Annotated in this window: 47 protein-coding genes, 1 tRNA gene and 2 rRNA genes (2 of these 50 only partly in view); 35 read left to right on the top strand and 15 right to left on the bottom strand. The window is 69.6% G+C overall.

The features are described from left to right. Together ACQ860_RS22705 and ACQ860_RS22700 are read right to left on the bottom strand one after the other, a co-directional pair. On the bottom strand, positions 1–1299 hold the beginning of the coding sequence (locus ACQ860_RS22705) for a monovalent cation/H+ antiporter subunit A (protein WP_431305571.1). Its footprint begins 1641 nt before the window's first position; 1299 of the gene's 2940 nt are visible here — the first part of the coding sequence; the start codon lies at positions 1297–1299; its stop codon lies off the left edge, out of view. A gap of 9 nt (positions 1300–1308) precedes the next feature. Then, positions 1309–1773, bottom strand: a complete 465-nt coding sequence (locus ACQ860_RS22700) for a PTS sugar transporter subunit IIA (protein WP_431305570.1) — start codon at positions 1771–1773, stop codon at positions 1309–1311. A 223-nt stretch (positions 1774–1996) separates the two neighbouring features. Between ACQ860_RS22700 and ACQ860_RS22695 the strand changes: the two genes are divergently transcribed. The 4 genes from ACQ860_RS22695 (at position 1997) to ACQ860_RS22680 (ending at position 7708) form a co-directional block, all read left to right on the top strand. Beyond that, entirely contained in the window at positions 1997–2278 is a 282-nt protein-coding gene (locus ACQ860_RS22695; RefSeq protein WP_431305569.1) for a helix-turn-helix transcriptional regulator, read from the top strand. Positions 2279–2555: 277 nt separating this feature from the next. Then, complete coding sequence (locus ACQ860_RS22690; RefSeq protein ID WP_431305568.1) at positions 2556–3638, top strand: TauD/TfdA family dioxygenase; 1083 nt, start codon at positions 2556–2558, stop codon at positions 3636–3638. Between the two features lie 762 nt (positions 3639–4400). Next, positions 4401–5630 (top strand): YcaO-like family protein, encoded by a 1230-nt coding sequence (locus ACQ860_RS22685; RefSeq protein WP_431305567.1) that lies wholly within the window; start codon positions 4401–4403, stop codon positions 5628–5630. 98 nt (positions 5631–5728) lie between these two features. Beyond that, positions 5729–7708, top strand: a complete 1980-nt coding sequence (locus tag ACQ860_RS22680) for a BTAD domain-containing putative transcriptional regulator (protein WP_431305566.1) — start codon at positions 5729–5731, stop codon at positions 7706–7708. A gap of 9 nt (positions 7709–7717) precedes the next feature. On the opposite strand, the gene ACQ860_RS22675 is transcribed toward ACQ860_RS22680, so the two are convergent. Further along, on the bottom strand, positions 7718–8146 hold the full coding sequence (locus ACQ860_RS22675) for a hypothetical protein (RefSeq protein WP_431305565.1): 429 nt from the start codon (positions 8144–8146) through the stop codon (positions 7718–7720). A gap of 20 nt (positions 8147–8166) precedes the next feature. Beyond that, complete coding sequence (locus ACQ860_RS22670) at positions 8167–9861, bottom strand: peroxidase family protein (RefSeq protein ID WP_431305564.1); 1695 nt, start codon at positions 9859–9861, stop codon at positions 8167–8169. A 159-nt stretch (positions 9862–10020) separates the two neighbouring features. Between ACQ860_RS22670 and ACQ860_RS22665 the strand changes: the two genes are divergently transcribed. The 8 genes from ACQ860_RS22665 (at position 10021) to ACQ860_RS22630 (ending at position 19636) form a co-directional block, all read left to right on the top strand. After that, positions 10021–11508, top strand: coding sequence for a S8 family serine peptidase (locus ACQ860_RS22665; protein WP_431305563.1), 1488 nt, complete (start codon positions 10021–10023; stop codon positions 11506–11508). A gap of 29 nt (positions 11509–11537) precedes the next feature. Then, positions 11538–13019, top strand: a complete 1482-nt coding sequence (locus ACQ860_RS22660) for a hypothetical protein (RefSeq protein WP_431305562.1) — start codon at positions 11538–11540, stop codon at positions 13017–13019. Between the two features lie 26 nt (positions 13020–13045). After that, positions 13046–14098 (top strand): hypothetical protein, encoded by a 1053-nt coding sequence (locus ACQ860_RS22655; protein WP_431305561.1) that lies wholly within the window; start codon positions 13046–13048, stop codon positions 14096–14098. Positions 14099–14268: 170 nt separating this feature from the next. Continuing rightward, positions 14269–15876, top strand: coding sequence for a gamma-glutamyltransferase (gene ggt / locus ACQ860_RS22650; RefSeq protein WP_431305560.1), 1608 nt, complete (start codon positions 14269–14271; stop codon positions 15874–15876). Positions 15877–15919: 43 nt separating this feature from the next. Then, complete coding sequence (locus ACQ860_RS22645) at positions 15920–16837, top strand: ABC transporter permease (protein WP_431305559.1); 918 nt, start codon at positions 15920–15922, stop codon at positions 16835–16837. 38 nt (positions 16838–16875) lie between these two features. Beyond that, positions 16876–17703, top strand: coding sequence for an ABC transporter permease (locus tag ACQ860_RS22640; protein WP_431305558.1), 828 nt, complete (start codon positions 16876–16878; stop codon positions 17701–17703). After that, the gene (locus ACQ860_RS22635) at positions 17700–18677 is read left to right on the top strand and encodes an ABC transporter ATP-binding protein (protein WP_431305557.1); all 978 of its coding nucleotides are present in this window, start codon (positions 17700–17702) and stop codon (positions 18675–18677) included. Before ACQ860_RS22640 ends, ACQ860_RS22635 begins: the two co-directional genes overlap by 4 nt. Then, positions 18674–19636, top strand: coding sequence for an ABC transporter ATP-binding protein (locus ACQ860_RS22630; RefSeq protein WP_431305556.1), 963 nt, complete (start codon positions 18674–18676; stop codon positions 19634–19636). Before ACQ860_RS22635 ends, ACQ860_RS22630 begins: the two co-directional genes overlap by 4 nt. 1 nt (position 19637) lies before the next feature. Here the strand turns inward: ACQ860_RS22630 and ACQ860_RS22625 are convergent, their stop codons facing one another. Beyond that, positions 19638–21185: an ABC transporter substrate-binding protein gene (locus ACQ860_RS22625; RefSeq protein WP_431305555.1), complete on the bottom strand. Its 1548-nt coding sequence runs from the start codon at positions 21183–21185 to the stop codon at positions 19638–19640. Positions 21186–21422: 237 nt separating this feature from the next. On the opposite strand from ACQ860_RS22625, the gene ACQ860_RS22620 reads away from it, so the two are divergent. Together ACQ860_RS22620 and ACQ860_RS22615 are read left to right on the top strand one after the other, a co-directional pair. Beyond that, positions 21423–22148 (top strand): enoyl-CoA hydratase/isomerase family protein, encoded by a 726-nt coding sequence (locus ACQ860_RS22620; RefSeq protein WP_431305554.1) that lies wholly within the window; start codon positions 21423–21425, stop codon positions 22146–22148. Next, the gene (locus ACQ860_RS22615) at positions 22145–23404 is read left to right on the top strand and encodes a Zn-dependent hydrolase (protein ID WP_431305553.1); all 1260 of its coding nucleotides are present in this window, start codon (positions 22145–22147) and stop codon (positions 23402–23404) included. Before ACQ860_RS22620 ends, ACQ860_RS22615 begins: the two co-directional genes overlap by 4 nt. Positions 23405–23407: 3 nt before the next feature. On the opposite strand, the gene ACQ860_RS22610 is transcribed toward ACQ860_RS22615, so the two are convergent. The 3 genes from ACQ860_RS22610 to ACQ860_RS22600 are packed head-to-tail and all read right to left on the bottom strand — an operon-like array spanning position 23408 to position 27551. Next, positions 23408–24517: an enolase C-terminal domain-like protein gene (locus ACQ860_RS22610; protein WP_431305552.1), complete on the bottom strand. Its 1110-nt coding sequence runs from the start codon at positions 24515–24517 to the stop codon at positions 23408–23410. Beyond that, entirely contained in the window at positions 24514–26853 is a 2340-nt protein-coding gene (locus ACQ860_RS22605) for a CoA transferase (protein WP_431305551.1), read from the bottom strand. Before ACQ860_RS22605 ends, ACQ860_RS22610 begins: the two co-directional genes overlap by 4 nt. Before the next feature lie 38 nt (positions 26854–26891). Next, entirely contained in the window at positions 26892–27551 is a 660-nt protein-coding gene (locus ACQ860_RS22600; RefSeq protein ID WP_431305550.1) for a GntR family transcriptional regulator, read from the bottom strand. Between the two features lie 95 nt (positions 27552–27646). On the opposite strand from ACQ860_RS22600, the gene ACQ860_RS22595 reads away from it, so the two are divergent. From ACQ860_RS22595 to ACQ860_RS22550, 10 genes are all read left to right on the top strand, one after another. Then, positions 27647–27874, top strand: a complete 228-nt coding sequence (locus ACQ860_RS22595; RefSeq protein ID WP_431305549.1) for a biotin/lipoyl-binding carrier protein — start codon at positions 27647–27649, stop codon at positions 27872–27874. Continuing rightward, positions 27871–29247, top strand: coding sequence for an acetyl-CoA carboxylase biotin carboxylase subunit (locus ACQ860_RS22590; RefSeq protein ID WP_431305548.1), 1377 nt, complete (start codon positions 27871–27873; stop codon positions 29245–29247). Before ACQ860_RS22595 ends, ACQ860_RS22590 begins: the two co-directional genes overlap by 4 nt. A 1-nt stretch (position 29248) precedes the next feature. After that, the gene (locus ACQ860_RS22585; protein ID WP_431305547.1) at positions 29249–30808 is read left to right on the top strand and encodes an acyl-CoA carboxylase subunit beta; all 1560 of its coding nucleotides are present in this window, start codon (positions 29249–29251) and stop codon (positions 30806–30808) included. Beyond that, a complete protein-coding gene (locus ACQ860_RS22580) occupies positions 30805–31761 on the top strand; it encodes a Bug family tripartite tricarboxylate transporter substrate binding protein (protein WP_431305546.1) in 957 nt (318 codons plus the stop codon). The genes ACQ860_RS22585 and ACQ860_RS22580 overlap by 4 nt, the downstream gene beginning before the upstream one ends. A gap of 13 nt (positions 31762–31774) precedes the next feature. Then, positions 31775–32740 (top strand): Bug family tripartite tricarboxylate transporter substrate binding protein, encoded by a 966-nt coding sequence (locus ACQ860_RS22575; protein ID WP_431305545.1) that lies wholly within the window; start codon positions 31775–31777, stop codon positions 32738–32740. A 301-nt stretch (positions 32741–33041) separates the two neighbouring features. Continuing rightward, entirely contained in the window at positions 33042–34325 is a 1284-nt protein-coding gene (gene hisD, locus ACQ860_RS22570; protein ID WP_431305544.1) for a histidinol dehydrogenase, read from the top strand. A 102-nt stretch (positions 34326–34427) separates the two neighbouring features. Then, a complete protein-coding gene (locus tag ACQ860_RS22565) occupies positions 34428–35783 on the top strand; it encodes an ABC transporter substrate-binding protein (RefSeq protein ID WP_431305543.1) in 1356 nt (451 codons plus the stop codon). A gap of 3 nt (positions 35784–35786) precedes the next feature. Continuing rightward, a complete protein-coding gene (locus tag ACQ860_RS22560) occupies positions 35787–36713 on the top strand; it encodes a carbohydrate ABC transporter permease (protein WP_431305542.1) in 927 nt (308 codons plus the stop codon). Then, entirely contained in the window at positions 36710–37597 is an 888-nt protein-coding gene (locus ACQ860_RS22555) for a carbohydrate ABC transporter permease (RefSeq protein ID WP_431305541.1), read from the top strand. Before ACQ860_RS22560 ends, ACQ860_RS22555 begins: the two co-directional genes overlap by 4 nt. Before the next feature lie 5 nt (positions 37598–37602). Then, positions 37603–38688 (top strand): ABC transporter ATP-binding protein, encoded by a 1086-nt coding sequence (locus ACQ860_RS22550; RefSeq protein WP_431305540.1) that lies wholly within the window; start codon positions 37603–37605, stop codon positions 38686–38688. A 38-nt stretch (positions 38689–38726) separates the two neighbouring features. Here the strand turns inward: ACQ860_RS22550 and ACQ860_RS22545 are convergent, their stop codons facing one another. The 4 genes from ACQ860_RS22545 to ACQ860_RS22530 form a co-directional block, all read right to left on the bottom strand. Beyond that, positions 38727–39011: a tripartite tricarboxylate transporter substrate-binding protein gene (locus tag ACQ860_RS22545; protein ID WP_431305539.1), complete on the bottom strand. Its 285-nt coding sequence runs from the start codon at positions 39009–39011 to the stop codon at positions 38727–38729. A gap of 97 nt (positions 39012–39108) precedes the next feature. Further along, on the bottom strand, positions 39109–40341 hold the full coding sequence (arsJ, locus tag ACQ860_RS22540) for an organoarsenical effux MFS transporter ArsJ (protein ID WP_431305538.1): 1233 nt from the start codon (positions 40339–40341) through the stop codon (positions 39109–39111). A 1-nt stretch (position 40342) separates the two neighbouring features. After that, a complete protein-coding gene (locus ACQ860_RS22535; protein WP_431305537.1) occupies positions 40343–41386 on the bottom strand; it encodes an ArsJ-associated glyceraldehyde-3-phosphate dehydrogenase in 1044 nt (347 codons plus the stop codon). Positions 41387–41414: 28 nt separating this feature from the next. Further along, positions 41415–42272, bottom strand: coding sequence for a helix-turn-helix domain-containing protein (locus ACQ860_RS22530; RefSeq protein WP_431305536.1), 858 nt, complete (start codon positions 42270–42272; stop codon positions 41415–41417). A 300-nt stretch (positions 42273–42572) separates the two neighbouring features. Here ACQ860_RS22530 and ACQ860_RS22525 point away from each other — a divergent pair, with 300 nt between their 5' ends. The 11 genes from ACQ860_RS22525 (at position 42573) to ACQ860_RS22475 (ending at position 54811) form a co-directional block, all read left to right on the top strand. After that, positions 42573–43241, top strand: coding sequence for a DJ-1/PfpI family protein (locus ACQ860_RS22525; RefSeq protein WP_431305807.1), 669 nt, complete (start codon positions 42573–42575; stop codon positions 43239–43241). 403 nt (positions 43242–43644) lie between these two features. Beyond that, positions 43645–43734 carry a K(+)-transporting ATPase subunit F gene (gene kdpF / locus ACQ860_RS22520; protein ID WP_431305535.1) on the top strand — a complete coding sequence of 30 codons (90 nt, stop codon included), beginning with the start codon at positions 43645–43647 and terminating at the stop codon, positions 43732–43734. Position 43735: 1 nt separating this feature from the next. Further along, on the top strand, positions 43736–45433 hold the full coding sequence (gene kdpA, locus ACQ860_RS22515; RefSeq protein WP_431305534.1) for a potassium-transporting ATPase subunit KdpA: 1698 nt from the start codon (positions 43736–43738) through the stop codon (positions 45431–45433). Between the two features lie 11 nt (positions 45434–45444). Beyond that, positions 45445–47469, top strand: a complete 2025-nt coding sequence (kdpB, locus tag ACQ860_RS22510; RefSeq protein ID WP_431305533.1) for a potassium-transporting ATPase subunit KdpB — start codon at positions 45445–45447, stop codon at positions 47467–47469. Positions 47470–47472: 3 nt separating this feature from the next. Then, complete coding sequence (kdpC, locus tag ACQ860_RS22505) at positions 47473–48012, top strand: potassium-transporting ATPase subunit KdpC (RefSeq protein WP_431305532.1); 540 nt, start codon at positions 47473–47475, stop codon at positions 48010–48012. A gap of 11 nt (positions 48013–48023) precedes the next feature. Beyond that, positions 48024–48788, top strand: a complete 765-nt coding sequence (locus ACQ860_RS22500) for a TorF family putative porin (protein ID WP_431305531.1) — start codon at positions 48024–48026, stop codon at positions 48786–48788. Positions 48789–48952: 164 nt separating this feature from the next. Beyond that, positions 48953–49183, top strand: coding sequence for a hypothetical protein (locus ACQ860_RS22495; protein WP_431305530.1), 231 nt, complete (start codon positions 48953–48955; stop codon positions 49181–49183). Next, complete coding sequence (locus ACQ860_RS22490; RefSeq protein ID WP_431305529.1) at positions 49180–49389, top strand: hypothetical protein; 210 nt, start codon at positions 49180–49182, stop codon at positions 49387–49389. The genes ACQ860_RS22495 and ACQ860_RS22490 overlap by 4 nt, the downstream gene beginning before the upstream one ends. Positions 49390–49513: 124 nt before the next feature. Beyond that, positions 49514–51373 carry a potassium transporter Kup gene (locus ACQ860_RS22485; protein ID WP_431305528.1) on the top strand — a complete coding sequence of 620 codons (1860 nt, stop codon included), beginning with the start codon at positions 49514–49516 and terminating at the stop codon, positions 51371–51373. A 64-nt stretch (positions 51374–51437) separates the two neighbouring features. Next, positions 51438–54125 carry an ATP-binding protein gene (locus tag ACQ860_RS22480; protein WP_431305527.1) on the top strand — a complete coding sequence of 896 codons (2688 nt, stop codon included), beginning with the start codon at positions 51438–51440 and terminating at the stop codon, positions 54123–54125. Next, positions 54122–54811: a response regulator gene (locus ACQ860_RS22475; protein WP_431305526.1), complete on the top strand. Its 690-nt coding sequence runs from the start codon at positions 54122–54124 to the stop codon at positions 54809–54811. The genes ACQ860_RS22480 and ACQ860_RS22475 overlap by 4 nt, the downstream gene beginning before the upstream one ends. Positions 54812–54944: 133 nt before the next feature. On the opposite strand, the gene ACQ860_RS22470 is transcribed toward ACQ860_RS22475, so the two are convergent. The 3 genes from ACQ860_RS22470 to ACQ860_RS22460 form a co-directional block, all read right to left on the bottom strand. Next, positions 54945–55018, bottom strand: a tRNA-Met gene (locus tag ACQ860_RS22470). Between the two features lie 35 nt (positions 55019–55053). Further along, a 5S ribosomal RNA gene (gene rrf / locus ACQ860_RS22465) occupies positions 55054–55168 on the bottom strand. 117 nt (positions 55169–55285) lie between these two features. Further along, positions 55286–57671 (bottom strand): 23S ribosomal RNA (locus ACQ860_RS22460) (it continues 351 nt past the right edge of the window).

Genomic DNA, 57671 nt, shown 5'->3' with positions numbered 1-57671 from the left:
GAAGCGCAGCGAATAGGCGACGCTGAAGGCGCTGAAGAGCATCGCCGCAAAGGGCAGGACGTTCAGCAGGCCGTAGGGCGTGTCGGCCGACAGCGCCTCGGCGAAGAACATCTCCTTCGACAGGAACCCGTTCAGCAGCGGCACGCCCGCCATCGCCGCCGCAGCCACCAGCGCGAGGCGCGCGGTGAAGGGCATGGACCGGTTGAGCCCTGACAGCCGCCTGATGTCACGCGTGCCCGTCTCGTGGTCGATGATGCCGGCCGCCATGAAGAGCGAGCACTTGAAGGCCGCGTGGTTCAGGATGTGGAACACCGCGGCGACCAGCGCGAGTTCACTGTTCAGGCCGAGCAGCAGCGTGATCAGGCCGAGATGGCTGATCGTCGAATAGGCCAGCAGACCCTTCAGATCATTCTGGAAGATCGCGACGTAGGCGCCGACCAGCAGCGTGATCAGCCCGGCCGATCCCACGATCATGAACCAGGCATCGGTGCCCGACAGGACGGGCCACAGGCGCGCCAGCAGGAACACGCCCGCCTTCACCAGCGTCGCCGAATGGAGATAGGCCGAGACCGGCGTCGGCGCCGCCATGGCGTGCGGCAGCCAGAAGTGGAAGGGGAACTGCGCGCTTTTGGTCAGCGCGCCGAGCAGGATCAGTCCCAGCGCGACCGGGTAGAGCGCGTGTTCGCGGATGCGGTCCCCGGCGGCCAGCACCGCGTCAAGATCGTAGCTGCCCACGATGTGGCCGAGCACCAGCACGCCCGCGAACAGCGCAAGCCCGCCGGCCGCGGTGATGGTCAGCGCCATACGCGCGCCGTCGCGCGCGGCCGCAGTGTGTTGCCAATAGCCGATCAGAAGGAAGGAGAAGAGGCTCGTCAGTTCCCAGAAGAAGGCGAGCTGAACGAGGTTGCCCGAGATCACCACCCCCGTCATCGAGCCCATGAAGGCGAGCAGGAAGGCGAAGAAGCGCGGGACCGGGTCTTCCTCGGCCATGTAGTAGAGGGCGTAGAGCACGACCAGCGCACCGATCCCTGTCACCAGCCCGGCGAAGAGCCAGGCAAAGCCGTCCATGCGCAGCGAGAAGCTCAGGCCGAGCGTGGGCATCCAGGCGAACTCGGCCCGGAGCACGCCGCCGCCCGAGACGGTGGGGTAGGCCGCCCAGACCAGCATCAGGCCGACCAGCGCGATGCCGCCCGCCAGCGCCGCCGCCGCATTCCGGGCGTGGGTCGGCAATAGTCCGGCGACGAGCGCGCCGCCGAAGGGCAGGGCAACGAGGGCCAGCAGGAGGAGGGTGTCGGGCATCGCGGCGCGTCAGCTTGCGGATCGGACGGCAGGGCCGGCCAGCAAAGCCAGCACCTCTTCGGGTGCGGCCGCCGCGCGGAGCCGGCGCAGCGTCTGCCGCTCTCGCAGCGCGCGGCAGGTCTCCGACAGAATCGGCAGGAATCCCTCGGGCGAGGCGTCGGGCCAGACGACGAGAATGACGAGATCCACCGGCTCCTCATCCCGCGCGTCAAACTCGACGGGACGGTTGAGCCGGGCGAACAGGACGACGGGACGGAGATCCCCTTCGAGCCGCGCATGCGGCAGGGCGACGCCGCGGCCAAGCGCCGTCGAGCCCAACCGCTCCCGCTCCTGAAGGGCGTCCAGGACCTCCGCCTCCGGACGTCCCAGCCGATGTGCCGCCTCGGCGGCCAGGCGCTCGAAGACGGCTCCCTTCGTCATGGCGCCGAGGTCCAAGATGATGTCAGCTGCGGAGAGGTGGTCCGTAATCGTCATCGCCGTGTCCTCCCAACCAGATCGCCAGAGTTCGCCTCGGCGCCAACCACCCTGCCCCTGAATGGCCCGGGCCCCGGCACAACCAAAGGGGCCGGGTGCGATGCCCCGACATCGCTCTCCCGCGCGGTCCCCCGCCTGGTATCTACATGAGGGCGCGCGCGACCAATATCAACCCAAAAGGTCAATATTGCGCCTTTCGCAGCAAATACGTATGGTCACCCGCATGGCCATCACACCGGCTCAGTGCAGGGCGGCCCGCGCCCTGCTCGATTGGACCCAGGACGAGCTTGCCGAACGCGCCGCGGTCAGCCGCGGTACCATCCGTGGCTTCGAGAGCAGCCAGCACGCGCTCCAGCGATCCACGGCCTCGGCCATCCTCCGCGCCCTCGAAGCGGGCGGCGTCCGCTTCGTCGAGGCCGACCGTAACGGCGGCGAAGGCGTGAGGTTCGCCGGGCTCGAGGACCCGGTTGCCGCCACCGCCGTGGATGAGGCGTCCGGCGTCTGAATGTCGCGGCCAGGCAGGTTGTCGCCCCAGCACTGAAGTTGGATGCCTTGCGATTCGCGCCTCCTGGGCCGGGCCTCAGGCAGACATCGTCGGGCGGGCGGCGTGCTCAACCGCGATGAGCCGCTGCGCATGGCCACCGATCCCGCCCGGACCCGCAAACACCGGCTCATGGATGTTGCGCCCATCGCGCTTGAGGCGCTGGTCCGAAGAAGTGGTCCGTGCAAATCTAGCCTCCGACGCGGCCGGCAGAACCGCGCGGAACGAGGCGAGGACGAGAGTGACACACAAGATCATCAGCCGGGCCGATTGGCGCCCCGCGGAGCTGGAGCAATCCGGGCGCTGGCTCCGCGTCCTGAGCGAGCGCGAGAGGGAAGATCTGCGCGCCGCCATCGATGGCCTTGCGGCATCCGGCCGGCCGATGATCGAGATCACCCGCGCGGACGTGCCGCTGGGCGCCTTCGCCGCCGTGCTGACCGAGGCCGAGGCGGAGCTGGAGGAGGGCATCGGCTTCGTCGTCCTGCGCGGGCTCCCCATGGACGGACAGGACGTGGAGACGAACCGCCTGATGGCCTGGGCCATCGGGACCCATCTCGGCGTGGCGCGCCCGCAGGGCAAGGCAAGCCAGCTCATGTCCGACGTGCGCGACGCAGGCGGCACCTACCGCGGCGGCAGCGGGCGTGGCTACAACACCAATGCCGAGCTCGATTACCACACCGATGGCAGCGACATCGTGGCCCTGCTCTGCCGCAACACGGCGAAATCGGGCGGGCTCAGCCGCCTCGCGAGTTCCGTCGCCATCCACAATGCGCTGCTGGAAAAGCGGCCCGACCTGGTGGAGACGCTCTACGGCCTGTTTCCGCACAGCCGGCAGAACGAGCACGCGCCGGACGAGCCGCCCACCTACATGGCGCCGGTCTACAGCCTGCGCGATGGGCATTTCGCCAGCCGCTACCTCCGCAACCACATCCGCTCGACCCAGCTGATGGAGAGCGAGCCGCGGCTGACGGCCTTGCAGCACGAGGCGCTGGACAGCCTGCAGGACATGGCAAGCAGCCCCGCCTTCTCCTTCGACATGTGGCTGGAGCCGGGCGACCTCCAGCTGGTGAACAACCACGTCCTCTACCACTCGCGAACGCATTACGAGGATCACGAGGAGGAAGCGCTCAAGCGGCACCTGTTCCGGCTTTGGCTGGCCGTGCCGGGCGGGCGCCCGCTCTGCCCCGCGCTTCAGGATGCCTACAAGAGCGTCGAACCGGGTACGGTGCGGGGCGGCTTCAAGGGGCGGCAGGTCACGCCGGAGCTGCTGGCCTACCAGGCGCGGGCGGCGGCCAGCCTCGGCATGCGGAACATTCCCTACTGACCGGCCCAGGGCGCCGGTCGAGGCCGCACCGGCCGAGGTCGCGCCGGTCGGGGCCGGGCCGGTCTGATGGTGCGACCGGGCCGCGCCACCGGCGGCAAAGGGCCCGGCCCGCTCCGGAACCGCGGCATCGGCACGGCTGTCGTGTCGGCTGGGCCCCGCCCGACGCAGCCCCCGCTCCTGGCGAACGGAGGTTGATGCCGCCCTCGGGTGTCATGAGGCTTCGGTACCAGGGTTCCGATGTCGCCCGTGGCTCACAGCACCTCCCCGAACCAGGCGCGGCGCTCACCCTCCAGATGGAGGGACAGGCGACGTGGCAGGAGGGCAGCGACATGGACCGTGAGGCGGTCAGGTTCGCCTTCGAGGGTTACAGTACCCTCCGCGGGAACAAATCGGCCGGCGAGCCCGACCAGCGGCGCCTCAGGCAGGAGGACGAACGTCTTCTCTCGCGTGAGACCTGACGCCGGCGGCAAGGCTGCCGCGATCGTCAGACGAGGCGGCGGTCGCGGTACGGCACCATGGCCGACCCACCCCACCAGGAGCAGCTCCCCCGATCTGCCGATCCGCGAGACCAGGAACCAGGCCGACCGAACCACGCGCTCACGGCCATATCCGCGCCGAAGCCGAAGCGTGCCATGGACGGCCGTGACGAAACCCTGGCTCGTCATGCATGCTCTCCGCCTTGTGACTGGCCCAGGATGTCAGCGTGAAGAAGGCCACGTGAACTGCGCGTGATTCGCACGCCCATGCGTGGTGAGGGGAGCCATGGCCATACCGCACAGCATGCTGCTCGCGGCCCGGGAAGCGCTGGCGCGGGAAGCGCCCGCGGCCGCCGATGCGGAACTCCTGACCATCCTCGGCTGGGATCGTGCCATGCCGGACCATCAGCGCCTGGATCGCATGCGGCTGCTGCGCGCCGCGCTCGATTGCCGCCGTGTCTTCGCCCTGTCGGCACCGGATGCGCCCGGCCTGCATTGCTTCGGGGCCGAACTCGACCTCGGGCCCATCGCGGGCGATGCCGGGCTTGCGGTCATCGGGACCTCCGGCGTCGGGCTGCATCCCGGGGAGGCTTTCGCCGCCTGCATCGGCGAGGCCGTCGAGATCGCCGCCCAGGTTGAAACCGTCGCGATGCGACCAGCACCCGGCGCGCCCGACGATCTGCTGTTCCACCGCTGGCCGGACAACGAACCGCGGCTCATTCCACGCGACCGCGCCCTCCGGCGCTCTCCGGCACGCGTGGCCTCGCCGCCCCCCATGCCACTCTCCATCGGGTGCGCGGCCGCCCGCAGCGCCGCGGAGGCCAGGCTGCGAGCGACGCTGGAACTCGTCGAACGCGACGCGGTCTGCCTCTGGTGGGTCGGCGGACGTCCCCCACGCCCTGTGGCGATGGAGGATGCAGGCGCGGCCAGCGCCCTGCTCGCCACGCTCCGGCAGGGCAGCGGGACGCGCCGGTCCTGGCTGCTGGACATCACGACCGATCTCCGCATCCCCGCCGTCGCGGCGGTCTCCTTCGGTGCGGAGGGGCGGGGCTTCTGCTGCGGCACCGCCGCACGCGCCACGTTGGGCGAGGCCGCCTGCGCCGCCCTCCTGGAGCTCTGCCAGAATGAACTCGCGCAGCAGGTCGTGCGCCTGAAGCTCCAACAGCGTGGCGAGGCCGCGCTGAACCCGCGCGATCAGGCGATGCGGGCCCGTCATGTCCACGTCACGACGGAAGCCGGGTGGCTGCTGCACCCGCGCGGCGATCCCATACGGCATCCTGATGGCCATCCAGACCCGCACCACGCCTTCGAAGATATGGCGAGGCGGCTCTCCAAGGCCGGCTTCCCCCTTCTGCTGTTCGAGCATGCGTCGCCCACCGGGATTCCGGTCTGGCGGGCCATCAGCGACGGGCTCTGCTGCACCCCCAGCGACGACACACCGCCTCGCCTCACCGCTGCCATCGCCGAGACGGGTGGCGGGCCGGGGCATCTTTTTGGGGTATCTCTGTTTCACTAAATTCATTAATTGCAATCTTCTGTCGCAACCCCTCTCCGGGCGAGGCAATGGCGGAATCGCTGGAATCTCGTTCAATGCCGTCTCCCGGCAGAAGCCGGGTGGACCTCTCCCTTCTGGGCGGGTTTCGCCTGCTGCTGGACGGCTCGGAAGTCCGGCTGCGCAACCGCAAGGCACGTGCCGTGCTGGCCTGCCTCGCCCTGGCCTCGGGCCGCGAGGAGACGCGAGAGCGGCTGGTCGGGCTGCTCTGGAGTGAATCCTCCGAGGCGAAGGGGCGCGCATCGCTGCGCCAGGTGGTGCACGAACTGCGCGAGGCCCTGCCAGAGAGCCTGTTTTCGCCTGAGCGGCTCAGCCTCATCGTCTCCGCATCCGCCTGGCGGATCGATGTGCAGGAGATGGAGGCCCAGCTGGAGGCAGGCCGGGTGCCGCCCAGCCTGATCGAAACACCGTTGCTGCCGGACACGCTGATGGAGGGGTACGAGGATCTCGACACGGCCTTCGGCGTCTGGCTCCTCACCAAGCGCCAGTCCCTGCAGGAGGGCCTGGCGCGGCGGCTCGGGGTGCTGCTGGCGGCTGCTTCGCCATCGGTCCGCCGCGCGGCGGCACGCGGCCTGCTGAGTCTCGATCCGACCAATGAGGAAGCCTGCCGCCACGCGATGCAGGCCGCGGTGGCGGAGGGTGACGTGGCGGGTGCCCTTCGCCTGTACGAGGCGCTCTGGAACCTGCTCGGCGAGGATTTCGACATGGAGCCGTCGCCGGCCACTCAGGAGCTGGTCGCGGCCATCAAGACGGGCCGATTGGCGCCCCCCACGGCCACGGCGCGGCCCCAGGCGACCGAGCCGGTCATCCCGCTGCCCCAGGCGCGCGCGCGCATGCTGCTGCTCATCGAGCCCTTCGCCGCGCATGGCGTGCCGGAGGAGCGCGCGCATCTTGTCCAGGGCTTCCGGCATGACCTGATCGCATGTCTCGTGCGGTTCCGCGAGTGGTTCGTGCTGGATGGCAGCACCATGCCCTCCGCGGCGGCCCTGGCGGGGCGCGTCTCCAGCCGCTACGCCATCGGTGCCACGGCCTACCAGGCCGGCGAGCGGATCAGCCTTGTGCTGACCTTGCGCGACTCCGAGAGCGGCGTCGTCGCCTGGAGCGAGCGCATGGACCTCGACCTCGCCAGCTGGTTCGAGGCGCAGAGCCGCCTCGTGCGCGGGATCGCCATGTCGCTGACCAGCCAGATCTCGGCGACGCGCCTGTCCAGCATCGCGGAGCGGGCCGATGTCTCGCTGGCCGCGCATGACCGCTGGCTGCTGGGGCAAAGCGTGATCCGTGGCTTCAGCCCGGACAGCTGGGAGACGGCGCGCGCCCTGTTCCGCGAGGCCATCGCGCAGGACCCGGGCTTCTCACCGGCCTATAGCAGTCTCGCCCAGCTCGACAATGTCGAACACATCGTCAATCCGGGCACCTGGCGTGACCGGGCGCGGTCCGAGCGCTCGCTCGAATACGCGCGACGCGCGGTGCAATGCGACCCGATGGACAGCCGGGCGCAGCTTTGCCTCGGCTGGTCATTCGCCATGCTCGGGCAGCATGACCGCGCGGCCACCCCGATGCAGCTCGCCTGCGAGTTGAACCCGAATGACAGCTGGACCCTGATCTCCGCCTCGCTGTTCCACAGCTTCGCGGGCAATCACCGCGAAGCGGCACAGCTGGCGGCGGATTCGCTGGAGATGACGGTCTCGCCCGGGCTGACGCATTGGGGATACCAGGTGACGATCGCCTATCTGCGCGGGGATGACCGGGCGACGCTCGACGCCTGCGACCGCGCGGAGGATGTGATCCGCACCCTGCCCGCCTGGCGCGCGGCCGCCTCCCACAACCTGGGCGACGCCGCGGGTGCCGCCGCCGGCGCGCAACGCTTCTTCGACAAGGTGCGGGCCGCCTGGCGCGGCACGGGGCCCGCGACCGAGGAAGCGATGGGGCATTGGCTGCTCCATCTCTATCCGATCAGCACGGCGCAGAACTGGGAGCGGCTGCGCGAGGGCGTGGCCGGCGCCGGAATTCCCGACGCCGGCATGCGGCACGGCCGCTGGTAGCCGCAAGGATCAGGCGCAATTGCCGATGGTGTAGTCGCCGATCCGCGCATCGTCGAACAGGATCTTGTCGTCGGACGAGGCGTCCGGCTGCGCCCCATCCGCCGTCACATCCCCGTAGAACTTCGGCAGGTTGTAGGAGGCGCCTGCCTTAAGCCGGGCCTCATGCTCCTCCACCATCTCCAGCGGAGGCAGCCGCAGGACGAGCTCGTCGGCCCGGTGGGTGATGATCCTCAGGCGCTTGAAGGCCAGCGGTTCGGTCTTCACACCCGCGCCGAACTCGATGAGCTGCTGCCGGAAGGTCTCCAGGTCATCATCCTTCGGGATGGGAACCTCGCCCCGGACCCACTGCTTGACCAGCCGGCCCAGGGCACCGGGATTGATCACCTCGAGAGGCGGTGGAACGGCGGGTTTCGGCGGCTTGGTGGCTGAACTGGACATGTCTCGGTCTCCTCATCGTGTCACAGGAAGGGGGGTGTCGCGTCCTGCAGCGCGTTGCACTCGGCGACGAAGGTGATCAGCCGGGCCATCGTCGAGATGCCCTCCGCCCCGTCCAAGGCCGCACCGAAGCCGAAGCCGGCCGCGAGTTCGCGCAGGGGGGTGGCGCCGTGCTCACCTTGCAGCGGATCATCGAGCATCTGGCCGAACAGCACCTCGCCCACCAGGATGGAGCCCAGGCGCCCGAGCCGGGTGCCGCCGCTTTCCGCCTCCGCCTCGAACAGGACGTAGAAGGGGAGCGGCGGATCCTCCGCCAGCCAATCCAGGGCCGCCCGATGCGCCTCCGGCGATCGGGTCCGGCTGAGCAGCCAGGCCTTGAGCGCCGCGGCGCGGCTGGCCGCCGAGGCGAGCGGAGCGCGCGCGAGCAGGCCGTCCCAGGCGCCACCGCGCTGGGCGATCAGCGCGCCGATGCGCCCATAGAGCGCATCCACGCTCCAGAGGCCCGAACGCGCCGCGCTCATCTGATCGCGAAACGCGACATTGCCGCGCCACGGATCGCCCGCGCCCTCCGGTCCCGGCCAGGGGAAATGGTGGATGTCGAACAGGCCGTGCGAATGGCGCGGCGTGATGCGCAGGCTCGCATTGGGCTGGATGGGCCCGGCCGGCGCGATCTCGAAGAAGTGGCGCCACCCCAGGATCCAGCTCTCGTCCAGCGGCATGCGGCGAGGATTGCGCGCGCTGGTGGCGGAGAGCGCGTCGCTCACGGAAAGCGGGGTCCGGGCTCCGGGCATGCGGTAGGTGGGGCGGACCATGGCGTGGGCGAAGCGGAAGGCGGCGTGGGAGAATTCCAGCGGGACGGAGGGATCGGGCGAACGATCCAGCAACTGCTTCGACGCGGCGGCCTGCCAGATGTCCTGATAGACCTGAAGCACATCGTGATGCAGCAGCCGCGCCAGCACGTCCTCGCGCAGGATGCGCCGATACAGGAGCGTGGTGGCTTCGCGGGCGCAGGCGAAGCGATCCTGCGGCGCGGCGCGGCCGGCCGGCAGCAGGCCGAGCAGCGTGTTGTGCAGGAGGTGGAACAGCGCCGTCATCTGCGCGAGGAAGGCATTGTCCTCGTTCCTCGGGTCGCAGATGAGCGGATCGGCCAGCACGCCCGCACCCGGCTTGCCGTGCCCGGCCCCCGGCATGGGCGGAATGGCGACGCGCCCGATGTCGCGCAGCGGCGCCGCCCCGCCGGGTGAGAGCGGCTTCATCGGGCCCAGGCGAAGGCGGGAGCGCGAGGCATCCCTCGCATCGTCGGGCTCATAGGCGTGGGGACAGACCGAGGGCCCGCCGCCGTACAGCGTCTCGAGCCGCAGCCGCGCCGGGCGTGCGTTGCGCGCCTGCTTCAGCGCCTCCGGCAGCGCCCAGAACGGCGTCGGCGTCGCCACGCAATCATGCGCCACGAGTTGCAGGAGATAGGTGTAGCCCGACGGAATGGTCGGGTTCTCGAAGGCCGAATGATCGGCGGTCATCGCCGTCTCGAAGGCCATGAGCCGCGCGAGGACGGCGAGGCGTGCCTGCAGCTCCGCCTCGGGGATTCCCTCGGCCCATCGCCGCGTCGGCGCGCCGAACATGTGGCGATACCCGATCACGGTCATGGGCGCGGCCACGGCGCTCATGCGCACCGGGATGCTTCCCCGCCCGAAGACCTTGCCGCCGTGACTGGACGCCATGCCGCGCTCCACATGCCCTGCCCGGACCATGCCCGCACGCCCGTGATTCCATCGTGAGCGCGCGCCGGCGCCTCCCTCTCACGCTGCGCTGACACGGCCCAGTCCAGCCTGTGGCCACCGCGGCGATCAGGCCCGGAGCACGAACAGGGGAGCGCTTCCATGGAGTACGCCTACAAGGTGGGGGGCCAGGATGTGGCTCTCGAACTCGACCGCACCGTCGTCGCCGTGCGCTTCGACGACACGATCCCGAAGAGCGGACGTGCCCGCGCCACCGCCGCGGTGCGCGGGCTGAGCCCCTTCACCGCCCGCTACGAGGTGCCCGGCGAAAGGCTGACGCTGGTGCCGGTGCCGCCGCCCGCCGTGGGGGGCGTATCGCCCATGGCCGCGATCGGCGCCCTCAACGGGCAGCCTGAGGTGGCGCGGGCGCTGCCCGTCTTCCGCATCGGCCCCAACAAGGCAGTGCCGACCGAGAGGGTGATCCTCGGCCTGCATGCCGGCGGTGATCCGGAAGCCGTCGCGCGGAAGCACGGGCTGAAGCTGGTCGGAACGGCCGGGGGCGATGCCATCGTCGCCACCATCCCGGACGACGGCGACGTCTTCGCGGTGTGCCGGGCGCTCGATGCGGATGCCGACGTGGACTATGCCGAGCCCGACTTCGTCACCATCGGCCGCCGCCTCACCAGCTTCGTGCCGGTGCAGCCGGGCCCGCTGGACCCGATGCAGGACCAGCAATACGCGCTGAAGCTGATCGGGGCGCTGGCGGCGCAACGCCTGGCGCCGGCCCGGCGCGACGTCCTGATCGCCATCCTCGACGAAGGGGTGGCGACCACGCATCCCGACCTGGCGCCGGCCGTCGCGGGCACCTTCGACGGGGTGGATGCGGACAGCTTCCAGGAGCCCAACCCCTGGGACGGCCACGGCACCGCCTGCGCCGGCCTGGCCGTGGCGATCGGCGGCAACGGGATCGGCATCCGCGGCGTCGCCGCCGGGGCCGGCCTGCTCGCCGGCCGCATCGCGTATTCGGACGGCGAGGGGCGGCCATGGGTCACGACGACCCGCCAGATCGCCCGCACCATCGCCTGGGCCTGGCGGAGCGCGGGCGCCTGGATCATCAGCAACAGCTGGGGCGGCCTCGCGCCGTCCAGCACCGTCGAGCGCGAGCTGGAGGGCGCCCGCACGCTGGGCCGCGGCGGCCTTGGCTGCGTCATCGTCATCGCGGCGGGCAATGATGGGCGGCAGGTGCTCTATCCCGGCAGCCTGCCGGACATGCTGACCGTCGGCGCCAGCAACCAGTTCGACGAGGTGAAGACCTGGGACAGCGCCGATGGGGAGGATGGCTGGGCGAGCTGCCGCGGCCCCCAGGTCTCAGTGGTGGCGCCGGGTGTGCGCAATCTCACCACCGCGATCGGCAACGGCTATGATCCGGTGTTCAACGGCACATCCTCCGCCACGCCGATCGTGGCCGGCGTCGCCGCGCTGATCCTCTCGGCCCGGCCCGAACTGCCCGAGGCGGCGGTGCGCCGGATCATCCGTGAGACGGCGGTGAAGATCGGCCCCTTCCCCTATGCCGATGGCCACAACGACGCCGCCGGCTTCGGCCGGGTGGACGCGCTCGCCGCGGTCCAGGCCGCCATCGCCCATCCGTGATCCCACGCCACAGCCAGACGGAGAGTTCCATGCATCACCACCTCGCGCGCTTCGGCGCGCTTCTCATGGTCGCGACGCTCGGCGGCCAGGCCGCAGGGCAGACGGCCGCCTGCTTTCCCCCCGCCCAGACGGGCGGCACCCCGACGACCGAGCCGGGCGCCTGGCGCAGCGTCGTCGTCAGCCGCGGCGCGGACCCGAACGTCTTCAACCAGGCAGCGCCCGATCTGGACTTCTCGCTCGGCCGCACGCTCGGCGCGATCATCGCCTCGGGCGGGGCGGCGGACAGCCAGCCCGCACGCATCGCCCTGCTGCGCTCCATGCTCGACACGCTGCGGCAGGACCGCTTCACCCATCCCGAGACCGGGATGGACGTCAGTGTCACTCCGCGCCCCAACGAGGCGGCGCTCAATCCGGAGGACATGCTGCGCACGACGGGGCGGGATGGATTCCGCCCCGTCGCCGTCTTCAACCGCTTCGACCTCCGCGACATCCGCGGCGGCGATTGCGGCGAACATCGCATCGTCTATGCCAAGGGGGACGGCCGGGACCCGCTCGACCGGATGACGCTGATCTTCGAGGCGCGGATCCCCAATGGCACGGGCCAGCCCGAGGCCTGCCGCCCCATCGCCGAATTCTGGCAGCGGCTCGCCGCCCCCGGGACGAACGAGGAAGCTGTCGCGAGATCCCTCGCCGCCTTCTTCTTTCGCGGCGATGTGGATGACGACGGGCGTTCGGATTTGCCGGATGGTGGCGCCGTGATCAGCGCGCGCGCCTTCTCGGCCGGGATCGGCCAGGTCCGGGGCAACCTGTTCGTCACGCGCGGCCAGCCCGCCCGGTTTCCGTGGGAGCTGCGCGAGTGGAACATCGCGGTGGCGCAGGGCCGGCCGGCCTTCCTGGCCGCGACCGTGAAGGAGAATCCACATCCGGCCCTGTGGCGCGCGCCCTCCTCCGACGACCCCTCGGGCATGGCCGCGCTGCGCACGGCATTCCAGGCGGAGATGGCGACCGCGATCACCGACCGCCTGCTGCAGCCCGAGGCGGAGAGCCCCGGCCTGCGCTCGCTGACACGTCTGCTCGGAACGCTGGGCGCGGGCTTTCCCGGCCGCTTCAACACCTTCGCGAGTGTCTCGGGCAACCCGCAGGAGGACCCCCTGACCATCGCCGCCCCGCCGCTGCGCGCCGCCATCCAGGCGCGCGTCGCGGCCAATGCGGCGGCCCAGGCCTGCGGAACCACGGCGGAGCATGTGCTGTCGCGCGCCGGCGCCATGACCTGCGCCGGATGCCACCAGCTTTCGGTGCGGCAGAACGTCGCGAGCGATGCGCGCTGGCCCGATGTCGCCGGAATCTTCGTGCATGTGGATGAGGAAGGGCGGCTCTCGCCCGCGCTCACCGACCACTTCCTGCCGCATCGCCGGCAGGCGCTTCGCGCCTATCTTGAGGAGACGGCGCAACCCCGGACCGGCCCCGCCAGCCCGGCCACGACCCAGCTCTTCAATCGCCGCACGCATTGAAACCGAACCGGACAGGAGCATTCCCGATGAAGAAGCAACCCAGCCTGCGGGCCGCGGCCAGCCTGGTCGCCGCCCTGATGGTGAGCGCCTGCGGCTATCGCCAGACGGTGATTTCCCAACCGGTGGCGGACAGCCCCGACGCGGGCCCGGCCGATCCGGGCGGCGTGGTCTATTCGCTGCCCATGAGCCTCGTCACCATTCGCGGCGAGTTGAAGGATGGCGTGGTGACCTACACGCCCTCGGTCAGCATCGTCGGTGACCCGGCCGCCCAGTTCCGGCTGCGGCATATCGCCTCCGGCTGGACCGATGACGACCTGAACTTCAGCGTCGGGACCAGCGGGCTGCTCAACTCCTCGCGGGCGACGCTCACCGACCGGCGCGCGGAGTTCGCGGTGCAGATCGCGCGCTCCATCGGCGCCGCGACGGGGACGGTTATGAATCCGATGGGCGCGGGGAGAGGTACTGGCGCGACGCGGCCTGATCCCGCGGCCTATCCCTTCACCACCGTGCTGGGGGTGCGGGAGCTGCTGGACGGCGCCGTGCTGCCCGATGGCGCGCGGGTCACCATGGTATCGGCGCCGCCGCAGCTTCGGCCGCGGGAGAGCAGCGAGACGCCGGCATGCACCTTCTCGGTCTGCTACCGCAGCGTGGTGCCGGTCACCCTCGCGATCGTGCCGCGCGGCGGCCGGCCGGAAGCCGCCAACCGCTTCAGCGTCACGCTGGTGAATCCGCACCGGACCGAGGGCATCAACCTGCTCGGCGCGCCGCTCGTCACGCGCACCACGAGCGTCACCTTCGAGAACGGGCTGCTGACCGGAAGTTCGGTGGTGATGCCGAGCACGGCCGTCGCCGCCGCGCGCATCCCCTATGACGTGATCAAGGCCGGCCTCAGCGCCTTCGGGGAAATCCTCTCGGTGCGGGTCACCAACACGAACAGCCAGGCCGAGCTGATCGCGGCGCAGACCTCCATCCTGAACAACACGCGCGCGCAGATCGACGCGCAGCGCCAATTGAACGACGCCCGCGCCCAGGCCGGCGGTGGGGGGCCGGCGGTGATCGGGGTGGGAACGGCGCCCTGAGCGGAGAGCGCCAGCCCGTCTCCGGGCGGGCTGGCGCGGGCCAGGACGGCGCCGGAAGGAGGTGGCGGACAGCTTCGGGACACCGCCGCCCGGCAAACCGGGACCTTGGCCGCTGATTGACGCAGGCCCCTCCAGGGGCGAGCCTTCGCCACGCACTGGAGCAGTTCCGCATGGCCTATCCCAGCATCCGCGCGCGTCGGCCCCTGATCATGGGACGGCGTGGCGCCGTGGCGAGCAACCATCCCGTTGCGACCGCCGCGGGGATGGAGGTGCTGCGCACCGGTGGCGGCGCCGCAGATGCCGCGGTCGCCATGGCGCTGACGCTCGGCGTGGTCGAGCCGCACATGTCGGGCCTTGGGGGCGATGGCTTCTATCATGCCTGGAGCGCCAGCACCGGCGTGGCCAGCACCTTCAACGGCACCGGCCAGGCGCCTCGCGCCGCGACCATCGCGCGCTACCGCGCCGAGGGGGGCATTCCCAATCACGGGCCGCTCGCGGTGCAGACGCCCGGCATGGTCGCGGGCCTCGCCGCGCTGCATGCGGCGCATGGCACGCGGCCATGGGGCAGTCTGTTCGGCGCAGCCATCGAGGCGGCGCGGGGCGGCTTCGCCGCGACCCATGCGCTGCGGCATTTCTGCGCCGAGAACCGGCGCCGGCTGGAGCCCGATGCACTGAGCCGCGACGTCTTCCTGCCCGGGGGCGAGCCGCCGGCCCTGGGGGCGCTCGTCGTCCAACCCGCCCTCGCCGCCACGCTGCGCCACCTTGCCGAGCACGGGCCGGCAGACTTCTATCGCGGCGCGCTCGCCCGGCGGCTGGCCCATGCCATGCAGGCGGCGGGCGCGCTGCCCGATGCGGGTGACCTCGCGCAGGTCTCGGCCCTCATCGTGCCGCCCATCGCCCTGCCCTATCGCGGCTTCGAGCTGCGGCAGACCCCGCCCAATTCCATGGGCTTCGCCATGCTGCAGATGATGCGCATCCTGGAGCGCTTCGACCTCACCGCCATGGGCTGGGGGAGCGCCGAGCTGATCCACACCATGGTAGAGGCCAAGAAGCGCGCCTTCCTGGACCGCGAACGCCATGCCGGCGCCGAGACACCGCCGTTGGATGTCCTGCTCTCCGAAGCCCGCGCGGCGGAACAAGCGGCCGCCATTGGACCCCGCGCGGCACATCTGCCGGTGCGCGCCATGGCCGAGACGGACACGACCTATTTCTGCGTGGTGGACGAGGCGGGCAACGCCGTCTCGGCCATCCAGTCGCTCAACTCGGCCTTCGGGTCGGGCGTCACGGCGGGTGAGACGGGCATCCTGCTCAACAACCGCATGTCCTACTGGCACCTGGAGGAGGGCCATGCCAATGCACTGCGCCCCGGTGCCCGCGTTCGCCATACGATGAACGCGCCCATGGTGATGAAGGACGGGCGCCCCTGGATGGTCTTCGGCACGCCCGGCGCCGACAACCAGGTGCAGGTGAACGCGCAGGTGCTGGTGGCCGTCGCCGATTTCGGGATGGACCCGCAGCAGGCGCTCGAAGTCCCACGCTGGAGTTCCTCCCAACCCGGCCAGGAATCCAATTTCCCGCATGGCGGCGAGGATCAGCTGACGCTGGAACAGGGCATCGGCGCGGCCACCTTCGCGGCCCTGGAGGCCCGCGGCCACCGGCTGAAGATCGTGCCGGACCTCGAAGGGCCTTGCAGCGTGGAGGCGATCCGCATCCTGGAGAATGGGGTGCGCATGGCCGCCTCCGATCCGCGGCGCGATGGCTGGGCCGGCGCCTGGTGAGCGCCCTTGCATGCCGTGACGCGCCGCACCTAGGATCGCGCAGATGCTGATGTTCCTCCTGCGACGATTCACGGTCGCCATCCTGGTCGCGCTAACGGTGCTGACGCTGAGCTTCCTGCTCACGCGGCTCTCGGGCGACCTCGCCATCTCCATCGCCGGGCCCAACGCGACCCAGGCGGATGTCGAGATGATCCGGCGGGTCTATGGCCTCGACCGGCCGCTGACGACGCAATATTTCGACTGGCTCTTCCGCGCGGTGCAGGGGGATTTCGGCGAGAGTTACTTCTTCCGCGAGCGCGTGTCCTCGCTCATTGCCCATCGGCTGCCCATCACGATGACGCTGGGTCTCGTCGGCCTGATGATCGCGCTCATCGTCGCGCTGCCGCTCGGGATCATCGCCGCCGTGCGCGAAAATTCGTGGGTGGATCGCAGCGTGATGATGGTGGCGCTGATCGGCCAGGCGATGCCCTCCTTCTGGCTGGGGCTCATCCTGATGGTGGTGCTGGGCCTCAACCTCGCCTGGCTGCCGATCTCAGGCACCGGCGGATGGGAATACTATGTGATGCCGGGCATCGTGCTCTCCTTCTCGGCCATCCCCTCGCTGATGCGGCTCACGCGCAGCGGGATGATCGAGGCGCTTTCCTCCGACTATATCCGCACGGCGCGCGCCAAGGGCCTCAGCCGGCTTTCGATCCTGGTGAAGCACGGCTTCCGCAACGCGGCGATCCCGGTGGTCTCCATCGCGGCCGTACAGCTCGGCTTCATGCTGGGAGGGTCCATCGTGATCGAGACCGTCTTCGCGATGCATGGCGTGGGCTACCTGGCCTGGGAGAGCATCAGCAAGAACGACTTCCCCGTGGTGCAGGCCGTGGTGCTGGTGCTGGCACTGATCTACATCGCGCTCACCCTGCTGTCGGACCTGCTGAACGCGGTGCTCGACCCGCGGCTGCGCACGTCATGAGCGCGGTGATGGCCCCGGGCGCGGGCTCTTCGCGCCGCATGCTCCGGAATGCGGGCTTCCTGGTGGGTGCGGCGATCGTGGGCCTCGTCCTGCTCGTGGCGATCGTGGCCCCCTGGATCGCGCCCTATGATCCCTTCGCGATCGACCTCAACCGCCGCCTCGTGCCGCCCATGTGGATGGAGGGCGGCACGCCCGCCAACCTGCTGGGCACCGACCAGCTGGGGCGGGACTATCTCTCGCGGCTCATCTATGGCGCGCGGATCTCGATGATCATCGGCATCGCGACCGTCATCACCTCGGGCATCATCGGCACGGTCATCGGCGTGCTGGGCGGCTTCTATGGCGGGCGCGTGGATGACGTCGTGATGTTCCTCATCACCGCGCGCCTCTCCATTCCCGTCGTGCTGGTGGCGCTGGCCGTGGCCGGGCTCATGGGCAGCAGCTTCATCCTCGTCATCCTCGTGCTCGGGCTGCTGCTGTGGGACCGCTTCGCCGTCGTCGCGCGCTCGACCACCATGCAGATTCGCACGCTCGATTATGTCAGCGCCGCCTGGTGCTCCGGCTGCTCGCAGGCGAGCGTCCTGCTGCGGGAGGTGCTGCCCAACATCGCGACCCACCTCGCCGTCGTCGCCACGCTCGAGATGGCGCTCGCCATCCTGCTGGAGGCCGCCCTCTCCTTCCTCGGCCTCGGCGTGCCCGCCCCCCTGCCCTCCTGGGGCCTGATGATCGCGGAGGCCAAGGAGTACATGTTCTTCACCCCCTGGGTCATCCTGGTGCCGGGTGTCGCGCTCTTCGTGCTGGTGCTCGGCGTGAACCTGCTGGGCGACGCGCTGCGGGACATGCTGGGCACGGATCTCTCGCGATGAGCGCGCTGCTCGAAGCGCGCGGCCTGCGCGTCACCTTCGGGACCACGGCCGCCGTCCGCGGTACGGCGCTGACGGTCGAGAAGGGCGAGACCCATTGCCTCGTCGGCGAGAGCGGCTGCGGCAAATCCGTCACGGCGCTCGCCATCATGGGGCTTCTCGCCAAGGGCGGGCGGCGCGAGGCGGATGTGCTCTCCTTCGCCGGGCAGGACATTCGCAACCTGGATGAGCGCGAAATGTCCCGCCTGCGCGGCGACCGGATGGCGATGATCTTCCAGGAGCCGATGACCAGCCTGAACCCGGCCTATACGGTCGGTTCGCAGATGACCGAGGTGCTGCGCCGCCACCGCAAGGCCACGCGTGCACAAGCCGTGGACCGCGCGGCCGAGCTGCTCGGCCGGGTCGGCATCACGGCGCCGGGCCTGCGCCTCGGCCAGTATCCGCACCAGCTCTCGGGCGGCTTGCGGCAGCGCGTGATGATCGCGATGGCGCTGATGTGCGAGCCCGAGCTGCTCATCGCCGACGAGCCGACCACCGCGCTCGACGTCACGGTCCAGGCGCAAATCCTGCGGCTGCTGGCGGGCCTCCAGAAGGATCTCGGCCTCGGCATCCTGCTCATCACGCATGATCTGGGCATCGTGGCCCGCATCGCCGACCGTGTCTCCGTCATGTATGCGGGTGAGGTGGTGGAGAGCGCGCCGACCGCGGCCCTCTTCGCCGCCCCGCAGCACCCCTATACGCGCGGCCTGCTGACCTGCGTGCCGGTGCCCGGCAAGGTGCGGCGCGACGAGCCGCTGGGCAGCATCCCCGGCGTGGTGCCGCGCATCCCGCCGGGCTTCACAGGCTGCGCCTTCCGTGACCGCTGCGGCGAGGCGCATGAAGCCTGCGCCGGCCTCATCCCACGCCAGCAGGCGGCCCCGGGGCATGAGGTGCTGTGCACCCTCCCCCCCGGCTGGACCGCGAGGCGGGCGGCATGAGCACGCCGGCCATCGAGGTGCGCGGCCTGCGCCGCGTCTTCAACGTGCGCCAGGGCCTCTTCGCGCCGCCGCGCCAGGTGATGGCGGTGGATGACGTCTCCTTCGCGGTGCCGGCCGGCAGCGTGCTCGGCGTGGTGGGCGAGAGCGGCTGCGGCAAGTCCACGCTGGCGCGCCTCATTCTCGGGTTGCTGCCGCCAAGCGCGGGCGATGTGCTCGTGGACGGCAAGCGCCTGGCCGAGATGGACCGCCGCGCCCGCGCCCGCCTGATCCAGCCGGTCTTCCAGGACCCCTTCTCCTCGCTCAACCCGCGGCGCCGCGTGGGTGACATCGTCGCCATGCCGCTGGTCGCGCAGGGCGATGTGGAGAAGCGTGAGGTCCAGCGCCGCGTCGCCGAGGCGCTGGAGCGCGTCGGCCTCTCGGCCGAGCAGGGCATGCGCTATCCGGCGCAGTTGTCGGGTGGCCAGCGGCAGCGTGTCGCCATCGCCCGCGCCCTTGTGCTGCGCCCGCGCATCGTCGTCTGCGACGAGCCGACCAGCGCGCTCGATGTCAGCGTGCAGGCGCAGATCCTGAACCTGCTGGCCGAGTTGCGGAAGGATCTTGGCCTCACCTACCTCTTCATCAGCCACAACCTCGCCGTGGTCGAACACGTCGCGAGCGAGGTGGCGGTCATGTATCTGGGCCGCATCGTCGAGCGGAACGAGAGCGAGGCGCTGTTCCGCGCGCCGCAGCACCCCTACACCCGCGCGCTGCTGGCCAGCGTGCTGACGCCCGAGCCGGGGCTGGGCGTGCCGGATGTGGGCCTGGGCGACGTCATGCCCGACCCGGCGAACATCCCCTCAGGCTGCCGCTTCCACCCGCGTTGCCCGCAAGCCTTCGCGCGTTGCTCGCTGGAAGCACCGAGGACGACGATCACGGCCACCGGCCTCGTCGAGTGTCACCTCGCCGAGGCCGCGCCCTGAGCTATTTCCACTTGGCCAGGTAGAAGCGCGGCAGCTCGTCCGGGAAGGCCTTGAAGTCGAGCTGGCGCGAGAAGGCGTAGGTGTTCACATAGGTATGCAGGGGCAGGAAATAGGCCTGCTCCGTCACGCGGCGGATCGCCGCCGAATAGGCGCGCTTGCGGACATTCTCATCGGCGGAGGAACCGCCCTCCGCCAGCAGGCGCTGTACCTCGGCATAGCGGGCATAATCCTCGTTCCCGCCGCCGAACCATTGCGGCATGAAGGCCGAGACGTCGTTGATGGAGTAGCTGCCCCAGCTGCCCATCGCCAGCGCCAGTTCGCCCCGCTGCGAGCGCTGGATCTGCGCCGCCACCTGCAGCAGGTTCAGCCGCGCGCGGATGCCCACCGCATTGAGGTAGCTCTGAACCGCCTCCGACCACTGGCGCGGCTGCACATAGCTCGTCAGCTCGATGTCGAAGCCGTTGGGGAAGCCCGCCTCGGCCAGCAGCTGGCGCGCCTTGGCAGGGTTGTAGTCGTACTCGACCGCGGCGGCCCCATCGCAGCCGAATTGCGAGGGGTAGCAGGGCGCGGGCGGCACGCGGGAGCCGCCGGTGACCAGGCGCTCGGCCATCGCCTTGCGGTCGATCGCGTGACAGACGGCCTGGCGCACCTTCAAATTCGTCATCGGGGTCTGCCCGCTGCGTCCCGCCGCATCGAGCGTGAGGTAGCCCACGCGCATGGATTCCTGCTGCAGCGTCTGCAGCATGGGCAGGCGGTTCACATTCGCGATCTGGTCCGGGTTCATGTTCCAGATCCAGTCCACGCGCTGCGAGAGCAGCTCCGTCAGTTCCGTCGCGGCGTCCGTCACGAACCGCGCGACGATGCGGCGGATCGCGGGCCGCCCCTTGGGGCCGCCCTGGTAGTAGCCGTCGAAACGCTCGTATTCGACGATGCTGGCGCTGTCCACGCGGGTGATCCGATAGGGGCCGGTGCCGATCGGCGCGCGCGAATAGCCATCCGCACCCACACGCTCGCGATAGGCCTTGGGCCAGATCGGCGTGACGAGCGCGAAGTATTCGAGCGCCGCCGGCGTCGGCACCTTCATGTGCAGCCGCACCGAGAGGTTGCCGGTCTTCTCGACGCGATCGATCCAGGAATAGTTGCTGGGCGTGGAGACACGCGAGTCCGGGCTCGCCACGGTGTTGATCGTGTAGACCACGTCATCGGCCGTGAAGTCGCTGCCGTCGTGGAACTTCACGCCCGGGCGGAGCGTGAAGTCGATGGTCCTGGTGTCGATCCAGCGCCATTCGGTGGCCAGCGCCGGCACGATGCGGAAGGTTTCCGGATCACGGTGCACCAGGCCATCCCAGGCCTGGTGGCCCAGGATCAGCCCCGTCCGCTGGCTGTTGAAATAGGGGTCAATGTTCGGCACGGCGTCGCGAAAGACGACACGCAGCGTATCGGAGGCGCGCTGCGCCTCGGCCTGCCTCGTGCCCAGGGCCAAGCCGCCCGTGGTGGCGATGCCCAGGCCCAATGCGCGTCGCCCGATGTTCCCGCTCTTGATCGTCATGCTCGCTCTCCCTCTTCCCGGAAGAAGGCTAAGGGCGTGGCCATCCCCTCGGCAAGCGCGGTCTCGGCATGCTGCGCGGTTTGCTGCTGCAGCACTGACGCCCACCGTTGCCCGGGCCGCCTTGCATGCGCGCCCTGGCGTGGCTCGCTCGCGCCGAAGGATGGCAAGAGGCTGTAAAGGCCGCGTATCGACGCCAGCACCCGAATCCGGCACCGTTCTCTCCGATAACACGCGGGGATGACCGTGCAGACTGAGAACCTCGTCCTCACCGAGGCGGATGGACCCGCCACCACGCTCTGGCTCAACCGCGCCGAGCGGGGCAATGCGCTGGGCGCCGCCCTGGTCGAGGCGCTGGACGCCGCGATCGACACGGCGCTGGCGGCTGGTGCGCGCGTGCTGATCCTGCGCGGCAAGGGACGGCATTTCTGCACCGGCCTTGATCTCGGTGACCTGGACGCCTGCACGGATGGCGACCTGGCGCTGCGCATCCTCCGCATCGAGATCCTGCTCCAGAAGATCCACGCCCTGCCGGTGACGACGGTGGCGATCGCGCAGGGGCGGGTCTTCGGCGCGGGGGCGGATCTCTTCGCGGCCTGCGACCACCGGCTTGCCGCGGCCGGCGCCAGCTTTGCGTTCCCTGGCCCCGCCTTCGGCCTGATCCTCGGCACCGGCCGCCTGGCGGGGTTGGTCGGCGGCGGCGCGGCGCGGCGCCTGCTGCTCGCGGGGGAATCGGTGGATGCGGAAGCCGCGCTGGCGCTTGGCCTCGCCACCACCATAGGCGAAGACGCCGCCGCCGCGACCGCCGCCGCCACGCGGCTCGACGCACAAACCGTGGCCGCGCTGCACGCGCGGACCCGCCACCCCGATGATGCCGGCGATCTTGCAGCGCTGGCGCGCTCGGTCGCGCGGCCGGGCCTCAAGCAGCGCATCCAGGACTACCGGGCGAGGATGACGAAGGCATGACCCTCGCCGATGCCGTCGCGCTCCAGACCCCGATCGTGCAGCGCCTGCTGGACGGTGTCGCCACCATCGGCGCCGATCCGCCCGGCATCACCCGCGATGCCTATGGCCGGGGTGAGAACCAGGCCCAGGCCCTGATCGCCGAGGCCGGGGCGGCGCTCGGCCTCACCGCCAGCACCGATGCAGGCGCCAACCTCACGCTGCGCTGGGCCGCACCCGAGCCGGAGGCCACGCCGGTGCTGATCGGCTCGCACCTCGACAGCATCGTGCAGGGCGGCAATTTCGACGGTGCCGCGGGCGTCATCGCGGGCATCGGCGCCATCGCCGCCCTCAAGGCAGCCGGCATCCAACCGAAGCGCGACATCGAGGTGCTGGCGCTGCGCTGCGAGGAGGCGGTGTGGTTCGGCCTCGGCCTCATCGGCAGTCGCTGCATGCTGGCGCGCCTTCCGCCGGGCGCGCTGGACCTGCCGCATGCCCGAACCGGCCGCACGCTCGGCCAGAGCATCGCCGATTGCGGCGGCGACCCCGAACGCTTGCGCGAAGCAACCCCCTTGCGCGATCCGGGCGCGATCGGCGCCTATCTCGAGATCCATATCGAGCAGGCGCCGCAACTGATCGAGGCCGCAGCGCCGCTCGCCATCTGCCTCGCCAATCCCGGCAATCTGCGCCACCCCTTCATCCGCATCACGGGCGAGGACGCGCATACCGGCCTGCCGCACCGTTTTCGCCGGGACGCGGCGTTGGCCGGCGCCGACCTCTCGCTCGCGCTGGAGCGGCTTTGGCTGGAGGAGGAAGCCGAGGGCCGCCCCATGGCCGTCACCATCGGCCGATTCCATACGCCCGCCGCGCGCCACAGCCTGACCGCCGTCTCAGGTGAATTCGAGCTGAGCCTGGACCTGCGCGCCTACAGCGCCGCGCATCTGGCGGCGCTGGAATCGCGACTGCACGCCATCACGGCCGAGGTCGCAGCGCGTCGCCGCGTCACCATCGCGCTGGGCGAGCGCAGCGCGGCCGCGCCCGGCCCGATGGACCCGGCGCTGATCGAGGCTCTGTGGAATGCCGCGCGACGCTGCGGCATTACCGCCCCGCGCCTGAACAGCCCGGGCAGCCATGACGCGAACAACTTCGCCGCTTCCGGCGTGCCGACGGGCATGCTGCTCGTCCGCAACCGGAATGGCAGCCACAACCCCCATGAGGCGATGGACACGCCGGACCTGATGGCGGCCATCCGCGTCCTCGCGGAATGGCTGGCCACCTGACGGTCAGACGAGTGTGGCGATCTTCATCCGCTCGATCAGCGCGAAGTCAATCTCGGCACCCAGGCCGGGCTTTTCGGGCGGGCGCACCATGCCGTCCGTGCCGATCTCGATCTCCTCCAGCAGCCCGTATTTCTGAGCGGCCTCGGGCAGGAGCACCTCGAAGAACTCGGTGTTGGGGATGCTGACCGCGATGTGCAGGTTCGCGAGGTTGTTGAGCGAATTCCCGCCGTGGTGGATCTCGTAGTTCATGCGGAAGGCCTGGGCGAGATGCGCCGTCTTCATCACGGTGGTGATGCCGCCCTTCACCGCCACGTCGCCGCGCAGGTAGTCCGTCGCGTGGTTCATGATCCAGGTGGCGTAGCCGTCCAGGCCGCCCATCGGATACTCCGTCGCCATGATCGGGATCCGCAGCGTCTGGCGCAGCTTCACGTAGTTGTAGACGTCCTGGTCGGCCAGCGGGTCCTCGTACCAGTAGAAACCCAGCTCCTCGATCGCGCGGCCGACGCGCAGCGCCGTCGGGAAGTCGTAGCCCCAGGTGCTGTCGAGCATGATGCGGTAGTCGTCGCCGACAGCGCGGCGCACCGCCTCGCAGGCCGCGATGTCATCACGCAGGCGCTGCGGCGGATGGATCTTGTAGGCGGCCCAGCCTGCATCGCGGAAACGGACCGCCTCCTCCGCATAGGCCGCGGCGGATGGCAGCACGGCGGAGCTGGCATAGGCCGGGATCGCGTCGCGCGACTTGCCGAGCAGCTTGTAGAGCGGCACGCCCAGCGCCTTGCCGGCGATGTCCCACAGCGCGATGTCCATCGCGCCGATCGCCCGTGGCGAGGTCTGACGCACACGGGACCACAGCCGCTGATTGAGCTTTTCGCGGTCGAAGGGATCGAGGCCCATGACCATCGGCTTCAGGCTGCGGATCAGGGCCGCGGCCTCCGTATCAGCGCCATTCGTCGCGCTGCCCAGGAAGGCGTGGCCCGTGACGCCAGCATCCGTCCGGATGGCGAGCAGGCCGAGGATGCTCTCGCCGCTGCCCTGCGCCGCATGCGCGCCATAGCTGATGTTCGGAATGCCGGTCCAGCGGAACAGCGTGAGCGTGACGTCGGTGATCTTCATGCGCTGATCCTCTCCTGCGCGGGCTTGCTGCGCGGCTTGCGCTCGGCCGCGGGGATGGCCTCGGTGCCGATGATGCCATCGGCCTCCAGCGCCGCGAGGCGTGCCGCGTCCAGCCTCAGAAGCCCACCGAGAATGGCGGCGTTGTCCTGGCCGAGCGTGGGCGCCGCGCGCGTGATGGGCAAGGGCGCGCCGCCGAGCGGGCGGAACGGCGCCGAGGGCAGCTTGTGCCGGCCAAGGAAGGGGCGCTCCGCCGCCTGCCAGAAGCCGCGCGCCGCGAGGTGCGGATCGCTCCGCAGCCCCGTGGGCCAGCGCACCACGCCCGCGGCGATGCCCTGCCCCTGCAAGGCCAGCATCGCCGCATCGGCGTCCTGGCCGCGCGTCCATCCGGCGATGATCGCCTCCAGCTCGTCCTCACGCGCGCGGCGCGCATCCAGGGCTAATGCGGCGAGATCGGCACGGCCCATCAGCCCGCAGAGCCTTGCCCAGGCCGCGTCATCCGTGACGGCAATGGCGAGCCAGCCCTCCGCCGCGCAGGGGAAGGCGCCATGCGGCGCCAGCATCGGGTGGCGGTTGCCGCGCCGTGGACCAGGGTCGCCGAGCGCCGACTGCGCGATCATCCAGGGCGCGACGAGCGGGAACATGCACTCCACCTGCGCCAGGTCGATATGCTGCCCCTCCCCCGTGGCCTTGCGGTGCAGAAGCGCGGTGAGCAGCGCGGCGGCGGCGTTGAGGCCGCCCACCGGGTCGCCATAGGCGAGCTGGTTGGTCATCGGCGCCGCATGGGCGGGGCCGGCCACGGTGGGCAGGCCCGATGCGTGCTCCAGCGTCGAGCCATAGGCGCGCGCGTCGCGCCAGGGCCCCTCAGCCCCGAAGGCGGGCATCGAGAGCATCACAAGGTCGGGCCGCGAACGGCTGAGCACCGTGTAGTCGAGGCCGAGCTTGGGCAGGACTTCGCGCGCGTAGTTCTCGACCACGGCATCGCTCGCGGCCACCAGGCGTTGCAGCAGCGCCGCTCCCTCCGGCCGGCTGAGGTCGAGCGTGATGCCGCGCTTGTTCCTGTTCTGGAAGGCGAAGCGCACATCCTGCTCGTAGCGGCGCTCCGTGAAGAAGGCAGGGCGCGGGTCCACGCCGCGCCACCAGTCGGGATACTGGATCGCCTCGACCTTGATGATCTCCGCACCCAGGTCGCCCAGGCTGCGCGTGCAATAGGGCCCGGCCCAGCCCATCGAGAGATCCACCACGCGCAGGCCCTTCAGCGGCAGGGCCTCGGTCGCGGCGCCGTCTTGCAGCGCCGGGGCCGCGCTGGGCAGGGCGGCCGGCGCGGCGGCATGCCGCGGCGGCGTGCGCGTCAGGCGCTGCGGCAGCGTCGGCCCCTCGAAGCTTCCGTCGCCGAGACGCACGCGCTGAAAGGCATGGCGCGCGCGATGGGTCGGCGTGGCCAGCAACGTCGCCATTTCCGGCACGACGGCAAAGGGCAGGCGGCGTGCCAGCGCCTCCTCGAACCAGCTCTCGGCGGTGCGTTCCAGCAGCTTCGCCGAGAAGATCGCGTCCAGCCGGTCGGCCTGGCGCATGCGGTCGAAGCCGACGATCAGGTCGGGGTCCTGGCCGAGCTCGGGCAGCCCCACCATCTCGCAATAACTGCGCCACTGCGCGGGTGTGACGATGGTGACGCCGAGCCAGCCTTCGCGGCAGCGATAGACGCCCATCGGGCAGGTCGGCGCGAAGCGGTTGATGCCCAGGCGCTGCTCTACTTCGGGGTTCGTCACCGCCTGCGCCGCCTGGTATTCGGCGATGGAGATGTTCGCCTCATGGATGCTGGCCTCCAGGCGCCGCCCGCCGCCGCCCCAGAGCGAAGCGGCGGTGGCGATGAAGGCTGCGATGCCGCCCAGCACCTCGCCAGCGATGCCGCCCAGCATGGCGGGCGGGCCTTCCACCGGGCCGGTGCAGGCAAAGACGCCGGCCAGTGCGCGGCAGGTCACGTCGGTCGCGGCGAAGCCGGCATAGGGGCCGCTCGCGCCGAACCAGGAAATGCGCGTGGCGATGAGGTGGGGCGGCAGCGCCTCATCCGCCAGCGCTGTCGCCCGCCCGTCCAGCAGCACGTGGCAGCCGGGCGCGAGCGCCGTCACGCTGCCGCCCGTGACATGCTTGTTGGTATTCAGCCAGGCCTGCAGGGCCGAACGCCCCTCGACCAGCGGCCAGGCCGCATGCAGGGGATCATCCGCCGCGTCGAGCTTGAGCACTTCCGCGCCGAAATCGGCAAAGAGCTTTCCGGCATAGGCCAGTGCCGCGCCACCGCCCACTTCGAGCACGCGAATCCCGCTGAGGGCTTCTGCCACGCGCTTCCTCCTGTTTTTTTGATCATAGATCGTGGTGGCTACGGGCCGTCAAGCCGCGGCGCCGCCGCGTTGATCGCCGGCAGGCGCCGCAGCAGCGCATCCGCATAGACCGCGATGTCGCGCTGGATCGCGAGCCGCGCCAGCGAGCCGTCGCCGCGGCGCAGCGCGCGGATCACCTCGTGATGCGGGTGCTCCTCCGGCTGGTGCAGGAAGCGAACCTGCATCAGCCCCGCATTCAGCGGGCCGCATTGCAGCCACAGCCCTTCGATGATGCGCGCCAGCACCGGCATGCCCGCCAGCCCGCAGAGCGCCATGTGGAAGCGCTCATTCGCCTGCATCATCGCTTCCATGCGGCCCTCCATCCGCGCCTCGGTCATCTCCGCGTGGATGGCCGCCAGCGCCTCGACATCGGGCGGGGTTGCTCTCTCCGCGGCGCGGCTGGCGGCCTTGCCCTCCAGGTCGATGCGAAGCTCCACCACCTCGCGGAAGCGCGCATCCGAGAGGATCGGCACCCGGACCGAGCGGCGGTCGATCTGCTCCAGCGCGCCCTCGCTCACCAGGCGCGCCAGCGCGGCGCGGACCGGCATCGCGCTCACGCCCATCTCCTCGGCCAGCACGCGCAGCTTCAGCTTCTCGCCCGGGCGGAAGCGGCTCCGCATCAGGGCAAGGCGCAGGCGCTGGTGCACCTGGGCCGTCATGCTTTCATCGGGAGAGTTGACAGGCGCGCGCATTCGTCCTCGAATTTGATCACAAACAGGCGCAACCTTCAATCGCGCCGCGAGGAAACGCTTGCATGGCCGAGAACATCGTCACCATCCGGGCCGAGATCGGCGCCTCGGTCTGGAAGATCGCGGCACCCGCCGGCACCGCGCTCGCCGAGGATGATGCGATCATCATCCTGGAGTCCATGAAGATGGAGATTCCCGTGATGGCGCCGCATGCCGGCACCGTGGTGGAGATCCTCGTCGAGGAAGGGCAGCAGGTGGAGGAAGGCCAGGCCGTCGCCACCTTCCGCGCGTGACGATCCTCATCGCGAACCGCGGCGAGATCGCCGCGCGCATCGCGCGCAGCTGCGCACGCCTCGGCATCCCCAGCGTCGCGGTCTATTCCGACGCGGATGCGAATGCGCTGCATGTCGCCGCCGCCGACAGCGCCCAGCGCATCGGCCCGCCCCACCCGCGCGAGAGCTACCTCTGCATCCCCGCGATCATTGCCGCGGCCGAGCGCAGCGGGGCGCGCTACGTGCATCCGGGCTACGGCTTCCTCTCCGAGAACGCGGACTTCGCTGAGGCCTGCGCGGAGGCAGGCCTCACCTTCATCGGCCCCTCCCCCGCCGCCATACGCGCCATGGGCGGCAAGGCCGAGGCGCGGCTCCTCGCCGAGGCGGCAGGCGTGCCCTGCCTGCCCGGCGACCCGGGGCATGACCAGTCCGAGGAGGCGCTGCTGGCCGCCGCCACGCACATCGGCTTCCCGGTGATGGTGAAGGCCATTGGCGGCGGTGGCGGGCGCGGCATGCGGCGCGTGCCCGATGCGGGGGCCTTCGGCGCGGCGCTCGCCGCCGCCCGGCGCGAGGCCGCCATCTTCGGCGATGACCGCGTGCTCATCGAGAAGCTCGTGGAATCCGCCCGCCACATCGAGGTGCAGATCCTGGCCGACGGCCACGGCAACGTCCTGCACCTGCACGAGCGCGACTGCACGCTGCAGCGCCGCCATCAGAAGCTGGTCGAGGAATGCCCCGCGCCGGGCATGGACGCGGAGCTGCGCGCCAAGCTCGGCCGCCGCGCCTGCGCGCTGGCCCGCGCCGTCGGCTATGTCGGCGCGGGCACCGTCGAGTTCATCGCGGAGGCGCCGCTCAGCGCCGACCGCATCTGGTTCATGGAGATGAACACGCGCCTCCAGGTGGAGCATCCCGTCACCGAGATGGTGACCGGCCTCGACCTCGTGGAATGGCAGATCCGCATCGCGCGCGGCGAGGCGCTGCCCTTCGCGCAATCCGACATCCGCCTCGACGGGCACGCGGTCGAGGCACGGCTCTGCGCCGAGGATCCGGCGCGGCAATTCCTCCCCTCGCCCGGCCATCTCACCGCGCTCAGCCTGCCCGCCGAGGAGCGCGGCCTGCGCGTGGATGCCGGCGTACGGGCGGGCGACATCGTGACGCCCTACTATGATTCCATGCTGGCCAAGATCATCGCCCATGCGCCCACGCGCGCGCTGGCCCTGCAGCGCCTGGCCGATGCGCTGGACGCGTGCCGGACGGAAGGCGTGCGCCTCAATGCGAGCTTCCTCGCCGCCGCGCTCCGCAGCGAGGAGATGCGCGAAGCCCGCATGAATACGGGCTTTCTGGAATCCGCGCGAAAGCGCCTCGTCGAATCCGCCTTGAAGGAACCCGCCTGAGATGACCTGGCAACCCGAACTCGACGAACTGCGCGAGCGCGAAGCGCATGCGAAGATGCTGGGCGGCGCCGACAAGATCGCGCGGCAGCATGCGGGCGGGCGCCTGACCGTGCGCGAGCGCATCGATGGCCTGGCCGACCCTGGCAGCTTCCACGAGATCGGCGCCATCGCCGGCAAGGCCGAGTACGACGCGGCGGGCAAGCTGACCAATCTCACGCCTTCCAACTGCGTGATGGGCCGGGCGCGGATTGACGGCCGCCCCGTGGTGCTCGTGGGCGACGACTTCACCGTGCGCGGCGGCTCGGCGGATGCGACCATCCGCGAGAAGCCCATCATGGCCGAGCGCATGGCCCATGAATTCCGCCTGCCGCTGATCCGCATCATCGAGGGCTCGGGCGGCGGCGGCTCCGTCAAGACGATCGAGACGACGGGCCGCGCGAACCTGCCCGGAGGCGTCGGCGGTGGCGCGCTGTATCACTACACAGGCGCCAATCTCAGCATGGTGCCGGTGGTGGGACTGGGCCTCGGCTCCGTCGCGGGATTGGGCGCGGCCCGGCTTGCCGCCACCCATTACTCCATCATGACCAAGACCACCTCGGCGATGTTCGTGGCCGGTCCGCCCGTGGTGAAGCGCCTGGGCGAGGACCTGACGAAGCAGGAACTCGGCGGCTGGGAGATCCAGACCAAGGCCGGCGCCGTGGATCACGCGGTGGACACGGAGGAGGAGGCCTTCGCCTGCGCGCGACGCTTCCTCTCCTACCTGCCGTCGTCGGTCTACGGCACGCCGCCCGTCACGCCGTGCGATGACGATCCGAACCGCCGCGATGAGAAGCTGTTCAAGGCCATCCCGCGCGACCGGCGGCGCGTCTACCAGATGCGCCCGATCATCGAGACCATCGTGGATAAGGGCAGCTTCTTCGAGATGGGCCGCATGTTCGGCCGCAGCATCATCACCGGCCTCGCGCGCTTCAACGGCATGCCGGTGGCGCTGATGGCGAGCGATCCGTTCTTCTATGGCGGCTCCTGGACGGCGGATGCCTGCGCCAAGGTGATCCGCTTCGTCGATCTCGCCGAGACCTTCCACCTGCCCGTCGTCTACCTGCAGGACTGCCCGGGCTTCATGGTGGGGCTGGAGGCCGAGAGAGCCGCGACCATCCGGCTCGGCGTGCGCGCCATGGCGGCGGTGAACCAGACGACAGTGCCCTGGTGCACCATGATCATCCGCAATGCCTTCGGCGTGGCCGGCGTGGTCCACCAGCCGGCCGGGCGCTTCTCGCTGCGCTACGCCTGGCTTTCCGCGCGCTGGGGATCGCTGCCGCTCGAAGGCGGAATCGAAGCCGGCTACGCGGCGGACCTCGCGGCGGCGGAGGATCGCGACGCGAAGCTGGCCGAAATCGAGGACCGGTTGAACCAGCTTCGCAGCCCCTTCCGCACCGCCGAGACCTTCTGGGTGGAGGAGATCATCGACCCGCGTGATACGCGCCGGCTGTTGTGCGATTTCGCGCAGCTCGCACAGCCGCTGCTGACACCCGCCCCCTCTGCGCTGAGGATGCGGCCATGAGAAGACTGGTTCTTGCCCTTGCCCTCTCGTTGGCACTTCCGGCGGCGGCGCAGACCTTCCCGGACCGGCCGCCCCGCATCCTGGGCGGCTTCGCGGCCGGCGGCACGAGCGACATCGTGAACCGCATCCTCGCCGAGAGCGCCTCGACCACGCTGGGCATGCGCCCGGTGGTGGAGGTGAAGACCGGCGCCAACGGCTTCATCGCCGCCGCGGAGGCGGTGCGCAGCCCCGCCGATGGCCATACCATCGTGCAATGCTCGACCGGGCTGCTGACCATCACGCCGGAATTGCCCGGCGCGAACATGGCGATCGACCCGGGCCGCGACCTCATCCCCATCGCCAACTTCGCGCATTCCACGCAGATCATGGTGGTTGCGGCGAACTCACCCTACCGGAGCGTGGCCGATTTCCTGGCCGCCGCCCGCGCGCGCCCCGGCACGCTGACCTATGCGAGTGCCGGCATCGGCGCCGTCTCGCACCTCTCCGGTGCGCGGCTGGAGCGGATGGCGGGCGTGCAGCTCGTGCATGTGCCCTATCGGGGTGCGGCGCTCGGTGTGCTCGACGTGATGGCCGGGCGCGCGGACACCATCATCACCAACCTCGGCGACGCCGCCGCGCAGATCCGCGCGGGCGAGATGCGCCTGCTCGCCTTCGCGGACGGCATCGGCTCCCCCGCCTATCCCGGCGTGCCGCAGATCAGCGAGGTGGTGCCCGGCTATGCCGTCAGCGGCTGGTTCGGCTTCTGCGCGCCCCGTGGCACGCCCGAGGCCGTGGTGGGCCGCTGGGCGGAGGCCATCCGCATCGCCACGCAGGACCCGGCGACACAGCGCCGCCTCTCCGAGAGCGGCCTGGTGCCGCGCTACGAGGCGCCCGCCGCCTTCAGCGCCACCATCGCCGCGGACCGGGCGATCTGGCGCGACGTGATCCGCGGCGCCGGCATCCGCGTCGAATAGGGAGGAACGCATCATGGCTCACCGCATCATCCTGGCCGCGCTCCTCGCGCTGGCCCCTGCACTCGCATCCGCCCCCGCCTTTGGGCAGGAACGCCCGCCGCGCATCCTCGCCGGCTTCGCGCCCGGCGGCACCGGGGACCTCGTGGCACGGCTCATCGCCGAGGGGATCGGCAACGTCACCGGCACGCGGGTGATCGTGGAGAACCGCACCGGCGCCAACGGCCTGATCGCGGCCGAGGTCGTGGCGCGCGGACCAGCCGATGGCTCGACGCTGCTGCAGTGCCCGATGGGCAGCATGACCATCAGCCCCGAGCTGCCGGGCGCGGTGCTGCCGATCGACCCACGCACGGAGCTCATCGGTGTGGCGAATATCGCGCTCTCCAGCTACGGCGCGGTGACCAGCGCGCGCGGACCCTACCGCAGCATGGCCGAGGTGATCGCCGCTGCCCGGGCGCGCCCCGGCAGCATCACCTATGCCAGCGCCGGCGTCGGCTCCGCGCAGCACCTGACAGGCGCGCGCCTGGCCGCCATGGCGGGGCTCGACCTGGTGCACGTGCCTTATCGTGGCGCGGCGCCCGCCTCGCTCGACGTCATCGCCGGACGGACGGACCTGCTGATCACCAATCTCGGCGATGTGGTGCGCCAGATCCAGGGCGGCGAGTTGCGGTTGCTGGCCTTGGCCGACGCGCAGGGCGTGCCCGAATTCGCGAGCGCACCACGCCTCGCCGACACGGTGCCGGGGCTGGAGGTGGCAGGCTGGTTCGGCCTTTGCGGCCCGCGTGGCATGCCGCCCGAGAGCATCCGCCGCTGGGCGGAGGCGACCGAGCGGGCCCTGCAGGATCCGACGCTGCGTCAGCGCCTTCTCGACAACGGCCTGACGCCGACCTTCGAGGGGCCCGACGCCTTCGCCGCCCGCATGGAGCGCGACCGCCAAGCCTGGGGCGAGACGATCCGGCGCGCGAATATCCGGGCTGACTAGCGGCATGGCCCGCCGCATGCGACGCCGCGCCCGGCCTGCTCTCGTTCATGAACAGGGCAGGTCGGCGTCGCCCTGCTTCGGTGGACATCCCGAGGCTTGCGCCGGAGGTCTTGGCGGGGCCGAAATGCAACGGGGAGAAACGGCTGGCGTTGGCCCGAGCGTGGCGGACGCCAGAGGAGCTTTCGCGCGAGGTCGAGCCGAGGACGCAGCCGGATCATGAGACGGCGCTGATTGACACGCCTGCTGGCCGAGACCTACCCTCGTGCGCCAACGTCAATAAAACAAAGGCAGGAACGCTGACTTGGCCAGACATCACCTGAAACAGGCAAAGCCCGTCCAGCCCGCAGACCGTCGCGCTCTTGAGGATCGTGTCCGTGCGATCCTGGATGACATCGCGACGGGTGGCGACGACGCCGTTCGGCGCTACGCCCGCGAGTTCGATCGCTGGACCGCCCCTGATTTCCGCGTCACGCCCGATCAGATCCGCCGCGTGGAACGCGCCCTGCCGGAAACCTTCAAGGAGGATTTCGCCTGGTGCCACGCCCGCGTGACCGACTTCGCCAAGGCGCAGCGCGATTCCATCGGCGAATTCGAGACGGAGGTGGAACCCGGCATCGTCCTCGGCCAGAAGCTCATCCCCGTGGCGCGGGCGGGCTGCTACATCCCCGGCGGCAAGTACCCCCTGATCTCGGCCGCCATCATGTCGGTCGCCACGGCCAAGGTGGCGGGCGTGGGCCATGTGATCGGCGCCGCACCACCGCGCGACGCGGAGGGCATCTACCCGCAGACGCTCTATGCGCTGCATGCCTCGGGCGCGGATGAGATCTACTGCATCGGCGGCGTGCAGGCGCTGGCCTCCATGGCCTATGGCCGCGTGGGCATGACGCCGCGTGACATCATCACCGGCCCCGGCAACGCCTTCGTCGCGGAGGCCAAGCGGCAATTGTTCGGCACGGTCGGCATCGACCTGCTGGCCGGCCCGACCGAGATCATGGTGATCGCGGATGACACCGCCGACCCCGCGCTGGTCGCCACCGACCTGCTGGGCCAGGCCGAGCACGGGCCGGACAGCCCCGCCTGGCTCGTCACCACCTCGCGCGTCTTCGGCGAGAAGGTGCTGGCAGAGATCGCGCTGCAGCTTGAGACGCTGCCCACCGCCGCCGTCGCCGGCAAGGCGTGGGAGGTGTTCGGCGAGGTCATCGTGGTCGACAGCCACGAGGAAGCCGCGGCCGTCAGCGACGAATACGCGCCCGAACACCTGGAGGTGCAGACCGCGCGCGACGACTGGTATCTCCAGCGCCTCACCAACTACGGCAGCCTCTTCCTGGGCGAGCAATCCACCGTGGCCTATGGCGACAAGGGCGTGGGCACGAACCACACGCTGCCGACGGGCCGGGCCGGCCGCTACACGGGCGGGCTCTGGGTCGGCAAGTTCATCAAGACCGTGACCTGGCAGCGCCTCACCGACGAAGCCTCGCGCCGCATCGCACCCATCATGGGCCGCATCTGCCACGAGGAGGGAATGTTGGCCCATGAGAAGACGGCCGATGTCCGCTTCGCGCGCTACGCGCCCAAGAACGCGTAGCGACACGGGCGTTCCGCTCGCCCGACGGCTTCCGGCGGAAACTGGTTCCGACAACGACGCAGCAGGCCCGACAGAGGTCCGCGCAATGGGAGAGACGGTCCAATGAACACTTCCCGCAGACATCTCATGCAGGGCGTGGGCGGCGTGGCGCTGGCCAGCGGCCTCGCGGCGCCCGCACTGGCGCAGGGCGGCGTGCGCGTCGCGCGCGTCTGGGGCGAACCCGGCCCCTATGGCGGCGTCTTCGTCCAGGGCATGAATGAATGGGCGCAGCGCAACAATGCCAACATCCGCTTCGAGGTGGAGCAGATCCCCTGGGACGGCGTCACGGTGAAGCTGACGACGGACCTCGCCGCCCGCCGCCCACCCGCGCTGATCAGCGTGGAAAGCCCCATCGCCTATCAGCTCGCCGCCGAGGAATTGCTGGAGCCGGTGGAGGATGTGAACCGCGCCATCCGCGCGCAGGAGCGCCTGGTGGACGGCTTCACGCTGGAGCAGTTCGGCGCCTGGAAGGGCGTGCAATACGCCGTGCCCGTCCACCATCAGCCCTGCCTGCTCGTCGTGCAGAAGGACGTGATCGACGAGCTGGGCCTGGGTGACCCCGGCGCCTGGAACTGGGACCAGTTCGCCAATGCCGCGCGCACCATCGCCGAGCGCAAGCCCGGCATGTCCGGCTACACCATGGCGCTCGGGCGCAACCTCTGCGCCGACTACCACATCACCCAGTTCATCTGGCAGGCCGGCGGCCTGACCTGGGACACCCGGGACAACTTCAGGACGGTGTTCGACAGCCCCGCCACCGTCGAAGCCTTCGAGATGATCCGGCGCCTGCAGCCCGCGATGCCGCGTTCGGCGGTCGAATTCAGCTTCCTGCAGGTGGTGGACCAGCATGTCGCCGGCCGCACGGCCATGTCGGCCTATTGGGGCCGCACCATGGGCCGCGCGGCGGAGGAGACGCCCGCGCTGTTCAACAACATGGAATACTACCTGAACCCGGCGCATCCGCGCACCGGCGGGCGCTGGTCCTGGACGGACATCAACGGCTGGATCATCCCGCGCCGCGACAACCCCTTCATCCGCGAGACGAAGGAGGCCGTGGCCTATGTCTCCAACAGCGTGGACTGGATGGTGCGCTACAGCCAGAGCCTGATGCCCAATGTCGGGCCCGTGTTCAAGGATGTGGCGAGCGCGCCGGCCATGCTGGCGCATCCCTTCTACCAGTCGAAGCGGCGCTCGCTGGATGTCATCTTCAAGGACAGCGTGCCGCATGCCTGCAACACCGGCCTCGAGCAGAAGCGTGGCGTGAACCCGCTCGCGGGCGTCGCGCATGGCCGCAGCGTCTGGGCGCAGGCGGTGCAGCGCATGCTCCTGAACAACGAGGCGCCCAAGGCCGCGGTCGAATGGGGCCAGCGCCAGTTCGAGGGCATCCGGCGCGACAACGCCCGCATGCTCGCGCGCTGACGCATGGCAGGAGCCCGGCCCGCGGCGCCCGAAAGGCGCCGCTTCACCCTCTCCGACCGCCAGGTCGGGATCCTGTTCATGCTGCCCTTCATCGTCACGGCCGCGCTCTTCATGGTGTGGCCGGTGGTCGAGGCGGTGCGGATGGCCTTCTACGCCTACAACCCGCTCCGCCCCGACGACATCTACTGGGTGGGCCTCGAGAACTTCGAACGCATCTTCGACGACCCGCTGTTCTGGGACAGCTTCCGCCAGGCTCTGATCTGGACCGGATGGTCCATCCTGTTCCAGACCGTGCTGGGCGTGGCCCTCGCGCTGCTGCTGAACCTGACGCTGCCGGGCATGGCCATCTATCGCGGCCTGCTGCTGTTTCCCTACATCGTGCCCACGGTGGTCATCGCGCTCAACTGGCGCTGGATCTTCAATTCCGAGATCGGCATCGTGAACCACGCCCTGCTGAGCATGGGCCTCATCTCGGAGAACATCGCCTGGCTCTCCACGCCGGACATGGCGATGCTCTCGGCCATCCTGTTGAATGTCTGGAAGTACACGCCCTTCGTCGTCATCTGCGTCCTGGCGCGGCTGCAGACCATCCCGACGGAACTCTACGACGCGGCCAAGGTGGATGGCGCGGGCGCCTGGCGGCGCTTCATGGACATCACGCTGCCCATGCTGAAGGAAGTACTGGTGGTGGTGATCGTCTTCCGCACGATCTGGACCTTCAACAAGTTCGAGGAAATCTACCTGCTGACGCGCGGCGGGCCCGGCACTTCCACCTTCAACCTCGCCGTCTACGCCTTCGAGGAGGGCATGGCCAATCTGCGCCTGGGCGTCGCCGCTGCCACGGGGGTGGTCATGATCGGCCTGCTGCTGGTGGGCACCATCCTCTATGTGCGCGTCTCGGGCTTCGGGCGCGAGGAGAAGACCGCATGACCCCGCGCGACGTGACCCTGCGCCTCTTCCTCTACGCGGCGCTGACGGCGGTGACCTTCCTGGTGTGCTTCCCGCTCATCTGGGCCTTCTTCACCAGCATGAAGCCCAAGGAGGAAATCTTCCTCTGGCCGCCCACGCTCTGGCCCAGCACCTGGACCTTGGAGAACTACCGCGCCCTGCTCGTGGGCCGCGACGCCTATTTCCAGGCGGGCGGCGGCAGCGGCGGCACGCCTCCGCCCTCGGCCTTCTTTCTCGACTGGTTCTGGAACAGCGTGATCGTGACGCTCTGCACCACGCTGATCACGACCATCGTCTCCACGCTCGCGGCCTATTCGCTGACGCGCTTCAGCTTCCCCGGCCAGCGCGCCGTGCCCTACCTCGCGCTGGTGGGCTACATGGTGCCCTCCATCATCTTCGTCTTCCCCATGTTCCTCGTGATGGTGGATCTGCGCCTGACCGACACGCTGCTCTCCCTCATCCTCGGCTATGTCTGCATCACCCTGCCCTTCTCCATGTGGCTGATGTGGGCCTTCTTCCGCGGCGTCCCGGTCGAGATCGAGGAGGCCGCGCTGGTGGACGGCGCCTCGCGCCTGCGCGTCTTCTGGGAGATCGTGCTGCCCACCGCCTGGCCGGGCATCGTGGCGGCGGCCATCTTCACGCTCATCGTCTCCTGGAACGACTACCTCTTCGGCCGCGTCTTCATGAACAGCATGGAGAAGATGCCGCTTACGGTCGGCGTCATGCATTTCTTCGACGGCACGCATGTGGACTGGGGGCTGATGATGGCCTCCTCCGTCCTCATGACGGTGCCGATGGCGATCCTGTTCATGGCGTTCCAGCGGCACCTCGTCGCCGGCTTCGGCGCCGGCGCTGTGAAGGGCTGAGATCCATGGATGTCCGCATCGAAGGCCTCTCCAAATCCTTCGGCACCAACCAGGTGCTGAAGTCGCTCGACATGACCTTCCCCGAGCGCCAGTTCGTCACGCTGCTGGGCCCTTCGGGCTGCGGCAAGACCACCCTGTTGCGGATGATCGCGGGGCTGGAGCGCGCGACGGCGGGGCAGATCTTCTTCGGCGGCCGGCGCGTGGACCACCTCTCGCCGGCCGACCGCAACATCGCCATGGTGTTCCAGTCCTACGCGCTCTACCCCACCATGGATGTGGCGGCGAACATCGGCTACGGCCTGAAGGTGCGCGGCACGCCGAAGGCCGAGCGCGCTGAGAAGGTGGGCGTCGTCGCCCGCGTGCTGGAGATCGCGCAGCTGCTCACGCGCAAGCCGCGCGCGCTCTCGGGCGGGCAGCGGCAGCGGGTCGCGCTCGGTCGCGCCATGGTGCGCCGGCCCGACATCTTCCTGATGGACGAGCCGCTCTCCAACCTCGACGCCAAGCTGCGCGCCACCATGCGCGGCGAGCTGAAACGCTTCCACCTCGACCTTGAGACCACCTCCATCTACGTCACGCATGACCAGTTGGAGGCGATGACCATGTCGGACCTCGTCGCCGTCATGAACCAGGGCGTGGTGCAGCAGTTCGGCACCCCTGAGGAGGTGTATGACCGCCCGGCCAATCTCTTCGTCGCCGGCTTCATCGGGAGCCCGCCCATGAACTTCGCAGAGGTGGAGCTGGACGCTGAGGATGGGGCGCCCGTGCTGCGCCTGGCCGGTCGCGCCCTGCCCGCCCCGCGGCAATTCGACCTCACCCGCGCGCCGCGCAGCCTCATCCTCGGTGTCCGGCCGCAGGATGTGACGATGGCCCCACTCGATGATCCGCGCGCGGTGCCCGGGAAGGTCTGGATCACCGAACTCATCGGCTCCGAGCGCCTGATCGAGGTGGAGATCGCCCCCCGGCTGCGCATCACCGCCGAGGTCCGCAGCGACATCCGCGCGGCGCTCAACGCGCCCGCCGCCCTCGCCTTCGATCCGGCGAGGCTGCACCTCTTCGATCCCGCTACGGGCCTGGCCTTGCCGCGCCTTTAGAGCATGATGCGTTGAGGCGGAATCGCCGAAGCGCTGAATCATCCTCTCAGCAAAGGCTGGACCGCGCGGAGTGAACGCATGTGAACGCAGCGTGGTCCAGGCCCTGAGCGGGCCGCGCCGGCCCGGATGCTCGGCAGCGCCGCCAGCGCCACCGCGCCCAGCGTGCAGCCCTCCGGGGCGGCCTGCGGGAGGGCAGTGACGGCGATGGTCCCGCGGCCGCCCGGCCGGTTCTCCACCGCGACGGGCTGAGCGAGCTTCGGCGTCAGCATATCGGCGACGAGGCGCGCTGCGATGTCCATCGCGCCGGCGAGCACAGCGCCCATGATACGGCGGCACATGTCCAAAGCGGCCGCTGCCTGCCTCATCAGCGACGTACCTTCCGGCCGTCCGCCCGCGATCCAGGGTGCAGCGCCCGGCCCCTCAGGCAGCGCGCGCCAGGGTGGCGCGGTGGTCCAGGGGAAGTGCCAGCGTCAGCACCCAACACGCCACCAGCATGAGCGCGGCGCCGATCAGGCAGGCGGGCAGCCCGCCGATGATGAAGAGCAGGCCCGACAGCGCGGTCCCGGCGAAGCGGCCGGCGGCGTTGGCGGCGTAGTAGAAGCCCACATCCTCGGCCGCCTTCTCGCTGCCCGCATAGGCGAGCACCAGATAGGAATGCACCGAGGAATTGACCGCGAAGAGCACCCCGAAGACGCAGAGGCCGAGGGGCACATAGAACTCCGGCCGTGGCGCGCCGGCCAGCATCGCGCACGCCAGCGCGACGGGAACCAGCGCAAGGGCAAGCGACCAGGCGCGTGCCGCCGGCACTTCGGTGCTCAGCCCATCCGCGCTTCGTCGCACCAGCGCGGGGGCCAGGCCCTGCACCACGCCGTAGCCGATGGTCCAGACCGCCAGGAACCCGCCCACCATCGTGAACGTCCAGCCCGCAGCGTAGAGGAACACCGGCAGGCCCACCACGAACCACACGTCCCGCGCGCCGAACAGGAAGACGCGCGCGCCGGCCAGGATGTTCACCCCCCGGCTCTTGGCGAAGAGTTCCCGCGCGGATTTCGACGCGCGCGCCTTGCCCATGAGCCGCGGCAGGGAGATCAGCACGCCTGCCAGCACCAGCGCGAGGGCCGCCGCCATGGCCCAGAGCGCGCCGCGGAACCCCAGCGCCTCCAGCAGGAGCCCGCCGAGGAAGAAGCCCAGGCCCTTCATCGCGTTCTTGCTGCCGGTGAAGAAGGCCACCCAGCGGAAAAGGCGCCCCGACGCGTCGCCCGCCGTGAGCTTGATCGCGCTTTTGCTGGCCGTCTTGGTCAGGTCCTTGGCCACGCCGCACACGCCCTGCGCCAGCACGACCCACACGACGGAAAGCGCCGCCCCCCAGTCGGGCGGGACCGCCGAGAGGAGCAGTAACCCCGAGATCTGGGTGGCGAGGCCCACCGCCAGCATCCGAGCGATGCCGAAGCGGGTCGCGAGCCATCCGCCGATCAAATTGGCGCCGATCCCCGCCGCCTCATACAGCAGGAACAGCAGCGCCAGCGTGAAGGGCGAGTAGCCGAGGCGGAAGAAATGCAGCAGCACCAGCATCCGCAGCGCGCCATCGGTCAGGGTGAACCCCCAATAGGCGGCGGTGACGATGGCGTAGTTGCGGGTGCCGGCGCTGCTCATCTCAGATGCCCACGCCTTCCATGTGGCAGGCAAGGTCCACCATGCGGCAGGCATAGCCCATCTCGTTGTCGTACCAGGCATAGACCTTCAGCAGCGTGCCGTCGGTCACCATGGTGCTGGGCGCGTCCACGATGGAGCTGCGGGTGTCGCGCGCATAGTCCGCGCTGACCAGGGGGCGTGTCTCATGGCCCAGGATGCCGGCCAGCGGCCCAGCCGCGGCCTCGGCGAACAGGGCGTTCACCTCCTCGGCCGTGGTCTCGCGCCGCATCTCGAAGACGCAGTCCGTCAGCGAGGCGTTCAGCACCGGCGCGCGCACCGCATGGCCGTTCAGCTTGCCCTTCAGCTCCGGGTAGATCAGGGCGATGGCGGTGGCGCTGCCCGTCGTGGTCGGCTGGAGCGAAAGCATCGCGGAGCGCGCCCGCCGCAAATCCTTGTGCGGGGCGTCGGTCACCACATTGGTGTTGGTCGGGTCGTGGATGGTGGTGATCTGCCCGTGCCGGATGCCGATCGCCTCATGCACCACCTTCACCACCGGCGCGAGGCAGTTCGTGGTACACGACGCCGCGGTGACGATCGGGTGCCGTGCCGGGTCGTAGAGATGCTCATTCACGCCGACCACCACGTTCAGAACGCTGTCGAACTTCACGGGGGCCGCGACGATCACGCGCTTCGCGCCGCGGTCGAGATGACCGGCCAGCGTCTCGGGCGAGAGGAACTTGCCCGTGCATTCCAGAACGACGTCCACACCGAGATCGCCCCACGGAATGTCACCCGCCCGGGCGTGCTCGGAATAGCCGATGCGGCGGTCACCGATGCGGATGGCCGCATTTCCCTCGGCCGCCATGGGCGCGCGCCAGCGGCCCTGCACGCTGTCGAATTCCAGCAGATGCGCGATGGCGGCCGCGCCACCCTTGATCTCGTTCAGATGCACCACGTCGAGACGGTTGCCCGCGCGCGGATCCTCCGCCTGGCGGTCCGCCGCCCCCAAGGCTGCCCGAAGGGCGAGACGCCCGATGCGGCCCATGCCGGAAATCCCGACCCTCATGCTGCTGCCTCCAGATGTGTCGAAAGGCTCACCGGACCATCGCGTGCGGATCGGCCAGCTCGTCCACACGGGCCTGCAGGGCCATGCGATCGAGCGAGGCGACGGGGAGGCTGATGAACGCCTCCAGCCGGCGGCGCAGCCCGGCATAGACCTCGTTCAGCAGCGTCGCACGCTCGGCGGTGCTCCCGCTGAACTTCGATGGGTCGGGCAAGGGCCAGGCGCCGGTCACGGTGGTGTCCCCGAAATCGGGGCAGGTCTGGCCCTGGATCGTGTCGCAAAGGGTGATGACGAAATCCATCCTGGGCGCGTCAGGCCCGGTCAGCTCGTTCCATGATTTCGAACGGAGCCCGGAGACGTCATGCCCCAGCGTCTTGAGCAGGGTCAGCACCTCCGGCAGCGGCCCATCCGGGCGCGGGTGAGACCCCGCGGACCAGCCCTCGAAGCGGGGGCGGCCGATCCGGTCGAGAATGGCCTCGGCCATGATCGAGCGGGCGGAGTTGTGCGTGCACAGGAACAGCACGTTGAAGACAGGGCGTTCCATCTCTGCATTCTCCAGGGTGATGGCATCCAGCAGCCGCGCGAGATCGCCGCAGCGGTCGGGCTGGCCGCCGCAGCACGCCTGCGCCAGGAAGGCCAACAGCGTGCGCAGCCGGGCCAGTTGGGGGGCGTAGATCAGGCTGCGGCCCTGCCGTGTCGCGGCGACCAGGCCCGCCATCTCCAGCGCCTTGAGGTGGAAGGACAGGGTGGAGGCCGGCACGCCCAGCCGTGCCGCCGCCTCTCCCGCTGGCAGGCCGGAGGGCCCGGCCGCGAGCAGGCTGCGCATCAGTTCGAGCCGGGTGCCCTGACCGAGGGCGGTGAAACCGGCGGCGGCCTCGTCACTATCCATATTTCCAGGATAATCGAATCGAAGCCGCTGTGCGTGAAGCTTGTGTGACGAGCGTGCTGCCCCGTGCCTAAGGCAATCCAGCGGCTCCCGCGGCGGAGACAGGCGGGATGCGGGTGGCGAGCGCTTCCGGGATCGCCGCGACGGCGGCGCGGGTGATCCCGGCCAGCGTCGCCGAGGCGCTGCCCGTCCAGTCCCCATAGCCGAGCAGCCAAAGCCGCGGCTCGGCCGTCGGGCCTCAACCGCAGCAGCCACCGCCCTGCGGCGCCGGCGCCTTCACGGGGGCCGGAGGATGTCGCGTTCCTGCTCTATCCCGGCTGCACGGCGCTCGACTTCGTCGGACCGCACAACATGTTCCGCGGCCTGATGGGGGCGACGGTGCGCCTGGTTGCCAAGACGCGCGATCCGATCGTGACCGATACGGGCCTGACGGTGATCCCGGACACGGATTTCGCGAGCTGCCCGGAGCGGTTGACGGTGATGTGCGTGCCCGGCGGCAGCGAGGGCACGCTGCAGGCCATGGAGGATCCGGAGACCATGGCCTTCCTCGCCGATCGCGGTGGCAAGGCCGAATGGGTGACGGCGGTCTGCACCGGTTCGCTGCTGCTGGGCGCGGCGGGGCTGCTACGCGGCTACCAGGCGACGTCACACTGGATCACGCGCGACCTCCTGCCGATCTTCGGCGCCATCCCGATGGAGCAGCGGGTGGTGATGGACCGGAACCGCGCCACCGGTGGCGGGGTGACGGCAGGGATTGATTTCGGCCTCGCTATGGTCGCGAGGCTGCGGGACGACGCCTATGCGAAGGCGTTGCAGCTCGTGGCCGAATACGACCCGGAACCGCCCTTCGACGCCGGTAGCCCGGCCAAGGCGCCGGCGGAGACACGGGAGATGATCACGGCCATGTTCGCCGAATTCGTCGGCCGGATCTGCGGGGCGAGTGTGGCAGCGACGGAGGGTAGGCCCCGGTAAGCCGGGCGTGACCTCGCGCCCTCTTTTTTCCACAACGCGTTCGGGACCAAGAATCACGAAACCCGTCAACCTTTTGGGTTGACGGGTTTTTCTGGGATGCGGGGACGCGCAACCGACGACGCCATAACGTGACCGTCAGGATATAGCCGAAGCAGCCACACTCGAATTGGCTCAGCGCTGAAGGTCAGCACAGGCCACCCCGTCGCCGGCTCCGACGCCTTCCTCTTTACGCCGCCCTTATACGCTGGTCGCTTCTTCCACATCGCGCCCTCACGCGCATCGCGTTCAGTCTGCCCCCTGACTTACAGGGGATTACCATGCTTGACCTTCTTCTCCTCGCCGCCGGGCTCGGCGGCTTCGCGGCCCTCGCGCTTTATGTCCGGGCCTGCGGGCGCGTTTAGCCATGACCTTCGAACTCGCCCTCGGCGGCGCCGTGGCGCTTGGCCTGCTGCTCTATCTCCTCTGGGCCCTGCTACGGCCTGAAAGCCTCTGACATGACGATCATCGGATGGGCGCAGATCGCGCTCGTGCTCGGCTGCGCGCTGCTGCTGGCGGTGCCGGCCGGCGCCTGGCTTGCCGCCATCGCACAGGGGCGGCTCGGCCCCCTCACACGCCCGGATGCGGCACTGCTTCGCGCCGCCGGTATCAACCCGGGCCAGGGCCAGTCCTGGCAGACCTATTTGCTGGCCATGCTGGCCTTCAACGCGGCCGGCTTCCTGCTGCTCTACGGAATGCTGCGCCTGCAGGGCGCGCTGCCGCTGAACCCCCAGGGCTTCGATGGCATCCCACCCTGGCTCGCCTTCAACACCGCCCTCTCCTTCGTCACCAACACGAACTGGCAGGCCTATTCGGGCGAGTCGGCGATGTCGCATCTCAGCCAGATGGCAGGGCTTGCGGTGCAGAACTTCCTCTCGGCCGCGACGGGCATCGCGCTGGCCTTCGCGGTGATCCGGGCCTTCGCGGCCGGCGGCCTCACGCAGCTTGGCAACTTCTGGGCAGACCTCACGCGCGTGACGCTCTGGCTGCTGCTGCCGGGCGCGGTTCTGGCCACCTTCGCCTTCATCGCCATGGGCGTGCCGCAGACGCTGGAAGCAAGCGTGACAGCGGCCACGCTCGCGGGCGGGGAGCAGGTGATCTCGCTTGGCCCCGTCGCCTCCCAACTCGCCATCAAGCATCTCGGCACCAATGGCGGCGGCTTCTTCGGCGTCAACTCGCTGCATCCCTTCGAGGGGCCGAGCGCGATGGCCACCAGCCTCCAGATCATCCTGCAGGTGGTGATCCCCTTCGGCCTCTGCCTCGCCTTCGGCCGGATGGTCGGCGATGCACGGCAGGGGCGCGCGCTGCTCGCCGTCATGACCGGCTTCGTGCTGTTGGCGACGCTCGCGATCTACGCGGCCGAGGCCGCGGGCAACCCTCTGCACCTCGCGGCCGGCGTCTCGCCCGCGCAGGGCAACATGGAGGGGAAGGATCTCCGCTTCGGCCTGGCACTCGCCGCCCTCTTCACCGCCACCACCACGGGCGCCAGCTGCGGCGCGGTGAACGCGATGCTGGACAGCTTCACGCCGTTGGGTGGCCTCGTGCCCCTCTTCCTCATCCAGCTGGGTGAGGTGCTGCCCGGCGGCGTCGGCTCAGGCCTCTATGGCATGCTGGTCTTCGCGCTGCTGGCGGTCTTCGTCGCCGGACTGATGGTGGGCCGCACGCCGGAATATCTCGGCAAGAAGGTGCAGGCGCGCGAGGTGAAGCTCGCCATGCTCGCCGTGCTCGTGCTGCCGGCTGCGATCCTCGGCCTCGCCGGCCTCTCGCTGGTGCTGGAGGTGGGCACGGCCTCGCTGCAGGATGCCGGGCCGCATGGGCTGAGCGAGATGCTCTACGCCTTCACCTCGGCGGCGGGGAATAACGGCTCCGCCTTTGGTGGCCTGACGGCGGATACGCCCTGGCTCAACACCATGCTGGGCTTCGCCATGCTGGCGGGCCGCTTCGGCTTTGTGATCCCCGTGCTCGCCATCGCCGGCAGCCTGGCCGCCAAGCCGCGCGCTCCGGAAGGGGCCGGCACCCTGCCGACCCATGGCCCGCTCTTCGCCGGGCTGCTGGCCGGCGTGATCCTCATCCTGGGGGGGCTGCAATACCTGCCCGCCCTCGCACTCGGCCCCATCGCGGAGCACTTCGCCATGCTCGCCGGCCAGACCTTCTGAAGGCTCGCACCATGCAAACCTCCCTCGCGCTGTTCGACGGCGCCATCCTTCGCCGCGCGGCGCTGGACGCAGTGCTCAAGCTCAACCCGCGGCATCTCGTCCGCAACCCGGTCATCTTCGTGACGGAGGTGGTTTCCATCCTCGTCACGCTGCTGGCGGTGCGCGACGCTGTGCTCGGCCAAGCCTTCGCCTTCCAGGCGGGTGTGGCCGCCTGGCTCTGGCTCACCGTGCTCTTCGCCACCTTCGCCGAAGCCGTGGCGGAGGGGCGCGGCAAGGCGCGCGCCGCCTCGCTCCGCGCCGCGCGGGGCGAGACCATGGCGCGCTTCGTTCCCATGCCGGACGACACCACGCTGACCATCCCGCGCGCCGCCGCCGAGCTGAAGCGCGGCGACCATGTGCTGGTGGAGGCGGGCGAGATCATCCCCTCGGATGGCGAGATCGTCCAAGGCATCGCCAGCGTGAATGAAAGCGCCGTGACCGGCGAGAGCGCGCCTGTGATCCGCGAGGCGGGTGGTGATCGCAGCGCCGTCACCGGCGGCACGCTGGTGGTGAGCGACCGCATCCTGGTGCGCATCACCGCCGAGCCGGGCGGCACCTTCCTCGACCGCATGATCGCGATGGTGGAGGGCGCCTCGCGCCAGAAGACGCCCAACGAGATCGCGCTCGACATCCTGTTGGCGGGCATGACGCTCATCTTCCTCATCGCCGTGGTCACGCTCGTGGGCTTCGCCAGCTACAGCGGCGCCGCACCCTCCGTGGTGGTGCTGGCCGCGCTGCTGGTGACGCTGATTCCGACCACCATCGGCGGCCTCCTTTCGGCCATCGGCATCGCGGGGATGGATCGCCTCGTCCGCTTCAACGTACTGGCCACCTCCGGCCGCGCGGTGGAGGCGGCGGGCGATGTGGATGTGCTGCTGCTGGACAAGACTGGCACCATCACCTTCGGCAACCGCCAGGCCGCCGCCTTCCTCCCCGCGCCCGGCGTGACCGAGGCGGAACTCGCCGAAGCCGCCGTGCTGGCGAGCCTCGCCGACGAGACGCCAGAGGGCCGCAGCATCCTCGCCTTCGCGAAGGAGCGCCTCGGCATCGCCGCCGCCATGCCCGAGGGCGCCCGCGCCGTCCCCTTCACTGCCCAGACGCGGATCTCCGGCATGGATTTGCCCGAGGGCGCCTATCGCAAGGGCGCGGTGGACAGCCTGGCCACCACCCTGGGCGTCGCCATTCCGCCCGAATTGGCAGCCGGCATGGACCGCATAGCCCGCACCGGCGCCACGCCGCTGGCCGTCGCGAAGGATGGCCGCATCCTCGGCGCCATCGAGCTCAAGGACATCGTAAAGCCCGGCATGCGCGAGCGCTTCGCGGAGCTGCGCCGCATGGGCATCCGCACCGTGATGGTGACGGGCGATAACCGCCTGACCGCCGCCGCTATCGCGGTCGAGGCCGGGGTGGACGACTTCCTGGCCGAGGCCAAGCCGCAGCAGAAGCTCGACTACATCCGTGCGCAGCAGGCCGAAGGCCGCCTTGTCGCCATGGCGGGCGACGGCACGAATGACGCGCCGGCCCTCGCCCAGGCCGATGTCGGCCTCGCCATGCAGACCGGCACGCAGGCCGCGCGCGAGGCCGGGAACATGGTCGACCTGGACAGCGACCCGACGAAGCTCATCGAGGTGGTGGAGATCGGCAAGCAGCTCCTCATCACGCGCGGTGCGCTCACCACCTTCTCCATCGCGAATGACGTGGCGAAGTACTTCGCGATCCTGCCCGCGATCTTCGTCGCGACCTATCCGGGCCTCGGCGCGTTGAACGTCATGGGCCTCACCAGCCCGCAAAGCGCCATCCTCTCCGCGGTGATCTTCAACGCGCTGATCATCGTGGCGCTGGTGCCGCTGGCGCTGCGCGGTGTGGGCTATGCGCCCATCGGCGCGGCCGCGCTGCTGCGGCGCAACCTGCTGGTCTATGGGCTGGGCGGCCTCATCGCGCCCTTCCTCGGCATCAAGCTCATCGACGTCATCCTCACCTTCATCGGAGTGGCCTGAGCCATGTTGCGTCCGCTTCTCTCCCTGCTGCTCGGCGCCACGCTGCTGCTGGGCTTCGTTGTCCCCCTGGGCGTCACGGCACTGGCCGGGCTGATCCTGCCCGAGCAGGCCGTCGGCAGCCTCATCCGGCGCGAGGGTCAGGTCGTCGGCTCCGCCCTGATCGGCCAGAACTTCGAGGGCGACCGCTGGTTCCAGGGCCGCCCCTCCGCGACCTCCGCCGCGCCTTATGACGCCAGTTCCTCCGCCGCCTCGCAGCTCGGGCCGACCAGCGCCCCGCTGCTGGAGGCGATCACCACGCGCCTCGCCGGTGCGCGCGACGTGCCGGCGGATGCGGTGACGGCCAGTGGTTCCGGCCTCGACCCGCATATCAGCATCGAGAATGCGCGGGCCCAGGCGCCCCGCGTCGCCGCCGCACGCGGCCTGCCCGAGACGCGCGTCACCGCACTCATCGCAGCCCAGACCGAGAGCCGGGAATTCGGCCTGCTGGGCGAGCCGCGCGTGAACGTGCTGCGCCTCAATCTGACGCTGGAGTCGGTGCGTTGAAGGGCGTCTCCATGCTGCGCCACCTCATCCTCTGCATCGCCACGCTGGCGGCCTTGCCGGCTCAGGCACAGCTCCGCGTGGGTGAGACAGGGCTCTCCCTCACCGGCACCGGAACGGTCGCAACGGATTACCTGTTTCGCGGCATCAGCCAGACACGATCACGCCCGGCCTACCAGATCTCCAATCTGGAGCTGTCCCACGAGAGTGGCGTCTATGTCGGCGCGTTCCTGTCGAATGTCAGCTTCGCCGGAACCAATGCGCGGCAGGAGATCGACATCTTCGGGGGGTACCGGTTCACAGTGGCGGGGCTCAACCTGGACCTGTACGGAATCTGGTACACCTATCCTGGCTACACCCCCGCACCCGGCCAGTTCGGGCTGAACTACGCCGAGGGTGCGCTGAAGGTCACGCGGGAGATCGGCCCGGTGACCCTCATGGCAACCGGGGCTGCATCCCCCAACTTCTTCGGCTCTTCCGGGACCGGCATCTATCTCGAGGCTGGGGCGGATTGGCGCACGGGCCTCCTCGATCTGACGGCTGGCGCGCGGGTCGGCCATCAGTGGGTCGAGCGGAATCCGCGCTTTGGTGCACCCGACTACACGTGGTGGGCACTGACCCTGGGGCGAGACTTCTCCATAGCTGGGATCGGCACGGTCACGGCCAGCATCGGCTACTACCAGACGTCCATCAGCCGCCAGGATTGCGCGCCCATCAATGGCCGCGGCCAGGACATCTGCGGCGCGCGTGCCTTGGCCGCCATTTCGTTCAAGTTCTGACCATGGACGCGACCCGCCAGCGTTGGCATCCGGGCCTGACGAGGGAGGCACCGCCTTGACGCGCCCCTTACGCCCGCGCGGGGCCTTGCACATCGCGTCCTAGCGCGGGCGCGGCGCATATCCCGCCCCTCCCCAAGATGCAGGCCCAGGGCCTGCAAGGACCCATGGAAGATCCGTTCCTGTTTCGAGACCTCCTCCTCGTGCTCGCGCCGGCGCTCGCGCTGCTTTGGCTCTGGGGCCTGGCCTGCGTGCTGCGCGACCTGCGGCGGCGCGAGGCGCCGGGGCCCGATCTCTCACGCTGCGGCCTGCCCAGCCGGCCGCTCTCCCCGCCGCCCCTGCTGCGCTGGCTGGCGCGGCGGCGCAGCCTGACGCCGCGCGGGCTGCTCCTGCGATGACCAGGCGCCGCGACCTCGGCCCGCATTCCGGTCGGGAGGTCTCGGCCTTGGTGATGATCTCGCTGATAGCATGGTGCGGCCTGGCCTGGACCATTCACGGGCTCGCCGTCCTCACGGTCTGGCCGGCGCTGGCCCTCGGCATCGCGGGCGGCGGGGTCATCCTCGTCGCGGGCGCGGCCTGCGCCTGGCGCTGGCGCCGTCGCTGATCCGAGCGGCAGGTGCATGCCCCGCCCGTGCTCGGGCTAGTGGCTGCCCACCGCTCCAGGCCCTCCCACCCCTTTGCGCCGCCACACAGATGCGTTTGCATGGGTGGACAGGAACCGCCCCTCCATGACCGCACCCGCCGCTTCGCCCAATCGCCTCGCCCTCCTCGCTCTCGGCGTGGTGTTCGGGGATATCGGAACCTCGCCTCTCTACGCCTTCCGCGAGAGCTTCATCGGCCATCGCCCGCTGCCGGTGGACGAGCTGCACGTATTGGGCGTGCTGTCGCTGATCGTCTGGGCGCTGATCCTGGTCGTCACCGTGAAATACGTGCTGGTGACCATGCGGGCCGACAACCGCGGCGAAGGCGGGTCCTTCGCCCTGCTCGCGCTGATCCGCCGCGTCGCGCCCAGCAGCCGTGCCCTGCCGCTGGTGGCCGGCGCCGCGCTGGTGGCCACGGCCCTGTTCTATGGCGATGCGGTGATCACGCCCGCCATCTCCATCCTCTCAGCGGTGGAGGGCGTGCAGCTGGCCGATGAGCGGCTGGGCGCGCTCGTGCTGCCGGTGACGCTCGGCATCGCGCTCGTGCTTTTCGCGGCGCAGCACCATGGCAGCGGGGCGATGGGGCGGTGGTTCGGGCCGGTCATGCTAGCCTGGTTCGTGACCATCGGACTGCTGGGCGCCGTGAATATCGCGGCACGGCCGGGGGTGCTGGCGGCCATCAGCCCGACCTACGCGCTGGACCTCGTCCGGAACGACCCGCTGCGCGCCTTCCTGACGCTCGGCACGGTGGTGCTGACGATCACGGGCGCCGAGGCGCTCTACGCCGACATGGGGCATTTCGGACGGCGGCCGATCAGCCGCGCGTGGACAGTACTGGTGCTGCCGGCCCTGCTGCTCTGCTACGCCGGGCAGGCGGCGCTGGTGCTGGAGAACCCGGCGGCCATGGCGCAGGCCTTCTACCTGCTGGCACCGTCCTGGGCGCTCTGGCCGCTGCTGGCGCTCGCGACGGCCGCCACCGTCATCGCCAGCCAGGCCGCGATCACCGGCGCCTTCTCGATCACCGCGCAGGCCGTTCAGCTCGGCTACCTGCCGCGGCTGCGAATCCTGCACACCTCGGCCGATGAGCGGGGACAGCTCTATGCCCCCGGGGTGAATGCCCTGCTCTGCCTGGCCGTCATCGCGGTGTGCGTGGCCTTTCCCTCCTCGACGCAGCTCGCCGGGGCCTTCGGCTTCGCCGTGACGGCAACCATGGTGCTGACGACGGCGCTGATCGGCTTCGTGGTCTTCCGCGTCTGGCGCTGGAATCTGCTCTGGGCCCTGCCGGTCTATGCGGTGCTGCTGGTCTTCGACACGCTGCTTTTCGCCGCCGCCGCGACCAAGATCCTGGACGGCGCCTGGCTGCCTATCGGCATCGCGCTCGCACTGATCATCTTGTTCTCGACCTGGGCGCGCGGCAGGGCCCTGATGGCCGCTGCCCTCGCGCGGGACGCGCTGCCCATCGAGACCTTCCGCCGCTCGACCGCGGGTGTGCCGCGCGTGCGGGGCCTCGCGGTTTATCTGACGCGGGACGGCGCGGGCGTGCCGCGGGCGCTGCTGCACGGCCTGAAGCACTTCCAGGCGCTGCATGAGCGCACCTTGCTGCTGACGGTGGAAACGGCCCTCCTGCCTCATGTGCCGCCAGCGGAGCGGTTGCGCTTCGAGGAGCTGGCGCCGGGCCTCGGGCGCGCCGTCGTCACCTTCGGCTTCATGGACCCGCCGCGCATTCCACCGGTGCTTGCGGGCCTGCCGGACGCCTGGCGCACGGAGCCGCTGCTGACCTCCTACATCCTCGGGCGGCAGATCCTGGTGCCGGCGCCGCGCCCCGCCATGGCGCGCTGGCGAGAGACGCTGTTCGCCGCGATGCTGCGCCTGGCCGGCTCCGCGACGGAGTATTACGACCTTCCGCCAGGACGCGTCGTGGAACTGGGCGCGCAGGTCTCGTTGTGAGGGCCGTGCGGAGCGGACGATCGGCAACTGACGCGCGGGCCGCGCCAGCCTATCCTCCTCAGCGATGAGCCCCGCCGAGCCCGCGCGCCCCGACCCTGACGCCCTCGTGGAGCTGGCGGCACGGGAGGGGCGCGGCCGGCTGAAGGTCTTCCTTGGCGCCGCGCCAGGCGTCGGCAAGACGGTCGAGATGCTGACCGAGGCGCGCCGGCTTCGGGAGGCGGGCACGGACGTCCTGATCGGCCTGGTGGAGACGCATGGCCGCGCCGAGACAGAGGCCGCCATCGGCACGCTCCCGCGCTTGCCACTCAGCGCCATCGCCTATCGCGGGCAAGTCCTGCACGAGTTCGACCTGGATGCGGCCTTGGCGAGGCGCCCTGCGATCCTGCTGCTGGACGAACTGGCCCACAGCAACGCGCCCGGCAGCCGGCACGCCAAGCGATGGCAGGATGTGGAGGAACTGCGCGACGCCGGCATCGAGGTCTGGACCACGATGAACGTCCAGCACCTCGATAGCAGCGCGGAAGCCGTGGCCCGCGTCACCGGCGTGCGTGTCGCCGAGACGGTGCCGGACGCCGTCCTCAAGGGCGCCGACGCGGTGGAGCTGGTGGACATCCCGCCCGCCGAACTCCTCGAACGCATGCGCGCCGGGAAGATCTATCGCCCCGAGCAGGCGGAACGCGCGCTGCGCGGCTTCTTCAAGGAGGGCGCGCTGGCCGCCTTGCGCGAATTGGCGCTGCGCCGGACAGCAGACCGCGTGGATGCCGACGTCACGTCCTGGATGAGGCGCAACGCCGTCGCCGGCCCCTGGCCCGTAGGCGACCGCGTGCTGGCCCTGATCCCGGGCGAGGGCTCGGCGGAACCCATCCTGCAACAGGCGCGCCGCCTCGCCGATGCGCTGCACGCACCGCTCCTCGCCCTGCATGTCGAGCAGCCAGGCCAGGCTGAGGATCCGGGACCCGGCATAGCGCTCGCCCAGCAACTCGGTGCCGAGACCGAGATCACCACGGCGACCGATCTGCCCGCCACCATCGTTGCGCATGCGCGCGCGCGCCGTGCCACGCACATCGTCCTCGGCCGTCGCACCATGCCCTGGTGGCGAAGCCTGCTCGGTCATCGGCTGATCGCCGCCCTGGCAAGCGCCGCGCCCGAATTCACCCTTCATGTGGTGCCAAGCCCGGTCGCGGCGCCCGGCCCCTCGCCCGCGCGCGCCTGGCCGGGCTGGGTCTCCTGGCTCGCGGTCCCGCTGCTCGTCGGTGGTGCGACGCTGGCGTGCATGGTGCTCGACGGCATGGTGCCCGATGCGGCCTTCGGGATGGTCTATCTTGCGGCGATCGTGGCCATCGCCGCCCTCGCCGGCCCCGTGCACGCGGGCGCGGGCGCGGTACTGTCCTTCCTCGTCTGGAACTTCCTCTTCCTGCCGCCGCGCCACACGCTGGCGATCGCATCTGCCCAGGATGTGCTGGGCGCCGTGGTCTTCGGCGCCGTAGCAGCGCTTCTGGCGGGCACCACGGGCCGACTGGGGCGCAATGTGCGTGCGGCGGCGGCCCGGCTGGCAGCGTTGCGGCGCCTGGCCGCCCTCTCGCGCCGGCTGAATGCCCAGGCCTCGATCGCCGAGCTGCAGGTGGCCGTGGTGGAGGAGGCGGCGCGCCTCTCCAGCGGCCCGGCCTGCCTGCTTCTGCCGCTGGACGAGGCACTGGAGGCCAGCTTGCCTGGGCAGTTCCTTCGCGGGACCCAGGGGGCGAGCGAGCCCGTTTTGCGCGCCGCCTATCCGACGGAGGTGACGCCCGATGAGGGCGCCATGGCGGCCGCGCGCTGGGCCATGGCGCAGGGCCGCCCGGCCGGGCGCGGAACGGCGACCTTGCCCGCCAGCGCCTGGCGCTTCCTGCCGCTCGCAGCCCAGCGCGATGGCCAGACCATCACCTTGGGGCTGCTCGGGCTACGCCCGGTCATGGACGCGCCGGACCCCGAGGCGGACCGCGCCATCGCGGCCCTGCTGGACCAGGCGGCGGTGGCGCTGGAACGTGCGCGCCTCGCCGAGACTGCCGCCCAGGCCCGCGCGCGCGGCCAGGCAGAAGCGCTGCGGACCGCGCTGCTCACCAGTCTCGGCCACGACCTGCGCACGCCACTCACCGCCATCCGCGGCGCGGCGGAGACGTTGCGTACAAGCGGCGAGGCGCTCTCGCCCGCGACGCGAGCGGATCTTCTGGCCAGCATCGAGGAAGAGACGACACGCCTCGCACGCTGGATGTCCGCCATCCTCGACATCGTCCGGCTCGAGACGGGTCAGGTGACGCCGCGGCGGGAACCGGTGGAGCTGGCGGCGGCGGTGGAGGATGCGGCCGCGCATGCGGAGCAGACGCATGCCGGTCGCGTGGTCAGGCGCGAGGTGCCTGCAGACCTTCCCCAGGCGCGCCTCGACGCCGCGCTGCTCGACCGCGTCCTGGAGAACCTGCTCGACAATGCGTTGAAGTATTCCGCGCCCGCCGGCCGAGTTCTGCTCGCCGCGCGGCAGGAAGGGCGGGAGGTCATCCTGGTCGTGGAGGATGACGGGATTGGGATCGCGCGGGAGGCGCTGCCGCACGTGTTCGATGCGTTCTACCGGGCCGCGCGGAGCGACAGCATCGCGGCCGGCTCTGGCCTCGGCCTGTCCATCTGCCGCGGGCTGGTCGGCGCCATGGGGGGGCGCATCCAGGCTGAAAGCCCCATCGAGGCGGGCCGTGGTACCCGGATCACGCTCAGGTTCCCGGTATGACGGCCGCCCCGCTCCCCGTCCTTGTGGTCGATGACGAGCCGCAGATCCATCGCTTCCTCGGCCCCGCGCTGGAGGCGGCGGGCTATGCGCCCCTGCGGGCCGAGACGGCGCGCGAGGGGCTGCGGCTTGCCGCCGCGCGTGGACCGGCCTGCGTGCTGCTCGACCTCGGGCTGCCCGACATGGATGGCAAAGAGGTGCTGGCGCGCCTGCGCAGCTTCAGCAGCGTGCCCGTCATCGTCATCAGCGCGCGAGACCGTGAGGCGGAGAAGGTTGCGGCTCTCGACGCCGGTGCGGATGACTATGTCGAGAAGCCCTTCGGCCTGGCCGAGTTGCTGGCGCGTCTCCGCGCCGCAACACGGCGTGCTCTCATGGTGGAGGCGCCGACGCCCTTGGTCACGGCAGGCGCGCTCCAGGTAGATTTGGAGCGCCGTCTCGCCTCTGTCGCGGGGGCAGAACTCATGCTCACGCCACGGGAGTGGGACCTGCTCGCGGTGCTGGCGCGCAACCTTGGACGCGTGGTGACACAGCGGCGACTGCTGGCCGAGGTCTGGGGCCCGGCGCATGTCGAGGACAGCCAGTATCTCCGCGTCTATGTCAGCCAGCTGCGCGCAAAGCTGGGGTCGATGGCGGGGCTGCTGCGGACGGAGCCTGGCGTGGGGTATCGTCTGCTGGAAGGCGAGAAATGATGGCGAGCGCCAGCACGGGCACTGGCTTGTCTGAACGCACCGCATCGAGAGGGATTTGGTGCTCCGCGACTGTGGGGACGACCCGTAGAATCGCCAAACCCGTCAACCTTCTGGGTTGACGGGTTTTTCTGGGATGCGGGGACAGGATTTGAACCTGTGACCTTCAGGTTATGAGCCTGACGAGCTACCGGGCTGCTCCACCCCGCGTGACGGTGGTATAAAAAAAGGTTTTCGGTTGGGTGGCCTGGCGCTGACCGACTCTCCCGCCGCTTGAGCGGCAGTACCATGGGCGCTGGAGTGTTTCACGGCCGAGTTCGGGATGGGATCGGGTGTTTCAACTCCGCGATAGGCACCAGGCCACCGAACCGAAAACCTGTTCGTGTGGTGATGGGGATTGGTTGGAATGGGATGAGTGTGTGAAGTGGGGTTTGGTGCTGCGTGCGGTGTTCGGACGTGGTCCGAACCGCATTGGGGAGTAGTGAGCCTATCGGGCTATTAGGATCGCTTAGCTGCACGCATTACTGCGCTTCCACAGGCGACCTATCAACGTGATGGTCTATCACGGCCCTCGGGGAGACCTGGTTTTGAGGTGGGTTTCCCGCTTAGATGCTTTCAGCGGTTATCCCGTCCACACTTAGCTACCCAGCTGTGCCACTGGCGTGACAACTGGTGCACCAGAGGTATGTCCATCCCGGTCCTCTCGTACTAGGGACAGATCCTCTCAAGTCTCCAACACCCACAGCAGATAGGGACCGAACTGTCTCACGACGTTCTAAACCCAGCTCACGTACCGCTTTAATCGGCGAACAGCCGAACCCTTGGGACCTGCTCCAGCCCCGGGATGCGATGAGCCGACATCGAGGTGCCAAACCTCCCCGTCGATGTGGACTCTTGGGGGAGATCAGCCTGTTATCCCTAGAGTACCTTTTATCCGTTGAGCGATGGCCCGTCCACGAGGGACCACCGGATCACTAAGGCCGACTTTCGTCTCTGTTCGCGCTGTCACGCTCACAGTCAGGCGGGCTTATGCCTTTGCACTCAACAGCCGATGTCCGACCGGCTTGAGCCCACCATCGCGCGCCTCCGTTACAATTTGGGAGGCGACCGCCCCAGTCAAACTGCCCACCACGCAGGGTCCCGGCCCGGGATAACCAGGCTCGGTTAGACGCCAAAAAGGCACAGGGTGGTATTTCAAGGTTGGCTCCACACAAGCTAGCGCCCATGCTTCAAAGCCTCCCACCTATCCTACACAGTCCCTTCCTGGCGCCACTGCGAAGTTGCAGTAAAGGTTCATAGGGTCTTTCCGTCTAACTGCGGGTACCCCGCATCTTCACGGGGAATTCAATTTCGCTGAGCCCATGCCGGAGACAGTGGGGAGGTCGTTACGCCATTCGTGCAGGTCGGAACTTACCCGACAAGGAATTTCGCTACCTTAGGACCGTTATAGTTACGGCCGCCGTTTACCGGGGCTTCAATTCGATGCTTGCACATCTCCTTTTAACCTTCCGGCACCGGGCAGGCGTCAGACCCTATACGTCATCTCTCGATTTCGCAGAGCCCTGTGTTTTTACTAAACAGTCGCCACCCCCTGCTTTGTGCCACCCACACCTGCTTGCGCAAGCATGGGTCTCGCTTATCCCGAAGTTACGCGAGCAATTTGCCTAGTTCCTTCGACATGGTTCTCTCAAGCGCCTTGGTATACTCTACCAGTCCACCTGTGTCGGTTTCGGGTACGGTTCAATGTCAGAGCTATTTCCCGGACCCATCCAACCACCACCCCAATCCAATAAGGGATAATGGAACTTCAGGGCCGTCACTTCTGACGAGCTCAGGAATATTCACCTGATTCCCATCGGCTACGGCTGTCGCCCTCGCCTTAGGGGCCGGCTCACCCTGCGCGGATTAGCCTTGCGCAGGAACCCTTGGACTTACGGCGAGAGGGTTTCTCACCCTCTTTGTCGCTACTCATGTCCGCATTCGCACTTCCCATACCTCCAGCACACCTCGCGATGCACCTTCACAGGCCTAGGGAACGCTCCGCTACCACGCACCTTACGGTGCATCCACAGCTTCGGCAGATGGCTTGAGCCCCGTTACATTTTCGCCGCAAGACAGCTATTAGACCAGTGAGCTATTACGCTTTCTTTAAAGGATGGCTGCTTCTAAGCCAACCTCCTGGTTGTTTTGGCCGTCTCACATGCTTTCCCACTTAGCCATCATTTGGGGGCCTTAGCTGGTGGTCTGGGCTGTTTCCCTCTCGACTATGGACCTTAGCACCCACAGTCTGTCTGCCAGGTAGCACTCACCGGCATTCGGAGTTCGGTAGGGTTTGGTAGGGCTTTGGGCCCCCCTAGCCCTTCCGGTGCTCTACCTCCGGTGGTGTTCGCCTGACGATCTACCTCAATAGATTTCGCGGAGAACCAGCTATTTCCGAGTTTGATTGGCCTTTCACCCCTAGCCACAGCTCATCCCCGACTTTTTCAACAGGCGTGGGTTCGGCCCTCCAGTGGGTGTTACCCCACCTTCAGCCTGGCCATGGCTAGATCACTCGGTTTCGGGTCTCATGCCGGCAACTAAACGCCCTATTCAGACTCGCTTTCGCTTCGCCTACACCTAACGGCTTAAGCTTGCTGCCAACACGAACTCGCGGACCCATTATACAAAAGGTACGCCGTCACACCTCAAGGGTGCTCCGACTGCTTGTAAGCGTCCGGTTTCAGGTCTCTTTCACTCCCCTCGTCGGGGTGCTTTTCACCTTTCCCTCACGGTACTTGTGCACTATCGGTCGCCAAGGAGTATTTAGGCTTAGAGGGTGGTCCCCCTACGTTCAGACAGGGTTTCACGTGCCCCGCCCTACTCA

It is taken from the genome of Sediminicoccus sp. BL-A-41-H5 (assembly GCF_050632405.1).
Classification (GTDB): domain Bacteria; phylum Pseudomonadota; class Alphaproteobacteria; order Acetobacterales; family Acetobacteraceae; genus Roseococcus.
This window is presented reverse-complemented; position numbering and strand designations above follow the sequence as displayed.

Coding starts and splice junctions, on each gene's coding strand:
- ACQ860_RS22600 (WP_431305550.1), bottom strand. CDS start 27,551: ATGACGGCCCAGGTGCACCAGCGCCTGCGCCTTGCCCTGATGCGGAGC.
- ACQ860_RS22560 (WP_431305542.1), top strand. CDS start 35,787: ATGGCAGGAGCCCGGCCCGCGGCGCCCGAAAGGCGCCGCTTCACCCTC.
- ACQ860_RS22535 (WP_431305537.1), bottom strand. CDS start 41,386: ATGAGGGTCGGGATTTCCGGCATGGGCCGCATCGGGCGTCTCGCCCTT.
- ACQ860_RS22695 (WP_431305569.1), top strand. CDS start 1,997: ATGGCCATCACACCGGCTCAGTGCAGGGCGGCCCGCGCCCTGCTCGAT.
- ACQ860_RS22665 (WP_431305563.1), top strand. CDS start 10,021: ATGGAGTACGCCTACAAGGTGGGGGGCCAGGATGTGGCTCTCGAACTC.
- ACQ860_RS22555 (WP_431305541.1), top strand. CDS start 36,710: ATGACCCCGCGCGACGTGACCCTGCGCCTCTTCCTCTACGCGGCGCTG.
- ACQ860_RS22615 (WP_431305553.1), top strand. CDS start 22,145: ATGACCCTCGCCGATGCCGTCGCGCTCCAGACCCCGATCGTGCAGCGC.
- ACQ860_RS22655 (WP_431305561.1), top strand. CDS start 13,046: ATGAAGAAGCAACCCAGCCTGCGGGCCGCGGCCAGCCTGGTCGCCGCC.
- kdpC (WP_431305532.1), top strand. CDS start 47,473: ATGTTGCGTCCGCTTCTCTCCCTGCTGCTCGGCGCCACGCTGCTGCTG.
- arsJ (WP_431305538.1), bottom strand. CDS start 40,341: ATGAGCAGCGCCGGCACCCGCAACTACGCCATCGTCACCGCCGCCTAT.
- kdpB (WP_431305533.1), top strand. CDS start 45,445: ATGCAAACCTCCCTCGCGCTGTTCGACGGCGCCATCCTTCGCCGCGCG.
- kdpA (WP_431305534.1), top strand. CDS start 43,736: ATGACGATCATCGGATGGGCGCAGATCGCGCTCGTGCTCGGCTGCGCG.
- ACQ860_RS22500 (WP_431305531.1), top strand. CDS start 48,024: ATGCTGCGCCACCTCATCCTCTGCATCGCCACGCTGGCGGCCTTGCCG.
- ACQ860_RS22490 (WP_431305529.1), top strand. CDS start 49,180: ATGACCAGGCGCCGCGACCTCGGCCCGCATTCCGGTCGGGAGGTCTCG.
- kdpF (WP_431305535.1), top strand. CDS start 43,645: ATGACCTTCGAACTCGCCCTCGGCGGCGCCGTGGCGCTTGGCCTGCTG.
- ACQ860_RS22640 (WP_431305558.1), top strand. CDS start 16,876: ATGCTCCGGAATGCGGGCTTCCTGGTGGGTGCGGCGATCGTGGGCCTC.
- ACQ860_RS22630 (WP_431305556.1), top strand. CDS start 18,674: ATGAGCACGCCGGCCATCGAGGTGCGCGGCCTGCGCCGCGTCTTCAAC.
- ACQ860_RS22610 (WP_431305552.1), bottom strand. CDS start 24,517: ATGAAGATCACCGACGTCACGCTCACGCTGTTCCGCTGGACCGGCATT.
- ACQ860_RS22585 (WP_431305547.1), top strand. CDS start 29,249: ATGACCTGGCAACCCGAACTCGACGAACTGCGCGAGCGCGAAGCGCAT.
- ACQ860_RS22550 (WP_431305540.1), top strand. CDS start 37,603: ATGGATGTCCGCATCGAAGGCCTCTCCAAATCCTTCGGCACCAACCAG.
- ACQ860_RS22495 (WP_431305530.1), top strand. CDS start 48,953: ATGGAAGATCCGTTCCTGTTTCGAGACCTCCTCCTCGTGCTCGCGCCG.
- ACQ860_RS22580 (WP_431305546.1), top strand. CDS start 30,805: ATGAGAAGACTGGTTCTTGCCCTTGCCCTCTCGTTGGCACTTCCGGCG.
- ACQ860_RS22670 (WP_431305564.1), bottom strand. CDS start 9,861: ATGGCGTCCAGTCACGGCGGCAAGGTCTTCGGGCGGGGAAGCATCCCG.
- ggt (WP_431305560.1), top strand. CDS start 14,269: ATGGCCTATCCCAGCATCCGCGCGCGTCGGCCCCTGATCATGGGACGG.
- ACQ860_RS22575 (WP_431305545.1), top strand. CDS start 31,775: ATGGCTCACCGCATCATCCTGGCCGCGCTCCTCGCGCTGGCCCCTGCA.
- ACQ860_RS22530 (WP_431305536.1), bottom strand. CDS start 42,272: ATGGATAGTGACGAGGCCGCCGCCGGTTTCACCGCCCTCGGTCAGGGC.
- ACQ860_RS22685 (WP_431305567.1), top strand. CDS start 4,401: ATGGCCATACCGCACAGCATGCTGCTCGCGGCCCGGGAAGCGCTGGCG.
- ACQ860_RS22620 (WP_431305554.1), top strand. CDS start 21,423: ATGACCGTGCAGACTGAGAACCTCGTCCTCACCGAGGCGGATGGACCC.
- ACQ860_RS22545 (WP_431305539.1), bottom strand. CDS start 39,011: ATGGGCGCTGTGCTCGCCGGCGCGATGGACATCGCAGCGCGCCTCGTC.
- ACQ860_RS22475 (WP_431305526.1), top strand. CDS start 54,122: ATGACGGCCGCCCCGCTCCCCGTCCTTGTGGTCGATGACGAGCCGCAG.
- ACQ860_RS22480 (WP_431305527.1), top strand. CDS start 51,438: ATGAGCCCCGCCGAGCCCGCGCGCCCCGACCCTGACGCCCTCGTGGAG.
- ACQ860_RS22675 (WP_431305565.1), bottom strand. CDS start 8,146: ATGTCCAGTTCAGCCACCAAGCCGCCGAAACCCGCCGTTCCACCGCCT.
- ACQ860_RS22700 (WP_431305570.1), bottom strand. CDS start 1,773: ATGACGATTACGGACCACCTCTCCGCAGCTGACATCATCTTGGACCTC.
- ACQ860_RS22595 (WP_431305549.1), top strand. CDS start 27,647: ATGGCCGAGAACATCGTCACCATCCGGGCCGAGATCGGCGCCTCGGTC.
- ACQ860_RS22485 (WP_431305528.1), top strand. CDS start 49,514: ATGACCGCACCCGCCGCTTCGCCCAATCGCCTCGCCCTCCTCGCTCTC.
- ACQ860_RS22625 (WP_431305555.1), bottom strand. CDS start 21,185: ATGACGATCAAGAGCGGGAACATCGGGCGACGCGCATTGGGCCTGGGC.
- ACQ860_RS22565 (WP_431305543.1), top strand. CDS start 34,428: ATGAACACTTCCCGCAGACATCTCATGCAGGGCGTGGGCGGCGTGGCG.
- ACQ860_RS22660 (WP_431305562.1), top strand. CDS start 11,538: ATGCATCACCACCTCGCGCGCTTCGGCGCGCTTCTCATGGTCGCGACG.
- ACQ860_RS22635 (WP_431305557.1), top strand. CDS start 17,700: ATGAGCGCGCTGCTCGAAGCGCGCGGCCTGCGCGTCACCTTCGGGACC.
- ACQ860_RS22645 (WP_431305559.1), top strand. CDS start 15,920: ATGCTGATGTTCCTCCTGCGACGATTCACGGTCGCCATCCTGGTCGCG.